Source organism: Streptomyces sp. NPDC111520, assembly GCF_055635295.1.
The window spans coordinates 1-55,421 of the sequence record NZ_JBVKBW010000008.1 but is presented as its reverse complement, the minus strand read 5'-3'; the positions used below and the strand labels follow the sequence as shown (position 1 = coordinate 55,421).

Below are 55,421 nucleotides of genomic sequence, written 5' to 3'. Positions count from 1 at the left end.
GGGCCGGAAACACAACCGCCCCTCGGACGCGGCCTGGCGGCCGTGCCCAAGGGGCGGGACGTTTCTGCTTCCCGAGGGCGTCAGCCCTCCTCGTGCTGCACCGCGCGCCGTGCGTCCGCGTCGAGGACGCCCCAGCTGATCAGCTGCTCGGTCAGGACCGAGGGCGACTGGTCGTAGATGACGGCGAGGGTGCGCAGGTCGTCCTGGCGGATCGACAGCACCTTGCCGTTGTAGTCGCCACGCTGGCTCTGGATGGTGGCGGCGTAGCGCTGCAGCGGACCGGCCTTGTCGGAGGGCACCTGGCTCAGCCGCTCGAGGTCGAGGACGAGCTTCGGCGGCGGCTCGGCGGCGCCGCCGGGCGCGGAACCGGGCAGCAGCTCCTGGACCGGAACGCCGTAGAAGTCGGCGAGCTCGGCGAGGCGCTGCACGGTCACGGCGCGGTCGCCGCGCTCGTAGGAACCGACCACCACGGCCTTCCAGCGGCCCTGGGACTTCTCCTCGACGCCGTGGAGGGAGAGTCCCTGCTGCGTGCGGATGGCGCGGAGCTTTGCTCCGAGCTGCTTGGCGTAATCGCTGGACATATGGCTCCCCGGACGGAAACTCAGTAACTCACTGTGAGGTTACGCAGCGTAATTGGAATCCGTCAAGCCGAATGGTCCACACCGGTCCCCCGGAAGAGCGAGGAATGGCCGGTCACCGGCCTTTCAGCCGGGATCCGCGGTCGATCGTGGTACGGGCGGCCGTCCCGCCCCGAGAGCCGCGCCAGGCGGCCGCCAGGCCCCGCCACGGAGCGCGCCAGGGTGCCTGATACGGTGGAGCCGTACGTTTTGGCGTCCTTTAAGGCCCGTCCCGTGAGGCGGGGAAGGAGGTCCTTTCTCCATGACCACCATCGGTTCCGATCCGGCCCGGTCCGTCCTCGAGGCCCCGGACATCGCGCGGGTCCTCACCCGCATCGCCCACGAGATCGTCGAACGCGCCAAGGGCGCCGACGACGTGGTGCTGCTCGGCATCCCGACCCGCGGGGTCCACCTGGCCCGCAGGCTCGGCGACAAGCTGGACGAGATCACCGGCGGCAAGCTCCCGGTCGGCTCGCTCGACATCACCATGTACCGCGACGACCTGCGGCTGCGTCCGGCGCGCGCCCTCGCCCGCACCGACATCCCGGCCGACGGGGTGGACGGCCGGCTGGTCGTCCTCGTCGACGACGTGCTCTTCTCCGGCCGCACCATCCGCGCCGCCCTCGACGCGCTCGGCGACATCGGCCGCCCCCGCGCCGTGCAGCTGGCCGTCCTCGTCGACCGCGGCCACCGCGAGCTGCCCATCAGGGCCGACTACGTCGGTAAGAACATCCCCACCTCGCTGCGCGAGACCGTCAAGGTCCACCTGACCGAGGAGGACGGGCGCGACTGCGTCCTGCTCGGCGTACGCGACGGCTCCCCGGCGGACGAGTAGCGCCCGCGCCGCCCCGGCTCCCGGGGCAGCGCCCTGCCCGCCCGTCCCCGCCCCCGGCCTGCCCGGGAGACGTGGCGTGCCGCCGCCCAGTCCGCCCCCGCACGCATCCTCCGGAGTGAAACCGATGAAGCGCCACCTGATCTCGGCCGCCGACCTCACCCGCGACGACGCCCTCCTCGTGCTCGACACCGCCGAGGAGATGGCCCGCGTCGCCGACCGGCCCATCAAGAAGCTGCCCACCCTGCGCGGCCGCACGGTCGTCAACCTCTTCTTCGAGGACTCGACCCGCACCCGCATCTCCTTCGAGGCCGCCGCCAAGCGGCTGTCGGCCGACGTCATCAACTTCTCCGCCAAGGGCTCCTCGGTGTCCAAGGGCGAGTCCCTGAAGGACACCGCCCTCACCCTGGAGGCCATGGGCGCCGACGCCGTCGTCATCCGCCACCACATGTCCGGCGCCCCGCACCGGCTGGCGTACTCCGACTGGATCGGCGGCAGCGTCGTCAACGCGGGCGACGGCACCCACGAGCACCCCACGCAGGCGCTGCTGGACGCCTTCACCATGCGCCGCCACCTCTCCGCCCCCGGCCGCGACCTGGCCGGCCGCCGCATCACGATCGTCGGCGACGTGCTGCACAGCAGGGTGGCCCGCTCCAACGTGCTGCTGCTCACCACGCTCGGCGCCGACGTCACCCTGGTGGCGCCGCCCACCCTGCTGCCGATCGGCGTCGAGGACTGGCCCTGCGAGGTCTCCTACGACCTGGACGCGGTGCTCGCCAAGTCCGACGCCGTGATGATGCTGCGCGTCCAGCGCGAGCGCATGAACGCCGCCTTCTTCCCCACCGAGCGCGAGTACTCCCGCCGCTACGGCCTCGACGGCCTGCGCATGGCCGCGCTGCCCGAGCACGCCGTCGTGATGCACCCCGGCCCGATGAACCGCGGCATGGAGATCACCGCCGAGGTCGCCGACTCGCCGCGCTGCACCGCCGTCGAGCAGGTGAAGAACGGCGTCAGCATCCGCATGGCCGTCCTGTACCTGCTGCTCGGCGGCGCCGAGCCCGCCGTCTCCGCCCCCGCCCCCGCCCGCACCGAGGAGAACAACCAAGCATGAGCGCGACCCCGAAGACGCTGATCCGCGGCGCGAGGATCCTCGGCGGCGAGCCGCAGGACGTCCTGATCGACGGCGAGACCATCGCCGAGACCGGCCCGGGCCTGACCGCTCCCGAGGGCGCCACCGTGGTCGAGGCCGCGGGCAAGGTCCTCCTGCCGGGCCTGGTCGACCTCCACACCCACCTGCGCGAGCCCGGCCGTGAGGACTCCGAGACCGTCCTCACCGGCACCCGCTCCGCCGCCGCCGGCGGCTACACCGCCGTCCACGCGATGGCCAACACCTTCCCCGTCGCCGACACCGCCGGCGTTGTCGAGCAGGTCTGGCGGCTCGGCCGCGAGCACGGCTACTGCGACGTCCAGCCGGTCGGCGCCGTCACCGTGGGCCTGGAGGGCAAGAAGCTCGCCGAGCTGGGCGCGATGGCCGACTCCGCCGCCGGTGTGCGGGTCTTCTCCGACGACGGCAAGTGCGTCGACGACGCCGTGATCATGCGCCGCGCCCTGGAGTACGTGAAGGCCTTCGACGGGGTCGTCGCCCAGCACGCCCAGGAGCCCCGGCTCACCGAGGGCGCGCAGATGAACGAGGGCGTCGTCTCCGGCGAGCTGGGCCTGACCGGCTGGCCGGCCGTCGCCGAGGAGTCGATCATCGCCCGCGACGTGCTGCTCGCGGCGCACGTCGGCTCCCGCGTGCACATCTGCCACCTGTCCACGGCCGGCTCCGTGGAGATCGTCCGCTGGGCCAAGTCCAAGGGCTGGGACGTCACCGCCGAGGTCACCCCGCACCACCTGCTCCTCACCGACGAGCTGGTGCGCACCTACAACCCGGTCTACAAGGTGAACCCGCCGCTGCGCACCGAGGCCGACGTCATGGCGCTGCGCGAGGCGCTCGCGGACGGCACGATCGACTGCGTCGCCACCGACCACGCCCCGCACCCGCACGAGGACAAGGACTGCGAGTGGGGCGCGGCGGCCATGGGGATGATCGGCCTGGAGACGGCGCTGTCGGTCGTCCAGCACGCCATGGTGGACACCGGGCTGCTCGACTGGGCCGGCGTCGCCGACCGGATGTCGTTCCGCCCGGCGGCGATCGGCCGCCTCGCCGGCCACGGACGGCCCGTCTCGGCTGGTGAGCCCGCGAACCTCACGCTGGTCGATCCGGCATACCGTGGTGAGGTGAATCCCGCGGGCTTCGCCTCCCGCAGCCGCAACACCCCCTACGAGGGTCTGGAGCTGCCGGGCCAGGTGTTCGCCACGTTCCTGCGGGGCAAGGCGACGGTCATGGACGGGAAGCTCTCGTGACACCTCTGGTACTCATCGCGGCGGAGGGGAAGCACTCCGCCGAGGTCACCGACTGGTCGGCCCGCATCGGCTGGGTCGTCGGGCTGCTGCTCCTCATCGCCCTCGTCTACTGGCTGATGCGCCAGGGCTGGAAGTGGCGCGGCACCCTCCAGAGCGACCTGCCCGACCTCCCCACCGCACCCGAGGAGCCCGGCGAGCCCCGGCCCGCGCTGCTGACGATGAGCGGCCGCTACCACGGCAGCACCACCGCCGGTCAATGGCTGGACCGGATCGTCGCCCACGGGCTGGGCGTGCGCAGCCGGGCCGAGCTCACCCTCACCGACCGGGGGCTGGACGTCCGGCGCACGGGCGCGCCGAGCTTCTTCGTCCCGGCCGCCGCCCTGCGCGGCGCCCGCCTCGACAAGGGGATCGCCGGCAAGGTCCTGACCGAGGGCGGCCTGCTGGTGGTCACCTGGGCGCACGGCGACCGGCTGATCGACTCCGGCTTCCGCTCGGACCACGCAGCCGAGCACGCCGCGTGGGTCGAGGCCCTGAACACCCTTACGCACGACCAGGAAGGCGCACGATGACGACCTCCACCCAGCGGCCCGCGAGGGTCCCTGCCGTACTCGTCCTGGAGGACGGCCGCACCTTCCGCGGCCGCGCCTACGGGGCCGTGGGGGAGACCTTCGGCGAGGCCGTCTTCTCCACCGGCATGACCGGCTACCAGGAGACCCTGACCGACCCCTCGTACCACCGCCAGGTGGTCGTCATGACCGCCCCCCACGTCGGCAACACCGGTGTCAACGACGAGGACCCCGAGTCCTCCCGCATCTGGGTGGCCGGCTACGTCGTCCGCGACCCCGCGCGCGTGCCGTCCAACTGGCGCTCACGCCGCACCCTGGACGAGGAGCTGACCCGCCAGGGCGTCGTCGGCATCAGCGGCATCGACACCCGGGCGCTCACCCGTCACCTGCGCGAGCGCGGCGCCATGCGGGTCGGCATCTTCTCCGGCGACAAGGCGCTGGCCGACGAGGCCGCGCTCCTGGCCGCGGTGCAGGACAGCCCCCAGATGAAGGGCGCCGACCTGTCCGCCGAGGTCGCCACCGACAAGCCGTACGTCGTCCCGGCGATCGGCGAGAAGAAGTTCACCGTCGCCGCGATCGACCTCGGCATCAAGGGGATGACCCCGCAGCGCATGGCCGAGCGCGGCATCGAGGTGCACGTGCTGCCCGCCGGCGCCACCCTCGACGAGGTCTACGCGGTCGGCCCCGACGGCGTCTTCCTCTCCAACGGGCCCGGCGACCCGGCCACCGCGGACCTGACCGTCATCCAGGGCGTCCTGGAGCGGAAGACCCCGCTGTTCGGCATCTGCTTCGGCAACCAGCTGCTCGGCCGCGCCGTCGGCTTCGGCACGTACAAGCTGAAGTACGGCCACCGCGGCATCAACCAGCCGGTGCAGGACCGTTCCACCGGCAAGGTCGAGGTCACCGCCCACAACCACGGCTTCGCCGTGGACGCGCCGCTCGACCAGGTCACCGACACCCCGTACGGCCGGGTCGAGGTCTCCCACGTCTGCCTCAACGACGACGTGGTCGAGGGCCTGCGGCTGCTCGACACCCCCGCCTTCAGCGTCCAGTACCACCCCGAGGCCGCCGCAGGTCCGCACGACGCCGCGTACCTGTTCGACCGCTTCGTGAAGCTCATGGAGGGCCAGCGTGCCTAAGCGCACCGATATCCAGTCCGTCCTGGTCATCGGCTCCGGCCCGATCGTCATCGGCCAGGCCGCCGAGTTCGACTACTCCGGCACCCAGGCCTGCCGCGTCCTGCGCGCCGAGGGCCTGCGGGTGATCCTGGTCAACTCCAACCCGGCCACGATCATGACCGATCCGGAGATCGCCGACGCCACCTATGTGGAGCCGATCACCCCGGAGTTCGTCGAGAAGATCATCGCCAAGGAGCGCCCCGACGCGCTCCTGCCCACCCTCGGCGGCCAGACCGCGCTCAACACCGCGATCTCGCTCCACACCGCGGGCGTCCTCGACAAGTACGGCGTCGAGCTGATCGGCGCCAACGTCGAGGCCATCAACAAGGGCGAGGACCGCGACCTGTTCAAGGACGTCGTCGCGGCCGTCAACGCCAAGATCGGCCACGGCGAGTCCGCCCGCTCGGTCATCTGCCACACCATGGACGAGGTGATCGCCGGCGTCGGCACCCTCGGCGGCTACCCGGTCGTCGTCCGCCCGTCGTTCACCATGGGCGGCGCCGGCTCCGGCTTCGCCCACGACGAGGAGGAACTGCGCCGCATCGCCGGCCAGGGACTCACGCTCTCCCCGACCACCGAGGTGCTCCTGGAGGAGTCCATCCTCGGCTGGAAGGAGTACGAGCTGGAGCTGATGCGCGACAAGCACGACAACGTCGTGGTCGTCTGCTCCATCGAGAACTTCGACCCCATGGGCGTGCACACCGGCGACTCCATCACCGTCGCGCCCGCCATGACGCTGACCGACCGCGAGTACCAGATCCTGCGCGACATCGGCATCGCCGTCATCCGCGAGGTCGGCGTCGACACCGGCGGCTGCAACATCCAGTTCGCGGTCGACCCCGAGGACGGCCGGGTCATCGTCATCGAGATGAACCCGCGCGTCTCCCGCTCCTCGGCGCTCGCCTCCAAGGCGACGGGCTTCCCGATCGCCAAGATCGCCGCCAAGCTCGCCGTCGGGTACACCCTCGACGAGATCCCCAACGACATCACCGAGCAGACCCCGGCCTCCTTCGAGCCGACGCTCGACTACGTCGTCGTGAAGGTGCCGCGCTTCGCCTTCGAGAAGTTCCCGGCCGCCGACGCCACCCTCACCACCACCATGAAGTCGGTCGGCGAGGCCATGGCCATCGGCCGCAACTTCCCCGAGGCGCTGCAGAAGGCGCTGCGTTCCCTGGAGAAGAAGGGCAGCCAGTTCGCCTTCACCGGCGACCCCGGCCACAAGGGCGAGCTGCTGCTCGCCGCCGTACGCCCCACCGACGGCCGGATCAACACCGTCATGCAGGCGATCCGGGCGGGTGCCACCCCGCAGGAGGTCTTCGACGCCACGAAGATCGACCCCTGGTTCGTCGACCAGCTCTTCCTGATCAAGGAGATCGCCGACGAGCTGGCGGCCGCTGACAAGCTCGACCCCGAGCTGCTCGCCGAGGCCAAGCGCTACGGCTTCTCCGACGCCCAGCTCGCCGCGATCCGCGGCCTGCGCGAGGACGTCGTCCGTGAGGTCCGGCACGCGCTGGGCGTACGGCCGGTCTACAAGACGGTCGACACCTGCGCCGCCGAGTTCGCCGCCCGCACCCCGTACTTCTACTCGTCCTACGACGAGGAGAGCGAGGTCGCCCCGCGCGAGAAGGCCGCGGTGATCATTCTGGGATCGGGCCCGAACCGCATCGGCCAGGGCATCGAGTTCGACTACTCGTGCGTGCACGCCTCCTTCGCGCTGAGCGACGCCGGCTACGAGACCGTCATGGTCAACTGCAACCCCGAGACCGTCTCCACCGACTACGACACCTCCGACCGGCTCTACTTCGAGCCGCTCACCCTGGAGGACGTCCTGGAGATCGTGCACGCCGAGCAGCAGGCCGGCCCGGTCGCGGGCGTCGTCGTCCAGCTCGGCGGCCAGACCCCGCTGGGCCTGGCCCAGGCGCTGAAGGACAACGGCGTGCCGGTCGTCGGCACCTCGCCCGAGGCGATCCACCTCGCCGAGGACCGCGGCGCCTTCGGCCGCGTCCTGGACCGGGCGGGCCTGCCCGCCCCCAAGCACGGCACGGCCACCACCTTCGAGGAGGCCAAGGCCATCGCCGACGAGATCGGCTACCCGGTCCTGGTGCGCCCCTCGTACGTGCTCGGCGGCCGCGGCATGGAGATCGTCTACGACGAGACCCGCCTCGCCTCGTACATCGCCGAGTCCACCGAGATCGGCCCGGACCGCCCGGTGCTGGTCGACCGCTTCCTCGACGACGCCATCGAGATCGACGTCGACGCGCTCTACGACGGCCACGAGCTCTACCTGGGCGGCGTCATGGAGCACATCGAGGAGGCCGGCATCCACTCCGGCGACTCCGCGTGCGCCCTGCCCCCGATCACCCTCGGCGGCCACGACATCAAGCGGCTGCGCGCCTCCACCGAGGCGATCGCCAAGGGCGTCGGCGTCCAGGGCCTGATCAACATCCAGTTCGCCCTGGCCGGGGACATCCTCTACGTGCTGGAGGCCAACCCGCGCGCCTCCCGCACCGTCCCCTTCACCTCCAAGGCGACGGCGGTCCCGCTGGCCAAGGCGGCCGCGCGCATCTCGCTCGGCGCCACCATCGCCGAGCTGCGCGCCGAGGGACTGCTCCCGGCGCACGGCGACGGCGGCACCCTGCCCCTGGACGCGCCGATCTCCGTCAAGGAGGCCGTGCTGCCCTGGAGCCGCTTCCGCGACGTGCACGGCCGGGGCGTCGACACCGTCCTCGGCCCGGAGATGCGCTCCACCGGTGAGGTCATGGGCATCGACTCGGTCTTCGGCACGGCGTACGCCAAGTCGCAGGCCGCCGCCTACGGCGCGCTGCCGACCAAGGGACGCGCCTTCGTCTCCGTCGCCAACCGCGACAAGCGCGCGCTGATCTTCCCGGCCCGGGCGCTGGTCGAGCACGGCTTCGAGCTGCTGGCCACCTCGGGCACCGCCGAGGTGCTCAAGCGCAACGGCATCGAGGCCACCGTGGTGCGCAAGAAGAGCGAGGGCACCGGCCCCAACGGCGAGCCGACCATCATCGAGCTCATCCACGAGGGCGCCATCGACCTCATCGTCAACACCCCCTTCGGCACCGGCGGCCGCCTCGACGGCTACGACATCCGCACCGCGGCCGTCGCCCGCGGCGTGCCGTGCCTGACGACGGTGCAGGCGCTCGCCGCCGCCGTCCAGGGCGTCGACGCGCTGAACCGCGGCGACGTCGGGGTCCGCTCCCTGCAGGAACACGCGGAACACCTGACCGCCGCCCGCGAGGCGTAGGCCGAGGAGGGGGACACCGGACCGGTGTCCCCCTCTTCACGAGCCCCCGCCCCGTCGTCCGCCGTGGAAGGCCCCGCATGTACTCCCTGCTGTTCACCCTGTTCTTCAAGCGCCTCGACCCCGAGCGGGCGCACCACCTCGCCTTCGGCTGGATCCGGCTCGCCGCCCGGATCCCGGTCCTGCGCACCCTCGCCGCCGCGCTGCTCGCGCCCCGGCACCCGGCCCTGCGCACCGAGGCGCTGGGCCGCCGGATGCACGGTCCCTTCGGGCTCGCCGCCGGTTTCGACAAGAACGCCGTCGGCATCGACGGGCTCACCATGCTCGGCTTCGACCACGTCGAGATCGGTACCGTCACCGCCCAGCCGCAGCCCGGCAACCCCCGGCAGCGGCTCTTCCGCCTGGTCGCCGACCGCGCCCTGATCAACCGCATGGGCTTCAACAACGAGGGCTCGGCCGCGGTCGCCGCCCGCCTGGCCGCCCGCGAGGCGGTCTTCCCGGCCACGGTCGGCGTCAACATCGGCAAGACCAAGGTCGTCCCGGAGGAGGAGGCGGTCGCGGACTACGTGACCTCCACCGAGCGGCTCGCCCGGCACGCCGACTACCTCGTCGTCAACGTCTCGTCGCCGAACACCCCCGGACTGCGGAACCTGCAGGCCGTCGAGCACCTCCGCCCCCTGCTCGGCGCCGTGCGCGAGGCCGCCGACCGCACCGTCACCGGCCGCCGCGTCCCCCTGCTGGTCAAGATCGCCCCCGACCTCGCGGACGAGGACGTGGACGCCGTCGCCGACCTCGCGCTCGAACTCGGGCTGGACGGCATCATCGCCACCAACACCACCGTCGCCCGCGACGGTCTCGGCCTGCGCTCGGACGCCGCCCTGGTCGAGGAGACCGGCGGCCTGTCCGGCGCCCCCCTCAAGGACCGCTCCCTGGAGGTGCTGCGCCGCCTGTACGCCCGCACCGGAGACCGCATCACCCTCGTCGCGGTGGGCGGGGTCGAGACCGCCGAGGACGTCTGGCAGCGCATCCTGGCCGGCGCCACCCTCGTGCAGGGCTACAGCGCCTTCGTGTACCGGGGCCCCTTCTGGTGCCGCACGATCCACCGTGACCTCGCGGCGTTGCTGCAGGCCAGCCCGTACGCCACCCTCGCCGACGCCGTCGGCGCCGAGACCCGGAAGGCAGCCACCCCGCGATGAACCCCGAGCCCTTCGGCGCCAGGCTGCGCCGCGCCATGGACACCCGCGGACCGCTCTGCGTCGGCATCGACCCGCACTCCTCCCTGCTCTCCGCCTGGGGCCTGCGGGACGACGTCGCCGGCCTGGAACGCTTCACCCGCACCGTGGTGGAGGCGCTGGCCGACCGGGTCGCCGTCCTCAAGCCGCAGAGCGCGTTCTTCGAGCGCTTCGGCTCCCGCGGCATCGCCGTCCTGGAGACGGCCGTCGCCGAGGCCCGGGCGGCCGGCGCCCTGGTGCTGATGGACGCCAAGCGCGGCGACATCGGCTCCACCATGGCCGCGTACGCCACCGCGTACCTCGACCCCGCCTCGTCGCTGTTCTCGGACGCGATCACCGTCAGCCCGTACCTGGGGTTCGGCTCGCTGCGGCCCGCCCTGGACGCCGCCCGGGCGAGCGGCAGCGGCGTCTTCGTGCTCGCCCTGACCTCCAATCCGGAGGGCGCCGAGGTGCAGCGGTCAACCGCGGCGGGCGGCGCGTCCCTCGCCCAGGTGATGCTGAACCACATCGCGGCCGAGAACGAGGGTGACGTCCCGCTCGGATCGGTCGGCGCGGTCGTCGGCGCCACCCTCGGCGAGGCGGGTGTGGACCTCGCCGTGAACGGGCCCCTCCTCGCCCCCGGGATCGGCGCCCAGGGGGCCACCGCGGCCGACCTCCCCAGGGTGTTCGGGGAGGCGGTGCGCAACGTCCTGCCGAGCGTCAGCAGGGGTGTGCTGAAGCTCGGACCGTCGGTCGCGGCGCTCCGCGAGGCGGCCGAAAGGGAGGTCGCGGAACTCGCCTCGGTCGTCAAGTAGCGGTCAAGACGTCCGGAAACCTGCGCAGATTTGTCCCAAAAGTCCTGGTCGGTTGACGCTGACCAGGACTTTTCTTCTTGTTTGCGCTGACTGCGGCCGCTGGGGCCGCTAGTCTCCGACGAGAGCGCGCAAGGTGCGCGTTTCACGTTGCCCCTGCAGGTGGGGGGCGACTAGGTTCCACACCGGTCCGTATCCGACAGTTCTACTTCCGAGGTGACGTAGGCGTGGCTCTTCCGCCCCTTACCCCTGAACAGCGCGCTGCCGCGCTCGAGAAGGCCGCCGCGGCTCGCCGGGAGCGCGCCGAGGTCAAGAATCGGCTCAAGCACTCCGGCGCCTCGCTGCACGAGGTCATCAAGCAGGGCCAGGAGAACGACGTCATCGGCAAGATGAAGGTCTCCGCCCTCCTGGAGTCCCTGCCCGGCGTGGGCAAGGTCCGCGCCAAGCAGATCATGGAGCGGCTCGGCATCTCCGAGAGCCGCCGGGTCCGCGGGCTCGGCTCCAACCAGATCGCATCCCTGGAGCGCGAGTTCGGCAGCCCCGCTGTCTGACGTTCCCAGCACCCTCCGGGAACCGGGATAATCGCTCCATGAGTGAACGTCCGCGGCTGACCGTGCTCTCCGGCCCCTCGGGGGTCGGCAAGAGCACGGTCGTCGCTCATATGCGCACAGTCCACCCCGAGGTCTGGCTCTCCGTGTCGGCCACCACCCGCAAGCCCCGCCCCGGCGAGGAACACGGGGTGCACTACTTCTTCGTCGAGAACGACGAGTTCGACAAGCTCGTCGCCAACGGCGAACTGCTGGAGTGGGCCGAGTTCGCGGGGAACCGGTACGGCACCCCGCGCCAGGCGGTGCTGGAGCGCCTCGAGGCCGGCGAGCCGGTCCTGCTGGAGATCGACCTGCAGGGCGCCCGCCAGGTCCGGGACTCGATGCCCGAGGCGCAGCTGGTCTTCCTCGCGCCGCCGAGCTGGGACGAGCTGGTCCGCCGGCTCACCGGCCGGGGCACCGAGGCCCCCGACGTCATCGAGCGCCGGCTGGAGGCCGCGCGGGTCGAACTGGCGGCCGAGCCGGAGTTCGACACCACCCTGGTGAACACCTCCGTCGAGGACGTCGCGCGCGAGCTGCTAGCCTTGATGGCCGTAGTCTGATCTTTTTGCACCCAATCGGAAGGTAGAGCGTGTCCTCTTCCATCACCACGCCCGAGGGCATCATCAACCCGCCGATCGACGAGCTGCTCGAGGCCACCGACTCGAAGTACAGCCTCGTGATCTACGCGGCCAAGCGTGCCCGTCAGATCAACGCCTACTACTCGCAGCTCGGCGAGGGCCTGCTCGAGTACGTCGGCCCGCTCGTGGACACCCACGTGCACGAGAAGCCGCTGTCGATCGCGCTGCGCGAGATCAACGCGGGTCTGCTGACCTCCGAGGCCGTCGAGGGCCCGGTCCAGTAACCGCGCCCAGGCGTCAGACCACGGGCCCGGCGGTACGACCGCCGGGCCCGTGGTGTGTCATGGGGTAGTACCCACCACGGTCCAACGGTCCAACACAGCGCGGGAGAGGCGATGGGGAAGCCACAGGTCGTCCTGGGCGTGAGCGGCGGGATCGCCGCCTACAAGGCGTGCGAGCTGCTGCGCCGGTTCACCGAGTCGGGACACGAGGTACGTGTCGTGCCCACGGCCTCGGCGCTGCACTTCGTCGGCGAGGCCACCTGGTCGGCGCTGTCCGGCAACCCCGTCTCGACCGAGGTGTGGGAGAGCGTCCACGAGGTGCCGCACGTGCGCATCGGGCAGGGCGCGGACCTCGTCGTGGTCGCCCCGGCCACCGCCGACGTGCTGGCCAAGGCCGCCCACGGGCTCGCCGACGACCTGCTGACCAACACCCTGCTCACCGCGCGCTGCCCCGTGGTGTTCGCGCCCGCCATGCACACCGAGATGTGGGAGCACGCGGCCACCCAGGAGAACGTGGCGACCCTGCGCCGCCGCGGCGCCATCGTGCTGGAACCCGCGGTCGGGCGGCTCACCGGTGTCGACACCGGCAAGGGCCGGCTGCCCGAGCCCGCGGAGATCTTCGAGGCCTGCCGCCGGGTGCTGCTGCGCGGTCCCCGCGCGCTGGAGACCGACCTGGCCGGGCGCCACGTCGTCATCAGCGCCGGCGGCACCCGCGAGCCCCTCGACCCGGTCCGCTACCTGGGCAACCGCTCGTCGGGCAAGCAGGGCTACGCCCTCGCCCGTACGGCCCTGGCCCGGGGCGCACGGGTCACCCTGGTCTCCGCCAACACCGGACTCGCCGACCCGGCCGGTGCGGACGTGGTGCGGGTCGGCACGGCGGTGCAGTTGCGCGAGGCCGTGCTGAAGGCCGCGTCCGACGCCGACGTGGTGGTGATGGCGGCCGCCGTCGCCGACTTCCGCCCCGCGCGGTACGTCGAGGGCAAGATCAAGAAGAAGGACGGCGAGGAGCCCGCGCCCCTGGTGCTGGTGCGCAACCCGGACGTGCTCGCCGAGCTCTCAGCCGAACGGCCGCACCCCGCGCAGATCGTCGTGGGCTTCGCCGCCGAGACCGACGACGTCCTGGCCAACGGCCGCGCCAAGCTCGCCCGCAAGGGGTGCGACCTGCTGGTCGTCAACGAGGTGGGCGACCACAAGGCCTTCGGGTCGGAGGAGAACGAGGCCGTCGTGCTCGGCGCCGACGGCAGCGAGACCGCCGTGCCGTACGGGCCGAAGGAGGCCCTGGCCGAGCAGGTGTGGGACCTGGTCGTCGCCCGTCTGACCTGACGACACTCCGGGACGGTGCGTGTGCGCTACTGGCGTTCCGCCCCGAGGTGATGCACAGTGTCGCAGGTCACGGCATATCCAAGGTGCGAGATGCCGTGTCCCTGCGCATGAGTCGGACGATAAACTGACCCATGGCCCGCCGGGCGCAGCCCCGCGCGAGCCGCCAACGATCAGCCAGCAGCCGCTGCAACCCCAGGGAGCGATGTGTCCCGCCGCCTGTTCACCTCGGAGTCCGTGACCGAGGGTCACCCCGACAAGATCGCTGACCAGATCAGCGACACGATCCTCGACGCCCTGCTCAAGGAGGACCCCTCCTCGCGCGTCGCCGTCGAGACGTTGATCACCACCGGTCTGGTGCACGTCGCCGGAGAGGTCACCACCAAGGGGTACGCGGACATCGCGACCCTGGTGCGGAACAAGATCCTCGACATCGGCTACGACTCGTCGAAGAAGGGCTTCGACGGCGCGTCCTGCGGTGTCTCGGTCTCCATCGGTGCGCAGTCCCCGGACATCGCGCAGGGCGTCGACACGGCGTACGAGAGCCGGGTCGAGGGCGACGACGACGAGCTCGACCGGCAGGGCGCGGGCGACCAGGGTCTGATGTTCGGCTACGCCTGCGACGAGACCCCCGAGCTGATGCCGCTCCCGATCACCCTGGCGCACCGGCTCTCCCGGCGGCTGACCGAGGTCCGCAAGAACGGGACCATCCCCTACCTGCGGCCCGACGGCAAGACCCAGGTCACCATCGAGTACAACGACGACAAGGCCGTGCGCCTCGACACCGTCGTCGTCTCCTCGCAGCACGCCAGCGACATCGACCTGGAGTCGCTGCTGGCCCCCGACATCCGCGAGTTCGTCGTGGAGCCGGAGCTGAAGGCGCTGCTCGACGACGGCATCAAGATCGACACCGACGGGTACCGGCTGCTGGTCAACCCCACCGGACGCTTCGAGATCGGCGGCCCGATGGGCGACGCCGGCCTCACCGGCCGCAAGATCATCATCGACACCTACGGCGGCATGGCCCGTCACGGTGGCGGTGCCTTCTCCGGCAAGGACCCGTCCAAGGTCGACCGCTCCGCCGCCTACGCCATGCGCTGGGTCGCCAAGAACGTCGTCGCCGCGGGCCTCGCCTCGCGCTGCGAGGTCCAGGTCGCCTACGCGATCGGCAAGGCGGAGCCCGTCGGCCTGTTCGTGGAGACCTTCGGCACCCACACCGTGGACCACGAGAAGATCGAGCAGGCCATCGGCCAGGTCTTCGACCTCCGTCCGGCCGCGATCATCCGCGACCTCGAGCTGCTCCGCCCGATCTACGCCCAGACCGCGGCGTACGGCCACTTCGGCCGTGAGCTGCCGGACTTCACCTGGGAGCGCACCGACCGCGTCGAGGCGCTGCGCCGGGCGGCCGGCCTCTAGGCCTGTCCCTCCCTGGTCTGACGACGGCCCCGGACCCCAGCGGTCCGGGGCCGTCGGCGTGCGCGGGACGCGCCGGGAACGGGCGGGTGCCGCGGGAGTGGGCGTGACCGTGCCGGCCCGTCTGCGGACTCCGCCGGCGCCGTCGCACGAGGAGAGCGACGCGAGCTCGCGGGGCCGCCCGGCACCCGGGGCGGGGCCGGGTGTCCGAGGCTTCTGGTAACACTGAGGCTGTGAGCAGCGAGGACGACCGGCAGGTGTCCCCGGCGGCGGAGCCGCACGGGGGAGAGCAGCTCGCGCTCATCCGGGAGACGGTGCGCAAGGCCAAGGAGCCCCGCGCCAAGCCGCGCACCTGGCGCGGGGCGGCGCTTGCCGAAGGGCTGCCGGTGGCCCGAGTACTGGTCGACAAGGGCCTGCTCCACCTCGACCAGTACTTCGACTACGCGGTTCCCGCCGCCATGGACGCCGAAGCGCGGCCCGGCGTGCGCGTCCGCGTGCGGTTCGGCGGCCGGGTGGGCAAGGGCGGCCGGCGCGAGGGCGGCGAACTGCACGACGGCTTCATCGTGGAGCGGCTGACCGAGAGCGACTACCGGGGTCCCCTCGCCCCGCTCGCCCAGGTCCTGTCGCCCGAGGAGGTGCTGACCCCCGGCCTGCTCCGGCTGTGCCGGGCCGTCGCCGACCGCTACGCGGGGGCCCTCGCCGACATCGTCCAGCTCGCCGTGCCGCCGCGCCGGGCCAAGGTCGAGGCGGAGCCGGCACGGGATCCCCTGCCGGCGCCCCGCCCGCCCGAGCCGGGGCCGTGGCGGCGCTACCCGACCGGGCCGGCGTTCCTGCAGGCACTGGCCCGCGGGGACACCCCGCGGGCGGTGTGGACGGCACTGCCCGGGCCCTACTGGCCCGAGGAGATCGCCCGCGCCATGGCGGCGGCGCTCGCCTCGGGACGCGGGGCGCTCGCCGTCGTGCCGGACGGACGGGCGGCCGCCCGGGTCGACGAGGCGCTGACCGCGATCGTCGGCGAGGGGCGGCACGTGCTGCTGACCGCCGACGCCGGGCCGGAGGAGCGGTACCGCCGCTGGCTCGCGGTGAGCCGGGGCAGCGTACGCGCCGTCGTCGGCACCCGGGCCGCGATGTTCGCGCCGGTGGCCGACCTCGGACTCGCCGTGCTCTGGGACGACGGGGACTCCAGCCACGCCGAGCAGCACGCGCCGCAGCCGCACGCCCGGGACGTCCTGCTGCTGCGCGCCACCGAGGAACGGGCGGGCTTCCTGCTCGGCGGCCTCACCTGCACCGTGGAGGGCGCCCAACTGGTCGACACCCAGTGGGCCTTGCCGCTGACCGCGCCGCGCGAGCGGGTGCGCGCCGCCGCGCCCATGGTCCGTACGGTCGGCGAGGGCGACGAGGCGCGGGACGCCGCCGCGCGCGCGGCACGACTGCCGTCGGTGGCCTGGCAGGTGACGCGGGACGCGTTGCAGCGCGGCCCGGTGCTCGTGCAGGTGCCCCGGCGGGGCTACGTGCCGCGGCTGGCCTGCGAGCGCTGCCGAGAACCCGCCCGGTGCGCGCACTGCGCGGGGCCGCTGCAGCTCGGCGACGGCGAGAGCGCGCCGCACTGCGGCTGGTGCGGGCGCCCCGAGGCGGGCTGGCACTGCAAGGAGTGCGGCGGGTTCCGGCTGCGCGCCCAGGTCGTCGGCGCCCGGCGCACCGCCGACGAACTGGGCCGGGCCTTCCCCAAGGTGCCGGTGCGGACCTCCGGCCGCGACGGCGTGCTGGCCTCCGTGCCGGGAACGCCCGCGCTGGTGATCTCGACCCCCGGCGCGGAACCCGTCGCCGAGAGCGGCTACGCGGCGGCGCTGCTGCTGGACGGCTGGGCCCTGCTCAACCGTCCGGACCTGCGGGGGGGGGAGGAGACCCTGCGCCGCTGGGCTGCCGCGGCGGCGCTGGTGCGCCCGGCCGGCGAGGGCGGCACCGTGGTCGTCATCGCGGAGCCCACGCTCCGTCCCGTGCAAGCCCTCGTCCGCTGGGACCCGGTCGGCCACGCCGTGCGCGAACTGGCGGAACGCGCCGAGCTGGGCTTCCCGCCGGTCTCCCGGATGGCCACGGTCAGCGGCCGGCCCGCCGCCGTCGCCGACCTCTTGGCCACGGTCCGGCTGCCGGAGGGCACCGACGTCCTCGGCCCGGTGCCGCTGCCGATCACCGACCCCGCGCGGCCCCGCCGCTCCGGAGACACCCCACCCGGCGAACGCTGGGAACGCGTGCTGCTGCGTGTGCCGCCGGGCAACGGCGCCGCGCTGGCGGCCGCGCTGAAGTCCGCGCAGACCGCCCGCATAGCCCGCAGGGAGCCCGACCCGGTCCGGGTCCGCATCGACCCGCCCGACATCGGCTGACCGTCGGGCAGCCGGCGAAGGGGGAAGGGGGAAAGTCGCTTGACGCCCCGGCCTGGGGTTTCGGGTATGACCAGCAGACTCCGACTGGCGGAGATCACCCCGGACAACGTCGAAGCCGCGATGGCGCTGAAGGTCCGCCCCGACCAGGAACACCTGGTGGCGCCCGTCGTGAAGTCCCTCGCGGAGGCGTACGCGTACGGGGAGCGGGCCTGGCCGCGGCTGATCGTCGACGGCGACCGGAACGTCGGCTTCCTGATGGCCTTCTTCGACATCGACTTCTCGGCCGACGGAAGCGGCGCCGACCTTCGCTCCGGTCTGTGGCGCTTCTCCATTGCCGCGGGCGAACAGGGCCGCGGCTACGGGAGGTTCGCCGTCGGGTCCGTGGCGGATGAGGTCCGCCGCCGCGGCGGCAGCCGGGTCACCACCACCTGGCACCCCGGCGAGGACGGCCCGGAACGCTTCTACCTGGGGCTGGGATTCCGCCCGACGGGGGAGTCCAGCGGCGGGCAGACCGTGGGGGCGCTGGAGTTGTAGCCGGCTCCCGGTCCGCGGGGCCCGCGGCGCACCGGCGGCCCTGACCGCGGTGCGTCCGTCCGCCCGTACGCGCGCCCGCCCCGGCGGCCGTCCTGTCGGCGTGGCGGGCGGCGGGGCGGGCGTGCCCGGGGAGCCGCCGGGTCAGCCCGTGCGCGGGGAGGGGACCGCGCCGGGGACGGCCTCGTCGCGGGCGGCGGGGGCGGTGTGCGCGGGCACGGCCCGGGCCGCCGGCACCGAGGGCACGACCGCCGGGGCGGGGGGTTCGCCGTGCACCTCCGGCGCGGCGGCTCCGGCCGGGGCCGAACGCCGGTTGCCGTACCGCCGGTGGACGGCCTGCTTGGTGACGCCCAGCGCCGAGCCGACGGCGTCCCAGCTGAAGCCGAGGGAGCGGTCGAACTCGACGGCCGCGGTCACCAGGGTCTCGACGCTGTCGCGCAGTTCCTGGGCGAGCCGGACGGTGGGGGCGGGGGCGCGGCCGTAGACCACGAATCCCGCGGACGGCCCGCCCCGCCGGGGACGGTAGACGTTGCCCAGCTGGGTGGTGAGGGTGCGCAGCGCGTCGACCTGTCGGCGGACCCGCTCGATGTCCCGCACCAGCAGGTGAAGGCTCGCCCTGGCCTGGGCGTCGTGAGTTGCGTGTTCGGGCATCAACTGGCCTCTCGAACCGGCTCTTGTGGGTCAAACTCCATTGACCAACGCGCCAGACTCCCGAGGAGTCACGCATAAGGGGCGCATCGAACCCTTCGGGGGGCGTGCACAGGGGTGCGCGCCCCCACCCCCTCGGCCCATAGACTGGTGCGGTTGCCCTGTCACCGTCCGACCACGGAGCCGTAGCGTGTCCATCCAGCCGATCCGCCTCTTCGGCGACCCCGTGCTGCGCATGGCGGCGCAGCCCGTGACCGTCTTCGACAAGGAACTGCGCACCCTCGTCAAGGACCTCGAGGAGACCATGAAGGACGCCCCGGGCGCCGGCCTGGCGGCACCTCAGATCGGCGTCTCACTGCGGGTGTTCACGTACCACGTCGACGGCGAGCTGGGCCATCTGGTCAACCCGGACCTCAGCCTGAGCGAGGAGGAGCAGGACGGCCCCGAGGGTTGCCTGTCCCTGCCCGGGCTGCGCTTCGACACCAAGCGCGCGTACGGCGTCGTCGCCAAGGGCTTCACGATGTACGGCGACCCGGTGACCGTCGAGGGCACCCAGCTGCTCGCCCGCTGCATCCAGCACGAGACCGACCACCTCGACGGCATCATCTTCATCGACCGCCTCGACCGCGAGCAGCGCAAGGCCGCGATGAAGGCGATACGCGAGGCCGAGTGGGCCGGCCAGCCCGTGCCCCAGGTCCGCGTCTCCCCGCACAGCACGTTCGGCCGCGCACTGTAGGGCCGCGCACCGCAGAAAGGCATCCCGCACGCATGAGGCTCGTCTTCGCCGGCACCCCCGAGGTCGCCGTCCCCGCCCTCGACGCCCTGATCGCCTCCGGCCGGCACGAGGTCGTCGCCGTGGTCACCCGGCCCGATGCCGCCGCCGGGCGCGGCCGCAAGCTCGTCGCCAGTCCGGTGGCCCAGCGCGCGGAGGAGGCCGGCATCGAGGTCCTGCGGCCCGCGAAGCCCCGCGACGAGGACTTCCTGGCCCGGCTCCGCGAGATCGCGCCCGACTGCTGCCCGGTCGTCGCCTACGGCGCGCTGCTGCCCCGCGTCGCCCTCGACGTGCCCGCCCACGGCTGGGTCAACCTGCACTTCTCCCTGCTGCCCGCCTGGCGCGGCGCCGCCCCCGTGCAGCACGCCGTCATGGCGGGCGACGAGGTGACCGGTGCCGCGACCTTCCTCATCGAGGAGGGCCTGGACTCCGGGCCGGTGTACGGCGTCGTCACCGAGGACGTCCGGCCCCGCGACACCAGCGGCGACCTGCTCACCCGGCTCTCGCACAGCGGCGCGAAGCTGCTCGCCGCCACCATGGACGGCATCGAGGACGGCACGCTGGTCGCCCGGCCGCAGCCCGCCGAGGGCGTCAGCCTGGCTCCCAAGATCACCGTCGACGACGCCCGCGTCGACTGGAACGCCCCGGCCCTGCGGGTCGACCGGGTGGTCCGCGGCTGCACCCCCGCGCCCGGCGCCTGGACCGTGTTCGGCGGCGAACGCCTCAAGCTCGGTCCCGTCACGCCGCTGCCCGAGCGCACCGACCTGGCGCCCGGCGAACTGGAGGTCACCAAGCGCGCGGTGTACGTGGGCACCGGCAGCCACGCCGTGGAGCTCGGCGAGGTGCGTCCGCAGGGCAAGAAGCCGATGCCCGCCGCCGACTGGGCGCGCGGCGTCCGCGTCCCCTCCGGGGAGCGGCTCGGCGGCTGACCACGCCCTCCGCGTACGCTCGAAGCGGGGCGCCACCGCGCCCCGCCGTACCACCGACACTCCCGGAGCACCTTCCACGTGAGCGAACCGTCACGCCGCCGACCGCGTCCCGCCGCCCGTCAGGGCCGCACCCAGGGAGGGCCCCCGCAGGGCGGCCGCCCCTACCGCAAGCCCCAGCGCGACCCCGTGCGCATCCTGGCGTTCGAGGCGCTGCGGGCGGTCGACGAGCGGGACGCGTACGCCAACCTCGTCCTGCCGGCGCTGCTGCGCGAGGCGGAGGCCGAGGCCGCGCGCAAGGGCCGTGCGTTCGACCGGCGCGACGCCGCCCTCGCCACGGAGCTCGTGTACGGCACCCTGCGCCGCCGGGGCACCTACGACGCCGTGATCGCGGCCTGTGTCGACCGGCCGCTGCGCGAAGTCGACCCGCCCGTGCTGGACGTGCTCTCGCTCGGCACCCACCAGCTGCTGGGCACCCGCATCCCCACCCACGCCGCCGTCTCCGCCACCGTCGAGCTGGCCCGTGTGGTCCTCGGCGACGGGCGGGCGAAGTTCGTCAACGCGGTGCTGCGCCGGATCGCCGCGCGGGACCTGGACGCCTGGCTGGACGAGGTGGCGCCGCCCTACGACGAGGACCCCGAGGACCACCTCGCCGTCGTCCACTCGCACCCGCGCTGGGTCGTCTCGGCGCTGTGGGACGCCCTCGGCGGGGGCCGGGCGGGCATGGAGGAACTGCTCGCCGCCGACAACGAGCGCCCCGAGGTCACCCTGGTCGCGCGTCCCGGCCGCGCGACCCCGCAGGAACTCGCCGACGCGCTTCCCGCGGACAGCACTCTCCCCGGCCGCTGGTCCCCCTGGGCGGTCCGGCTGGCCGAGGGCGGCGACCCCGCGGCCATCGAGGCGGTGCGCGAAGGCCGCGCCGGCGTCCAGGACGAGGGCAGCCAGCTGGTCGCCGCCGCCCTGGCCGCGGCACCGCTGGGCGACGGCCCCGACCGGCTCTGGCTGGACGGCTGCGCAGGTCCCGGCGGCAAGGCGGCCCTGCTTGCCGCGCTCGCCGCGGAGCGCGGGGCGGCCCTGGTCGCCTCCGAGAAGCAGCCGCACCGGGCCCGGCTCGTCGCCCGCGCCCTGGCGGGCAACCCCGGGCCGTTCGAGGTGATCGTCGCCGACGGCACCCGTCCCGCCTGGCGTCCCGGTGCCTTCGACCGCGTCCTGGTCGACGTGCCCTGCACGGGTCTCGGTGCCCTGCGCCGGCGCCCCGAGGCGCGCTGGCGCAGGCGTGCCGAGGACGTCCCGGGCTTCGCGCCCCTGCAGCGCGGCCTGCTGGAGTCCGCCCTGCGCGCGGTGCGCGTCGGCGGGGTCGTCGGTTACGCGACCTGCTCCCCGCACCCGGACGAGACCCGTGCCGTCGTGGAGGACGTCCTCGGGCGTCCGGGCGCGGTCGCGGCCGAATGGGTCGACGCCCGCCCCCTGATGCCCGGGGTCGCCGACCTCGGCGAGGGCCCCGACGTCCAGCTCTGGCCCCACCTGCACGGCACCGACGCGATGTACCTCGCCCTGCTGCGCCGCACCGGGGAATGACCGCGCGCGGGTGCGGTCCGGACGTCCGGACCGCACCCGCGCGGCGGGGTTCGGCGGCGGTGGTTCAGCAGTAGAGGTTGGCGCCCTGGCCGACCCCGAGGATCGCCGTGAACTGCTGGTACTTGCTCACGCGGCTCTGCACCTGCGCCGGGTTGCGGCCGTCGCACTCCAGCGAGCCGTTGATGGAACGGATGGTCTGCCCGAAGCCGGCCTGGTTGACCATGGCGTTGTGCGGGGTCATGGTGCCGGGGCCGCTCTGGGTGTTCCAGTACCACAGGCCCGTGCGCCAGGCGACGGCCGCGTCCTGCTCCACGCGCCAGGGGTTGCCCAGCAGGTCGATGCCGAGGGCGTCGCCGGCGGCCTTGTAGTTGAAGTTCCAGCTCAGCTGGATCGGGCCGCGGCCGTAGTAGGCGGCCTGACCGGCCGGGCAGCCGTAGGGCTGGCCCCAGTCGCAGTAGTGCGGGTAGTTGGCGGTGTTCTGCTCGACCACGTACACCAGGCCGCCCGTCTCGTGGCTGACGTTGGCCAGGAAGGCGGCGGCCTCCTGCTTCTTCACGGTGTCGCTGCCGGAGTTGGCGAAGCCGGGGTAGGAACTCAGCGCCGCGACCAGGCCGCTGTAGGTGTAGAAGCCGTTGCGGCCCGGGAACATCTGGTTGAACTGGGACTCGCTGACCACGAATCCGGACGGGTTCGTGCCGCCGCCACCGCCGCTCGCGGGGGCGTTCCACTTCTGGTTCGCGGTGCCCGTGCAGGTCCAGATCTGCAGCCGGGTGGCGTTGGCGGAGGTGTTGCCGCGGACGTCCAGGCACTTGTTGGCGGCGGGGTTGACGATGTCGCGCGCCGCGGTGACGACCCACTGCTGGTTGGCGCTGCCGGAGCAGTCCCACAGCTGGACCGCGGCCCCGTCGGCCGTGCTGCGGTCGACGACGTCGAGGCACTTGCCGAGCGCGCGCAGTGTGCCGTCGCCGGGGTTGGACCAGCGCTGGGCGCCGGTCCCGTTGCAGTCGTAGAGCTGTACGGCGGTGCCGTTGGCGTTGTTCGCCCCGGCGACGTCGACGCACTTGCCCGCCAGGCCGCTGATCTGGCCGTCCGCGGCGCGGGCGGTCGGCGTCGCGACGAACAGGGTGGCCAGGAGCGCCGCGAGGACGGCGAACACCGCGGACGGGCCGAGGGCGGTACGCCCTGCGGGCAGCCGTCCGGCGAGGGACGTGGACATGGGTGAGTCGCTCCTTACCCGGCCCGGGGCCGTGGTCGTGGGGGGAGGGAGCTTCGTGGGGGTGCTCCGCACGGCGGGCGCGGGTGGTCGCGAGGAGGTCACGCACGGGCGCGGCGCGGCGTGCGTCGTGTCCAGGGCGGCGTGAACTTCCGTGCTGCACCGTCCCGTTGAGCCCAGCTAGGTCTAGACCATGCCAGGGTGACGGGGTCACGTCAATACTTGAAGGAAGGGTCGCGCCCGGCGTGCCGGGGCCCGCGCCCCACTCCTGTGCCCCACCCCGGTCCTCCGCCCCCGGCCGCAGCGGCGAGAATCGAACCGGAACGGCAGGCCCCGAACCGCCGTCCCGGCAGGCCGCGCGCCGCGCGGCGGCCGGCGGCGGGGCCGGACAGGAAGGAACGACCGCGATGTCCGCGGAGAGCAACTGGGGCGGCAACGTCGCCTTCACCGCACGAAGGCTCCACCACCCCGAGTCCGTCGCCGAGCTGCAGGAGATCGTGGCCCGGTCCCGGCGGGTGCGCGCGCTGGGCACCCGGCACTCCTTCAGCACCGTCGCCGACACCGACGGCGAGCACGTCTCGACCTCGCGGCTGCCCGCGCTGATCGACCTCGACCGCACCGCCCGTACCGCCACGGTCGGTTCGGGGCTGCGCTTCGGCGAGATCGTCCACGCGATCGACGAGGCGGGCCTGGCGCTGCACAACCTCGGCTCCCTGCCGCACATCTCGGTGGCCGGGGCGTGCGCCACCGGCACGCACGGCTCGGGCACCGGGCGGCGCAGCCTGGCCGGCGCGGTCCGCGGGCTGACCATGGTCACCGCCGACGGCGAGCTCACCGAGGTCCGGCGCGGCGAGGACGGCTTCGACGGCTCCGTCGTCGCCCTGGGCGCCCTTGGCGTCGTGACCCGCCTGACCCTCGACCTCGTCCCGGCCTTCGCCGTGCGCCAGACCGTCTACGAGGACATGCCGGGGGAGGAGTTCCGGGGGAACTTCGACGCCGTGATGGCCGCCGGGTACAGCGTGTCGGTCTTCACCCGCTGGCGGGACCGGGCCGCCGACCAGGTGTGGCTGAAGGAGCGGGTCGACGCCGACGGCGCGGAGCCCGCACCGCGGACGTGGTTCGGGGCCACCGCCGCCGACGGGCCGCGGCACCCCATCCCGGGCATGCCCGGCACGCACTGCACGCCGCAGCAGGGCCTCGCCGGCCCCTGGTACGCACGGCTGCCGCACTTCCGGCTGGAGTTCACGCCGAGCAGCGGCGAGGAGATCCAGTCGGAGTTCTTCGTCGACCGGAGCGACGCCGTGGCGGCGTTCGACGCCCTGTGGCGGGTGCGGGAGCGGTTCTCGTCCGAGGTGCTGATCGGCGAGATCCGCACCGTGGCGGCCGACTCCCTGTGGCTCAGCCCCGCGTACGGACGGGACAGCGTCGCCTTCCACTTCACCTGGACCCCGGACGCCGCGGCGGTGGCGCGGTCGGTCCAGGTCGTCGAGGAGGCCTTGCGCCCCTTCTCCGCCCGTCCGCACTGGGGCAAGCTCTTCACACCGGCGCCCGCCGCGCTGCGCGGGCTCTACCCGCGCTACGACGACTTCCGGGCGCTCGTGGCCCGGCAAGACCCGGCGGGGGTCTTCCGCAACGCCTTCATGCGCGAGCACTTCCCGGACTGACCCGGCGTCCGCGCCCCGGACCGCTGATGATGTGCCGTCCGTCGGCCGCGGTCATAGACTGACCGCGGCCGAAACATCCCTTATGAGAGGGTTGGGCATCATGTCCAAGCGAGGCAACAAGCGACGCGCCCGGAAGAAGAAGGGCGCCAACCACGGCAAGCGCCCCAACGCGTGACGCACGCCGTGCCCCCGTGACCGCCCGCGCCCGGCGCGGGCGGTCACCGCTGTCCGGGGCCGGTAAGGGATGCGAGGTGGTTGTCCACAGCCGTGCGCCCGGTGCGCGGGGAGGGGGCGGGCACCGCCATACTGGACGCATGGCCGTCCAGATCAACCCCAGTATCCTCTCCGCCGACTTCGCGCGCCTCGCCGAGGAGGCGCGGGCCGTCGAGGGCGCGGACTGGCTCCACGTCGACGTGATGGACAATCACTTCGTCCCCAACCTGACGCTCGGCGTGCCGGTCGTGGAGTCGCTCGCCAAGGCGACGCGGACCCCCCTCGACTGCCATCTGATGATCGCCGACCCGGACCGCTGGGCCCCGGCCTACGTCGAGGCGGGCGCGGGCTCCGTCACCTTCCACGTGGAGGCGGCCGCCGCGCCGGTGCGACTGGCCCGGGAGATCCGCGCGAAGGGCGCCCGGGCCTCGATGGCCCTCAGGCCCGCCACGCCGGTCGAGCCCTACGAGGACCTGCTGCCCGAGCTCGACATGCTGCTGATCATGACCGTGGAACCGGGCTTCGGCGGCCAGGCCTTCCTCGACATCATGCTCCCCAAGATCCGCCGGGCCAGGAAGCTGATCGACCGGCACGGACTCGACCTGTGGCTGCAGGTCGACGGCGGCGTCTCGGCCTCCACCATCGAGCGCTGCGCCGAGGCGGGAGCGGACGTCTTCGTCGCCGGTTCCGCCGTCTACGGCGCCGAGGACCCGGCCGAGGCGGTACGGGGGCTGCGCAAGCAGGCGGCGGCCGCCTGCGCGCACTGACCGCACGCCGCCCGGGCGCCGTCCGCGCACTGACCACTCCGTGGGCACCGTGCCCCGGTACTCCGGAGTACGTGCGAGGATGAGCGCGGAGCCGATCAGATGGGCAACTGGGGAGAGAACGTGACCACAGGCCGCACCGGGGTGCGCATGGGCCCCGGCGAGATGGTCCAGGCGGCGGCGATGGCACGCCGCTTCTACTTGGAGGGAAAGTCCAAGATCCAGATCGCCGAGGAGTTCGGCGTGAGCCGCTTCAAGGTGGCCCGGGTCCTGGAGACCGCCCTCGAACGCGACCTGGTGCGCATCGAGATCAGGGTCCCCGCGGAACTCGACGCCGAGCGCTCGGACGCCCTGCGGGCCCGCTACGGACTGCGGCACGCCGTCGTCGTCGAGTCGCCCGCCGACGAGACCGACGGCCCCGACCCGGAGAACCTGGGCGCGGTCGCCGCGCAACTGCTGGGTGAACTGGTCAGCGAGGGCGACGTCCTCGGCCTCGCCTGGGGACGCTCGATCATCACCATGGCCAACGCCCTCGACCGGCTGCCGCCGTGCACGGTCGTCCAGCTCACCGGCGTGTACGACGCGGGCACCGCCGACCGCGGCTCGGTCGAGGCGGTCCGCACCGCCGCGGCCGTCTCCGGTGGCGAGGCCCACCCCATGTACGCCCCGATGGTGCTGCCCGACCCGGCCACCGCGGCGGCGCTGCGCGCCCAGAGCGGCATCGCGGCGGCCATGAGCTACTTCGACAAGGTCACCGTGGCCGTGGTGTCGATCGGCTCCTGGGCGGCCGGCATCTCCACCGTCCACGACGCCCTGACCGAGGCCGAGCGCGAGCACTACGCCTCCCTCGGAGTCGCCGCCGAGATGTCCTCGCACCTCTTCGACGCCGAGGGCCGGCTCGTCGGCCGCGACCTGGGCGAGCGCTGCATCACCATCGAGGCGGACCGGCTGCGCCGCATCCCCGAGGTGCTCGCCATCGCCGGCGGGCTGCGCAAGGCCGCCGCGGTCGACGCCGTGCTCCGGTCCGGCCTGGTCACCAGCATCGTGACGGACACCGCCGCCGCCGACTACCTGCTGGACTCCACCGCGCCCATGGCGCGTCCCGCCCTCGACCGTGCCGACCCCGAGGCGCAGCGCGGGGTCTAGCCTTCCTGCGCGTGGCCTGCGCGGCGCGCGGCGCGGGCTGTGGCAGCATCGCGGCATGCCGACCGGGCCCGTCCGCCGTGCCGCCGCGATCGCCGCCGCCCTGCTGGGCTGCCTCGTACTGCTCCTTACCGGCTGCTCCCGGCCCGCCGCCGAACCCGTGGCGGCGGTGCCCACGGTGTCCGCCGCGAGCCTGCCTCCCGAGGCCCGCGAGACACTCCGGCTGATCGACGCCGGGGGGCCCTTCCCGTACGCGAAGGACGGCACCGTCTTCCACAACTTCGAGGGCATCCTGCCGAAACGCCCGAGCAACTACTACCGCGAGTACACCGTGCCGACCCCGGGGGCACCGGACCGCGGCGCCCGGCGCATCGTCACCGGCGCCGGCGGGGAGGCCTACTACACCGACGACCACTACAAGACCTTCAGGGCGGTCCGCAGATGACGGCGACGACGGTGCTGGACCTGCAGGGGGTCACCACCAAGAGCGCGTTCATGGAGCGCTGCGCCGAGCAGCTGCGGCTCCCCGGCTGGTTCGGCCGCAACTGGGACGCCCTCTACGACTGCCTCACCGACCTGCCCGACTCCGAGCGTGGCGGGCTGCGGCTGGTCGTCCGCGGCTGGCACGACTTCGCGGCGGCCGAACCCGGGGAGTGGCAGACGGCGCGCCGGGTCCTCGCGGACGCGGCGGCCTTCCGCCCCCCGGCCGTGCCGCCCCTCCAGGTCGTCTTGGAGGAACCTACGGACGACCCTTCGTGATCGCCGGAGTTTCCTCCGTGTCCGATTCGGCTCCGTCCGTGCAAAAATGAAGTACGTGCGTTTCCTCAATGATGCAAAGCCTCCGTACGACCTGACGTACGACGACGTGTTCATGGTCCCCAGCCGCTCGGCGGTGGGTTCCCGCCAGGCGGTCGACCTCTCCGCCCCCGACGGCACCGGCACCACCATCCCGCTCGTGGTCGCCAACATGACCGCCATCGCGGGACGCCGGATGGCCGAGACCGTCGCCCGGCGCGGGGGACTGGTCGTCATCCCGCAGGACATCCCGATCGACGTGGTCACCGAGGTGATCACCTGGGTGAAGCAGCGGCACCACGTGCTCGACACCCCGATCGTGCTCGGCCCGCACGCCACCGTCGCCGACGCCCTCGCGCTGCTGCCCAAGCGGGCGCACGGCGCCGCCGTCGTCGTCGAGGACGGCCGTCCGGTCGGCGTCGTCACCGAGCACGACCTCACCGGTGTGGACCGCTTCACCCAGGTCTCCGTGGTGATGTCCAAGGACCTCCTGCTGCTGCCCGCGGACATCGACCCGCGTGAGGCCTTCAACCGCCTGGAGGACGCCAACCGCAAGCTCGCCCCCGCCGTCGACGCCGACGGCAGGCTGGCCGGCATCCTCACCCGCAAGGCGGCGCTGCGCGCCACCCTGTACACCCCGGCCACCGACGCCGGCGGGCGGCTGCGCGTCGCCGCCGCCGTCGGCATCAACGGCGACGTCGCCGGCAAGGCCAAGCAGCTGCTCGACGCGGGGGTCGACACCCTCGTGGTCGACACCGCCCACGGCCACCAGGAGAGCATGATCCAGGCCGTGAAGGCCGTCCGAGCCCTGGACCCGCAGGTGCCCGTCGTGGCCGGCAACGTCGTCTCCGCCGAGGGCGTCCGCGACCTGATCGAGGCCGGCGCCGACATCGTCAAGGTCGGTGTGGGCCCGGGTGCCATGTGCACCACCCGCATGATGACCGGCGTCGGCCGGCCCCAGTTCTCCGCCGTCCTGGAGTGCGCCGCCGAGGCCGCCCGGTACGGCAAGCACGTCTGGGCCGACGGCGGCGTCCGGCACCCGCGCGACGTCGCCATGGCGCTCGCCGCCGGCGCGTCCAACGTCATGATCGGCTCCTGGTTCGCGGGGACCTACGAGTCGCCCGGCGACCTGCAGCAGACCGCCGACGGCCGGCCCTACAAGGAGAGCTTCGGCATGGCCTCCGCCCGCGCCGTGGCCAACCGCACCAGCGAGGAGTCCGCGTACGACCGCGCCCGCAAGGGGCTCTTCGAGGAGGGCATCTCCACCTCGCGGATGTTCCTCGACCCGGCCCGCCCGGGTGTGGAGGACCTGATCGACTCGATCATCGCGGGGGTGCGCAGCTCCTGCACCTACGCCGGCGCCGCCGACCTCGCCGAGTTCGCCGACAAGGCCGTCGTCGGCATCCAGAGCGCCGCCGGCTACGCCGAGGGCAAGCCGCTGCACGCCAGTTGGCAGTAGGCACCCGGCCCGGGCGCCCCGGCCGCGGAAGCGGACGGGGCCCGGGCGCCGGCGGCGCGGGGTTCGCCGCCCCGCCCCGGCGCGGTCACCGGGGAGTGCCTCGCGGGAAGGGCGGCGGTCCGCCTCGTAGGCTGGTGCGCGTACGGCACGCGCCGTCCCCCGCTCGCTCGCGAAGAGAAGTGACCCACCCCCAGTGCGACTGAACGAACTCGACGAACGCATCGTCCACGCCCTCGCCGAGGACGCCCGGCGCTCCTTCGCCGACATCGGCGGCCTCGTCGGGCTCTCCGCCCCCGCCGTCAAGCGCCGGGTCGACCGGCTGCTGGCGGAGGGCGCCATCACGGGCTTCACCGTCCGCGTCGAGCCCTCCGCGCTGGGCTGGGAGACCGAGGCGTTCGTCGAGCTCTACTGCCGGCACAACACCTCGCCCGAGGACATCCGGCGCGGCCTGTCGCGCTACCCCGAGGTGGCCTCCGCCTCCACCGTCACCGGCGAGGCGGACGCCGTCGTCCAGATCTACGCCGCCGACGTGCGCCACTTCGAACGCGTCCTGGAGCGGATCGCCGGCGAGCCCTTCGTCGAGCGCACCAAGTCCGTGCTGGTGCTGTCGCCGCTGCTGCGCCGCTACTCGGGGGCGCCCGACCAGCCGGAGGGGTGACCGCCGGTACGCCGGCGGGGGGAGGGCCGCCGCGGCGCCGCCGTGCAACGAATCGCCGCCGCCCGGCCCCGGCGCGCAACGAATCGACGGTCGGTGCGCAACGGACGCGTCTTGTCGCCGCCAGGCCCGCGATCGTACCGTCGAGGCAGACCCGAAACCGGCTTCCACCAGGCGAAAGAGGCTCCATGGCGCCGCTGCGCACCGCGCTGTACCAAGGCCCGAGCGGCGTCCCCTCCTCGGTGGACGACAGCCTGGCCGCGCTCGGCGCCGCCGCGCGCCGGGCGTCCGCCGCGGGAGCCCGCCTGCTCGTCACGCCCGAGATGTACCTGACGGGTTACGCCCTCGGCGACGCCGTACCGGAGCTCGCCGAGACGGCCGACGGGCCCGCCGCCGCCCGGGTCGCCCGGATCGCCGCCGCGCACGGCCTCGGCATCGTCTACGGCTACCCCGAGCGCGACGGCTCCGCCGTCTTCAACTCCGCCCAGCTGATCGGCCCGGACGGCCTGCGCCTCGCCAACTACCGCAAGACCCACCTCTTCGGCGCCTTCGAGCGCACCTGGTTCACGCCGGGCGACGAGGCCGTCGTCCAGGCCGACCTCGACGGCGTCCGGATCGGCCTCCTCATCTGCTACGACGTCGAGTTCCCGGAGACCGTGCGGGCCCACGCCCTCGCCGGCACCCAGTTGCTCGCCGTGCCCACCGCGCTGATGCGGCCCTACGAGTTCGTCCCGCAGACCCTGGTGCCCGCCCGCGCGTACGAGAGCCAGCTGCACGTCGCCTACGCCAACCGCTGCGGTCCCGAGGGCGACTTCGACTTCGCGGGGCAGAGCTGCCTCGCCGGACCCGACGGCGCCGTACGCGCCCGGGCCGGAGCCACCGAGGAACTGGTCGTCGCCGACGCCGACCCGGAACTCCTGCGCGCGGTCCGCGAGGAGACCCCCTACCTCGAGGACCGCCGCCCCGAGCTGTACCGCTCGCTGGGCTGATCCCGCCCCCCGACACCGCCCCGCCCCACCGCTCCACAGCCAGGAGAACCACGCCATGACGTCCACGGTGCCCACCGCGGTCCACGACGAGCAGCACCCCGAGGTGAGGTCCGCCCCGCCGATCACCATGTTCGGCCCGGACTTCCCGTTCGCGTACGACGACTTCCTGGCGAGCCCCGCGGGCCTCGGCTCCATACCGGCGACCGGGCACGGCGCCGAGGTCGCGGTCATCGGCGGCGGCCTGTCCGGCATCGTCGCCGCGTACGAGCTGATGAAGATGGGCCTGAGGCCCGTCGTCTACGAGGCCGACCGGATCGGCGGCCGGCTGCGCACCGTCGGCTTCGAGGGCTGCGACGAGAACCTGACGGCCGAGATGGGCGCGATGCGCTTCCCGCCGTCCTCCACCGCCCTGCAGCACTACATCGACCTGGCGGGCCTGGAGACCAGGCCCTTCCCCAACCCGCTCGCCCCCGAGACCCCGTCGACCGTCGTCGACCTCAAGGGCGAGTCCCACTACGCCGAGACCATCGACGACCTGCCCCAGGTCTACCGCGACGTCGCGCGCGCCTGGAACGCCTGCCTGGAGGAGGGCGCGGACTTCTCCGACATGAACCGCGCCATGCGCGAGCGCGACGTCCCGCGCATCCGCGAGATCTGGGCGAAGCTCGTCGAGAAGCTCGACAACCAGACCTTCTACGGCTTCCTCTGCGACTCCGAGGCGTTCTCGTCCTTCCGGCACCGCGAGATCTTCGGCCAGGTCGGCTTCGGCACCGGCGGCTGGGACACCGACTTCCCCAACTCCATCCTGGAGATCCTGCGCGTCGTCTACACCGAGGCCGACGACCATCACCGCGGCATCGTCGGCGGCAGCCAGCAGCTGCCGCTGCGGCTGTGGGAGCGCGAGCCGGGCAAGATCGTCCACTGGCCGCACGGAACGTCCCTGAAGTCGCTGCACGGCGGCGCCCCCCGCCCGGCCGTGACCCGGCTGCACCGCACCGCGGGCAACCGGATCACCGTCACCGACGCCGACGGCGACATCCGCACCTACCGCGCCGCGATCTTCACCGCGCAGAGCTGGATGCTGCTCAGCAAGATCGACTGCGATGACTCGCTCTTCCCGATCGACCACTGGACGGCGATCGAGCGCACCCACTACATGGAGTCCAGCAAGCTCTTCGTGCCCGTCGACCGGCCGTTCTGGCTCGACAAGGACGAGCAGACCGGCCGGGACGTGATGAGCATGACGCTCACCGACCGGATGACCCGCGGCACCTACCTGCTCGACAACGGGCCCGGCGAACCGGCCGTGATCTGCCTGTCGTACACCTGGTGCGACGACAGCCTCAAGTGGCTGCCGCTCAGCGCCTCCGAGCGCATGGAGGTCATGCTCAAGTCGCTCGGCGAGATCTACCCCAAGGTCGACATCCGGCGCCACATCATCGGCAACCCGGTGACCGTGTCCTGGGAGAACGAGCCCTACTTCATGGGCGCGTTCAAGGCGAACCTGCCCGGCCACTACCGCTACCAGCGGCGCCTGTTCACCCACTTCATGCAGGACACCCTCCCCGAGGACAAGCGCGGCATCTACCTCGCCGGCGACGACATCTCCTGGACGGCCGGCTGGGCCGAGGGCGCCGTGCAGACCGCGCTCAACGCCGTGTGGGGCGTGATGCACCAGTTCGGCGGCACCACGGACCCGACCAACCCGGGCCCCGGCGACCTCTACGACCAGATCGCGCCGGTCATGCTCGACGAGGACTGACCGCCGCCCCTCAGCGACCCAGCGGGGTCAGCAGGAAGCGCCCGACCAGCCCGACGCCCGCGTCGAGCTTCTCGGCGAACTCCTCGTGCACCTCCGGCAGCCCGCGCAGGGACCACAGCACACGGGACGCGGCCCACGCCGCGTCCCGCGCGCGCTCCAGGCTCCACGAACCCGCGAGATGGGTCAGCGGGTCGGCGAGATCCAGTAGGTCGGGACCGGGCATCAGCTCCTCCCTGACGCGTTCCTCCACGGACGTCAGCAGATCCCCCACGCGGTCGAAGTCCCGTTCCAGGGACGGCGGTTCGCACTCCAGCGCCGTGCAGGTGTCCACCACCGCGAGCGCGAGGTCGTGCCCCACGTGCGCGTTGATCCCGGCCAGCGCGAACTGCACCGGGCGGATGCCGCGGTGGCCCCGCAACTGCAGCAACGGCCGCCAGCAGGCCGGCACGGCACGGCGGTCGGCCGCGCCGTCGACCGCCCGCAGGTAGCGCTCGGCGAAGCGGGCGGCCAGCACGGCGGCGGCGACGGGATCCCCGAAGCCGCCGCCCGTCAGGCAGCCGTCCAGCTCCTCCGTCACGGACAGGTAGACGCGGTTGAACACCGCCACCCCGTCCCGCGGCGGGAGCGCCGTGCCCAGCGCGCGCATGCGCGCCACCACCTGGCCAACCCCCACCGGGGCCGGCCGCCGTGCCGTCGTCATGCGCACAGCGTCCCAGCAGGCCGGGCGGCGGGCACGGCACGGCGGTCGTGCGGTCCCCGGATCGGGTGAGTCAGAGTGTGCCCGCCCGTCGTTGTGTGCGGGTCGTTTGCGCCTGCGGTCAGTGGGTGGTTCGGGGTGCCCTGGGCTGCCCTCGGACCCCCCACCGGCCGTTGTGCGCCCGCGCCTCGGGAGGGGGTGTGTCGGGGTGCTCCCCCTGACCGAAGGCTGGGGGAGACGAGCGGCGGACGCGGTGCCCAAGGATGTTGGCGTAATCCGCGAGCGTTCTGGGGGTCCCCCCGGCCGAAGGCTGGGGGAGGGCGCCGGCGCGGCGCCGACCCCAGCACAAGGTGCGAGGCCCGCACCAATCGCGCCGGATGGGGGTCCCCCCGGCCGAAGGCTGAGGGAGGGCGGGAGGGTGGGGGAGAAATCCAACATCAACCACAACGGCGCCGCACCATCACGACCCCCGCCACACCCTTACCGCACCCACGCGTCCCGCGCCACCGCGTACTCCACCTCCCCCTGCTCCGCCCCCGGCAACACCACCTCCCACTCCTCGTGGAAGACCCGCACCAACGACAGCCCCGCCTTCTCCATCACCCTCCGCGACCGCGCGTTGACGAACATCGTCTCCGCGTACACGCGCCCCGCGCCGAGCTCGGTGAAGGCCTTGCGGACCAGGGCGCGCGAGCCCTCCGTGGCGTAGCCGCGGCCCCAGGCGGCGCGCCGCAGGCGGTACCCGAGTTCGAGGTCGTCGGCGGGCCCGCCGGGGCGGGGGGTGAGGGCGAACCAGCCGACGAACGCCCCGGTGGAGCGATCCTCGGCGGCCCAGACCTGGGAGCGCGCGAAGCGGGGCAGCACGTCGTGCCGGATGACGTCGGAGGGCGTGGGGCGCCCATCGCCCAGGTAGCGCATGACCTCGGGGTCGCTGTCGAGCGCGACGAGCAGTTCGGCGTCCGCGTCGGTGTCGGTGAAGTACCGCAGCCGCAGCCGCTCGGTCTCCAGGAAGATCCGCGTGTGCATGGGCGGCACGCTAGGCCTGCGGGGTCGTGGCCGCCACGGGTTTGCGGTCGTGCTCCACGGAGACCGTGCCCGCGCTGCGGAGCACGCCCGCGCCGACGGCGAGCCCGGCGGCGAGCAGGGTGACGAGCCCGAAGGAGATCTGCAGGGAGCTGGCCTGCGCGATGGAGCCGATGGCGGCGGGTGCCACCAGACCGGAGGTGTAGGTGACCGTGGCGACGCCCGCGATGGCCTGGCTCGGGTTGGGCCCGCTGCGCCCGGCCGCCGCGAAGCACAGCGGGACGACGACGGCGATGCCCACGCCGATGAGGGCGAAGCCCGCGATGGCGGTGACCTGGTTGACCGCCGTGGCGACGAGGACGCCGCCCACCGTGGCGAGCAGGCCGCCGGCCCGTACGGTGCGGACCGCCCCGAAGCGGCGGACGACGAGGTCGCCCAGGAGGCGGGAGGCGGCCATGGTGCAGGCGAAGGCGGTGTAGGAGGCGGCGGCGACGCCGGGGGAGGCGCCGGCGACGTCGCGGAGGTAGACCGCGCTCCAGTCCATGCTGGCGCCCTCGGCGAAGACGGCGCAGAAGCCGATGGCGCCGATGACCAGGGCCGCGCGCGGCGGCAGGGCGAAGCGCGCGGGGGCCTCCTCGGTGGCGGCGGGCCGCAGGTCGAGCACCCCGCCGCAGGCCACCTGGCCGAGCACGACGAGCAGGACGGCGCCGATGCCGAGGTGGACGCGCGCGTCGAGTCCGGCGTGGGCGGCGAGGACGCCGAAGAGGGAACCGACCAGCGTGCCGGCGCTCCACATGCCGTGCAGCCCGGACATGACCGAGCGGCCGAGGCGTTCCTCGACCTCGACGCCCTGGGCGTTCATGACGACGTCGGCCATGCCGGCCGAGGCCCCGTAGACGAACATCGCCCCGCACAGCCAGCCGAGTCCGGGGGAGAGGGCGGGCAGGGCGAGCGAGGCGCACCACAGGCCCAGCAGGAGGCGCAGCGCGTTGCGCATGCCCATGTGGTGGGCGATGCGGGCGGCGAGCGGCATGGCGACGGAGGCACCGAGGGCCGCGAAGACCAGCGCGAAGCCGAGTTGTCCCGCGCTGAGCCCGGCGTGCTCCTGGATCCACGGCACCCGGGTGGCGAAGCTGCCGGTCACCGCGCCGTGCACGGCGAACACCGCGGCGACGGCGAGATGGGCCCGCCGCAGTCGCGGCTCGGTCTTCCCCGTCGGGGTCGTCGGCTTCGTCGGCATGTTCCCTCCCAGTCTGGTCCCGCCCCGGCTCTCGGCATAAATTATCAGGCAGGCTTCCTGAAAGATAGACTGCCTCCGGCCAGGACCACGCACCCGGTCCGGCCCGGGCCGGGCCGGGCCGGCCCCGCCCGCCCTTGCTCCCGCGCCGGCTTCTGGAAGGATCCGTCCATGACCGCCATCCGATCCCACGCCGGGCGTACCGCGTCACCCCGCACCGCCCGGGCGATCAACGACCGGCTGGCGCTGGAACTGCTGCAGCGCGAGGGCCCGTTGACGGCCGCCCAGCTCAAGTCGCTGACCGGGCTGTCCCGTCCCAGCGTCGCCGACCTGGTGGAGCGGCTGCAGGAGTCCGGGCTGATCGCGGTGGTCGGCGAGACGGGAGCCGACCGGCGGGGCCCCAACGCGCGGGTGTACGGGATCGTCGCCGACCGGGCGCACCTGGCCGCCTTCGACGTGCGCACCCACAGCGTGGCGATCGAGGTGGCCGACCTGCTGGGGAACGCCATCGGCAGCGCCGTCCTGCCCGTCGACCCCCTCGGCGACCCGCAGCGCACCGTGCGGCGCTCGGTGGCGATGCTGGAACGTACGGCGCACGCCGCCGGCGCCCGCGCGCTGCACACGATCGCGGTCGGCGCGCCCGGCTTGGTCGACCCGGCCACCGGCGAACTGCGGGCCACCGGGCAGCTGCCGGCCTGGCACTCGGCGCTCGTCGCCGAACTGCGCAGGCGGCTCTCGCTGCCGGTGCTCCTGGAGAACGAGGTCAACCTCGCGGCCGTCGCAGAGCGGCGCCTGGGCTCGGTGCGCGACCGGGAGGACTTCGTCCTGTTGTGGCTGGGCCACGGGGTGGGCGCCGCGGTGGTGCTGGGCGGTGTCCTGCGGCGCGGCGCCTCGGGCGGCACGGGGGAGATCGGCTTCCTGCCCGTGCCGGGGACCTTCCAACTGCCGACGGCCAGCGGGTGCGAGGGCGGTTTCCACTCGCTGGCGGGCAGCGCGGCGGTGTGTGCGCTGGCCCGCGCGCACGGGATGGCGGTGGCGGGCGAGGACGACGCCGCGGCCGCGGAGGCGGTCGTGACGGCGGCCCGGGCGGGCGGGAAGCCGGGCGAACTCCTCCTCGACGCGCTGGCGGACCGGGTGGTCATCGGGGTGGCCGCCGTCACCGCCGTGCTCGACCCCGGCTGCGTGGTGCTGGGCGGCGAGGTGGGCCGGGCGGGCGGGGAGGACCTGGCCGCCCGGGTCGAGGAACGGCTCGCGCGGATGTCCCCGCTGCCGACCGAGGTGCGGGCGGGCACCGTCGCGGGCAGCGCGGTGCTGCGCGGCGCCGTGCTCTCGGCGATGGACGCCGCGCAGGACGCCCTGTTCACCCCCGAGGGATGACGTACGGCGCGCCCGGGCAACCGCCCTCGCGCCGCGGCACGTTCGCGGGCGCCGGCGCGCGGCCCGGGCCGCGCGGGTGACGCCCCGGCGCGAGGGCGGCTCGCGCGGGTCCCAACGGGCCTTCCCGCGGGCCGCGTTGGCCGCGGTCCGCGGTGACGGGCGGCGGGGCCCGCACCGGCCGATCCGGCCCGTGTGAGGCAATCCACAACAATCCCTTGCGTCCGCAAGGAACGTTCGTGGCAGACTGGTGGGGCAGTACCAGTGACGTTCAGCGCACTCCGGGGTCGGTGAAACTCCGAACCGGCGGTTACAGTCCGCGACCCGTCCGCATCCAGCGGCCGGTTGACCAGGTGAAATTCCTGGACCGACGGTTAAAGTCCGGATGGGAGGCAGTGCGCGGCGGACGGGCATCGGTACACCGCCGTCGGCGGCAGCGTGGGTGCGTGTCCCCCCGGACAACGGGTGACACGGACGGGCGCCGCCCCGTACCGCGCGGTGGTCCCCGAGCCCGATGTCCGCTCTGTGTTCCGCACAGCCCCGGAGTCCGTGCCCGATGAGGCAGGAGGACCCGGTGGCAACACCCGGTGAAGCCGACGCGATGCGCCGGGCCATGGAGCTCGCCGCCCGTGGCCTGGGCTCGACGAGCCCCAACCCCGTCGTCGGCGCCGTGATCCTCGACGCCCACGGCGAGATCGCCGGCGAGGGCTGGCACCAGCAGGCCGGCGGCCCCCACGCGGAGGTCCACGCCCTGCGCGCAGCCGGCGACGCGGCCCGCGGCGGCACCGCCGTCGTCACCCTCGAACCCTGCAACCACACCGGTCGCACCGGCCCCTGCGCCCAGGCCCTCATCGCGGCCGGCGTCTCCCGCGTCGTCTACGCGGTCGCGGACCCCACCCCCACGGCGACCGGAGGCGGCGCCACCCTGGCCGCCGCCGGGATCGACGTGGAGAGCGGGCTGCTGGAGGCCGAGGCCGCTCGCGGCAACGAGGTGTGGCTGACCGCCACCCGCGAGCAGCGGCCCTTCGTGCTGTGGAAGTACGCGAGCACCCTCGACGGGCGCATCGCCGCCGCCGACGGCACCAGCCGCTGGATCAGCTCCGCCGCCTCCCGCGCCGACGTGCACCGGCTGCGCGCCGAGTCCGACGCCGTCGTCGTCGGCTCGGGCACCCTGCGCGCCGACGACCCCCACCTGGCCGTGCGCGGGGTGGCCGGCACCTTCACCCAGCCCCTGCGGGTGGTCGTCGACACCAACGCCAAGATCACCCCCGACGCCCGGGTGCTGGACGGCACCGCCCCGACCCTGGTCGCGGTCGCCGAGGACACCGACACCGCGCACCTGCCGGGCGTCGACGTGGCCCGGCTGCCCCGCACCGGCAGCGGCGTCGACGTCCCCGCGCTGCTCGCCGAGCTGTACGGCCGCGGCGTCCGCTCCGTGCTGCTGGAGGGCGGCCCCACCCTCGCCGGCGCCTTCGTCGCCGCCGGGGCCGTCGACAAGGTCGTCGGCTACCTCGCACCGGCCCTCCTGGGAGCCGGACCGGCCGCCCTGGGGGACGCGGGAATCACCACCATCGCGCACGCGTTGCGGCTCGACGTCGCCGAGATCGAACGCATCGGCCCCGACCTGCGTATTACTGCCTACCCGAGCCGCACTGAGGAGAACTGACGTGTTCACCGGAATCGTCGAAGAGCTGGGCGACGTCGTCGCCGTCGAGGACCTGGGCGACGCCTCCCGCTTCCGTCTGCGGGGTCCGGTCGTCACCGAGGGCGCCAAGCACGGCGACTCGATCGCGGTCAACGGGGTGTGCCTCACCGTCGTCGACACCGCGGACGGCGAGTTCACCGCCGACGTGATGGCCGAGACCCTCAAGCGCTCCAGCCTCGGCGCGCTGGAGGCCGGCAGCCGGGTCAACCTGGAGCGCCCCATGGCGCTGGGCGGCCGCCTCGGCGGTCACCTCGTGCAGGGCCACGTGGACGGCACCGGCGCGGTGATCTCGCGGACCCCCGCCGAGCACTGGGAGATCGTGCGGATCTCGCTCCCGGCGGAGCTCTCCCGCTACGTCGTCGAGAAGGGCTCGATCACGGTCGACGGCATCAGCCTCACCGTCGTCGAGGCCGGCCCCGACTTCTTCTCCGTCAGCCTGATCCCGACCACCCTCGCCCTCACCACGCTCGGCTTCAAGCAGCCCGGCGACCCGGTGAACCTGGAGGTCGACGTGATCGCCAAGTACGTCGAGCGGCTGTACGGGGAGCGGGCCGGCGCGCCGAAGGGGGCTCCGGCGGAATGAGCGCCCTCGACACCCTGAACAGTGTCGCCTTCTCCGCCTTCGGTGAGCACTTCAAGTGGACCGACGTCGTCGGCAACGGCCTCGGCCTCGGCGGTCTCGCCCTGGGGTGGCGCCGCTCGGTGTGGGCCTGGCCGGTCCAGCTGCTGTCCGGTGCGGTGCTCGTCGCCGCGTACTGGTCGGCGCAGCTCACCGGCGGCGTCGGCAAGCAGCTGCTGGTGATCGCCGTCGCCGTGTGGGGCTGGTTCCAGTGGCGCCGCGGCGTCCGGGACGGCGGCGAGGTCCGGGTCCGCTTCGCCACCTGGCGCGAGCGGGGCCTGCTGGTCGCCGGTACGGCGGCCGGACTGTTCGCGGTCGTCGGCCTCTTCACCCTCTACCCGTCGCTGTCCTGGAACCCGTGGCCGGATGCCTACATCTTCGTCGGCACCGTCGCCGCGATGGTGGCCATGGCCAGGGGCTGGGTCGAGTTCTGGTTCGCCTGGCTCGCCGTCGACGCGGTCGGCGTCCCCCTCGCCTGGAGCAGCGACCTGAAGTTCTCCGCGCTCGTGTACGTCATCTACTTCGTTCTCGTGATCGCCGGCTTGTACGCCTGGTGGCAGCAGACCCGGGTCCCGCGGCACGGCGGGCCCGTCCTGGAAGGAGCGGCCGCATGACCACCGCACTGCACACCCTCTACGTGGCGGAGGACGCCCCGATCGTCCTCGACCCCGTCGAGCGTGCGATCGCCGACATCGCGGCCGGCCGGCCCGTCGTCGTGGTGGACGACGAGAACCGCGAGAACGAGGGCGACCTCATCATCGCGGCGGAGAAGGCCACCCCGGAGATCGTCGCCTTCATGATGACCGAGTGCCGCGGTCTGATCTGCGTGCCCATGGAGGAGCACGACCTGGACCGGCTCGACCTGCCGCAGATGGTGGACTCCAACACCGAGTCGATGCAGACCGCGTTCACCGTCTCCGTCGACGCGAGCGGCGCCCACGGCGTCACCACCGGCATCTCCGCCGCCGACCGGGCGACCACCATCCGGCTGCTGGCCTCCGGAGGCTCCACCGCCGGCGACTTCGTCCGGCCCGGCCACGTCTTCCCGCTGCGCGCCAAGTCCGGTGGCGTCCTGACCCGCAACGGCCACACCGAGGCGGGCGTCGACCTGGCCAGGCTCGCCGGACTCCGCCCGGCCGCGGCCATCGTGGAGATCGCCAACGAGGACGGCACGATGGCCCGCCTCCCCGAACTGGTCCACTTCGCCCGCAAGCACGGCCTCGCCATCATCTCGATCGAGGACCTGGTCGCCCACCGCCGCACCTCCGAGCCGACCGTGCGCCGCGAGGCCGAGACCCGGCTGCCCACCGCCTTCGGCGACTTCCGCGCCTACGGCTACCGCAGCACCGTCGACGGCGTCGAGCACATCGCGCTCGCCGCGGGCGAGATCGGCGACGGCGAGGACGTCCTCGTCCGCGTCCACTCCGAGTGCCTCACCGGCGACGTCTTCCACTCGCTGCGCTGCGACTGCGGCCCCCAGCTCCAGGCCTCACTCGAGAAGGTGGCCTCCGAGGGCCGGGGCGTCGTGGTCTACCTCCGCGGCCACGAGGGCCGGGGCATCGGCCTGATGTCCAAGCTGCGGGCGTACGAACTGCAGGAGCGGGGCCGGGACACCCTCGACGCCAACCTGGAACTCGGACTGCCCGCTGACGCCCGCGACTACGGCGCCGCCGCCCAGATGCTCGACGACCTCGGCGTGCGCTCCCTGCGCCTGATGACCAACAACCCCGAGAAGACCGACGCCCTCGAGCGGCACGGCCTCAAGGTCGTCGAACGCGTCGCCATGCCGATCGCGGCCGGCGAGCACAACCTGCGGTACCTGCGCACCAAGCGGGACCGCATGGGCCACGACCTGCCCTGGCTGGACCCGGCCCCCACCGGTGCCTGCGCCGGCCAGTAGGCCCCGGACGCGGCACCACGCACGACAGACCGAACCACCGAATCACCGAACCACCTGTACGAGAACGAGCAAGGAGAAGACCGACGTGAGCGGTAAGGGCGCCCCCGAGCTGACCGTGAAGAACTGCGGTGACCTGCGTGTGGCCGTGATCGCGGCCCAGTGGCACGAGCAGGTGATGGGCGGGCTGGTCGACGGCGCGCTGCGCGCGCTGAGCGACCTGGGCATCGACGAGCCCACCCTGCTGCGCGTGCCGGGCAGCTTCGAACTGCCGGTCGCCGCCAAGGTGCTGGCGAGCCGGGGCTACGACGCGGTCGTCGCCCTCGGCGTCGTCATCCGCGGCGGCACACCGCACTTCGAGTACGTCTGCCAGGGCGTGACCCAGGGCCTGACCCAGGTGTCGGTCGACACCGGCGTGCCGATCGGCTTCGGCGTCCTCACCTGCGACACCGAGGAACAGGCCCTGGACCGCGCCGGACTGCCCGGCTCGAACGAGGACAAGGGGCACGAGGCCGTCACCGCCGCGATCGCCACCGCGACCGTCCTGCGTTCGGTATCCGAGCCGTGGCGGTGAGGTAGGGGCGCTTCCGCGTAGGGTGGGGACCACCATGGCCAAGAAGACATTCGAGGAGCTCTTTGCCGAGCTCCAGCACAAGGCCGCCACCGGCGACCCCAGCACCTCCCGCACCGCCGAACTGGTCGGCAAGGGAGTGCACGCGATCGGCAAGAAGGTGGTCGAGGAGGCCGCCGAGGTGTGGATGGCAGCCGAGTACGAGGGCGCCGACCGCACCGCGGAGGAGATCTCCCAGCTGCTGTACCACCTGCAGGTGATGATGGTCGCCCGGGGCATCGCCCTCGACGACGTATACGCTCATCTCTGAGCGGATCACCTCCGTCCGGCCCCACCCCGCGCGCCGCCCCGAACCCCCTCCCACCCGCATCCGAGACACGAAGGAACGCCTCCATGCTGCGCATCGCCGTCCCCAACAAGGGTTCACTGTCCGGACCTGCGTCGGCGATGCTGCATGAGGCCGGCTACCGCCAGCGCAAGGACTCCAAGGAACTCGTCCTCGTCGACGGCGAGAACGACGTCGAGTTCTTCTACCTGCGCCCGCGGGACATCGCCATCTACGTCGGCTCGGGCCGTCTCGACATCGGCATCACCGGCCGCGACCTGCTGCTGGACTCCGGCGCCAACGCCGAGGAGATCCTGCAGCTCGGCTTCGCCCGGTCCACCTTCCGCTACGCCACCACCCCCGGCGGCGTCACGGACGTGAAGGAGTTCGGCGGGAAGACGGTCGCCACCTCCTACCCGGAGATCGTCAGGAAGCACCTCGCCGACAACGCGGTGGAGGCTTCCGTGGTCCGCCTCGACGGCGCCGTCGAGACCTCCATCCACCTCGGTGTGGCGGACGTCATCGCCGACGTCGTCGAGACGGGCACCTCGCTGCGCAACGCCGGCCTGGAGGTCATCGGGGAGCCGATCCTCGACTCCGAGGCCGTGGTCATCCGCCGGGCCGGCGCCGGCGGCGAGGACGCGGCCGCCGAGCCGAAGGTGCAGCAGTTCCTGCGCCGCCTCCAGGGCGTCCTGGTGGCCCGCCGGTACGTGATGATGGACTACGACATCCGCGTCGAGCACGTCGAGCGGGCCATCGCGCTCACCCCCGGCCTCGAGTCGCCGACCGTCTCCCCGCTGCACCACGAGGGCTGGGTCGCCGTGCGCGCCATGGTCCCGAGTCGCGAGGCCCAGCGGATCATGGACGAGCTGTACGACCTCGGGGCCAGGGCCATCCTCACCACCGGGATCCACGCGTGCCGCCTGTGACCTCGCCCACCCCGTCCACCGTGCCCGCGGAGCTCCCCGGGCTGCCCGTCACCTTCCGGCCCGCCCGCACCCGCGCGGTGCTGCTGGGCCTGGGCACCCTGCTGCTCACGGCCTTCGTCGTGATCGCCGTGCTGCTCCCCGCGGACGGCGCACGGCCCTGGCACACCTCGGACCGGATCTGGCTCGTGCTCACCGGGACACTGGTCGCCGGGGTGCTGGCGCTGCTCAGCCGTCCCAAGGTGGCCGCCGACCGCGAGGGCGTGACCGTCGTCAACCTGACGACCCGGCGCCGGCTGGAATGGGCGCAGGTCCTCCGGGTGAACCTGCGCCCGGGCGACCCGTGGGTCCACCTGGACCTGGCGGACGGCACCAGCCTGCCCGCCATGGGGATCCAGCCCGGGATCGGACGCGCCCGCGCGTTGCGAGACGCCCGCGCCCTGCGCGCCCTCGCGGAGGCGTACGGTACCGGCATGCCGACGGCGCACTAGACCTGCCGCCACGGCCCGCTTCTTCATTACCCTGGAAGCTTCGCAACGACCCGAGGAGTGACACCCAATCCACGATGGACGGATCGTCCGGTAGTACCTGCGCCGCCTCTCCCTGCCGACATACGGGAGCGGCGGCATGAGCGCCTCGTTGCTGCTGCTCGCGGCAGCCTTCCTGCTCATCCTCGCGAACGGCTTCTTCGTCGCCGCCGAATTCGGCCTGGTGACCGTCGAGCGGCCGGCCGCCGAGCGCGCCGCCGCCGAGGGTGACCGCAGGGCCCGCAGCGTCGTGGAGGCGCTGCGCAAGCTGTCCTTCCAGTTGTCCGGCACCCAGCTCGGCATCACGATCACCTCGCTGGTGGTCGGCATGCTGGCCGAGCCGGCCCTCGCCGACCTGTTCTCCGGGCCCCTCGCCTCGGTGGGCGTCCCCCGGGGCGCCGCACCCGCCGTTGCCGTCGTGCTCGGCATGATCCTCGCCTCGGCCGTCCAGATGGTCATCGGCGAGCTCGTCCCGAAGAACTGGGCGGTGTCCCGTCCGCTGGAGGTGGCCCGCTTCGTGGCGGGGCCGCAGCGGGCCTTCTCCGCCGTGTTCCGCCCGGTCATCGAGGCCCTCAACGCCGCCGCGAACCGTCTGGTACGGGCCCTGGGCGTGGAGCCCGCCGAGGAGCTGGCCTCCGCGCGCACCCCCACCGAGCTGGTCTCCCTGGCCCGCCACTCCGCCCGTGCCGGCGCCCTCGAGCAGGACACCGCGGACCTCTTCGTCCGCACCATCTCCCTCGGCGACCTCACCGCGGAGAACGTCATGACCCCCCGCGTGCGCGTCAGTGCCCTGCAGGACACCGCCACCGCCGCCGACGTCCTCAACCTGACCCGGGCCACCGGGCTGTCCCGCTTCCCCGTCTACCGGGAGCGGCTGGACGACATCGTCGGCATGGCGAGCCTGAAGGACGCCCTCGCCGTCCCGGCCCACCTGCGCGACCGCACGCCGGTCGGCCGGGTGACGGTCGCCCCGCTGCTCGTCCCCGAGACGCTGCCGGTGCAGCCGCTGCTGGAGCAGCTGCGCCGCGAGCAGCCGATCGCCGTGGTCGTCGACGAGTACGGCGGCACCGCCGGCGTCGTCACCCTGGAGGACATCGTCGAGGAACTCGTGGGCGAGGTGCGCGACGAGCACGACAGCGCCGACCTGCCCGAGCTGGCGGCGGTTCCCGCGGAGAACGGCAGCCCGGCCTGGGACGCCGACGGCGGCTGCCGGGTGGACCTGCTGGAGCGCATAGGGCTCGAGGCCCCCGAGGGGCCGTACGAGACGGTGGCCGGCCTCGTCGCCGACCTCCTCGAACGCATCCCCGAGCCGGGGGACACCGCGGTGCTGCCCGGCTGGGAGCTGCGGGTGCGCGAGGTGGCGCACCACCGTGCCGAAAGGGTTCGCCTGGTCCGCGTCGGGTTCGAGGAGCCCGAGGACGGGCAGGAGGGCGAGCGATGAGCTTCCTGCAGCTGTTCTTCGCCGGCCTGCTGGTGCTCGGCAACGGCTTCTTCGTCGGCGCCGAGTTCGCCCTGGTCTCCGTACGGCGCAGCCAGATCGAGCCGCTCGCCGGCACGCAGCGGCGGGCCCGTACGGTCCTGCACGGGCTGGAGAACCTGCCGCAGATGATGGCGGCGGCCCAGTTCGGCATCACCGTCTGCTCCCTGACACTGGGAGCGGTCGCCGAGCCGACCGTCGCCCACCTGCTGGAGCCGCTCTTCGAGGCGGTCCACCTGCCCGAGGGGCTGATCCACCCGCTCGGCTACGTCCTCGCACTGGCCGTCGTGGTCTTCCTGCACCTCGTCATCGGCGAGATGGTCCCGAAGAACCTGGCGATGGCCGCGCCCGAGAAGACCGCGCTGTGGCTCAGCCCCGGACTGGTCGGCTTCGCACGTCTGTTCCGACCGGTCATCGCGGTGCTCGGCTGGTGCGCCAAGCTCGTGCTGCGGCTGTTCCGGGTCGAACCCAAGGACGAGATCGACGCGGTCTTCACCAGCGAGGAGCTGACCGTGCTCGTCGAGGACGCCCGGCAGGCCGGACTCCTCGACGACGACGCCCAGGAGCGCCTGGAGGACGCCCTCGAGCTCGGCACCCGCCCGGTCACGGACGTCCTGCTGTCCCCGGAGGAACTGGTGACGGTCGACGCGTCCGTCACCCCCGCCGAGGTCGAGGAGCTGACCGTGCGCACCGGCTACTCGCGCTTCCCGGTGGCCGGACCGGAGGGCGCCTACCTCGGCTACCTCCACGTCAAGGACGTCCTCGACCTGGAGGACACCGGCCGGCCCGTCCCGGCGCGGCTGTGGCGGCCGATGGCCACCCTGCGCGCCGAGCTGCCCCTGGACGACGCGCTCACCCAGATGCGGCGTGCCGCGTCCCACCTGGCGGCGGTCGCCGACCCCGGCGGTCGCGTGCTGGGGCTGGTCGCCCTGGAGGACGTGCTGGAGATGCTGGTCGGCGAGGTCCGCGACCCGGCGCACCGCGAGGTCCCGGAGCCCGTGCCGACCGGGGCCGGCCCGGCGGCCGAGGAGACCGACGAGGCCGCCCGGCCGTCGCGTGTGATGGCGAGCTGACACCGAACCGACGCGGGAGGGGTCCGGGCCACGGGTGCCCGGGCCCCTCCCGCGTCGTCACTCCAGGGGTTCGGGCGGCGGCAGCCCGGGGCCGCGGCCCGACAGCACCTCGCCGTAGGCCTGCATGAGGTCGGGCAGCCGCAGCGTGGACAGGTCGTCCCGGGAGGGATGTCCCGCGTAGCCGGACAGCCGCAGGTCCCGGTAGGCGCAGCTCTTCTCGTACAGGGTGCGCAGGAAGCGGCCGTTGCCCAGCTCGTCGATCCAGCCCTGCTCGACGACGTGGCCGCTGATGGCGAGCAGCTCCTCCAGGGCCTCGTCGTCCCAGCGGTCCCCGTTGTCGGCGGCGAGGACCTCGCCGATGCTGGTCAGCTCGTGCGGCCGGTAGCTGGGGAAGTCGACCCGGGTGGTGAAGCGCGAGCCGAGGCCGGGGTTGGCCGCCAGCAGGCGGTCCATGCCCTCGGGGTAGCCGGCGAGGATGACGACCAGGCGGTCCCGGTTGTCCTCGGCGCGCTTGAGCAGGACCTGCAGCGCCTCGTCGCCGTAGGCGTCGCCCTTGCTGTAGCCGGAGTTGGACAGCGCGTAGGCCTCGTCGACGAAGAGCACCCCGCCGAGCGCGGAGTCGATCAGCTCGTTGGCCTTGACGGCCGTCTGCCCCAGGAACTCGCCCACGAGGTCTGCGCGTTGGGCCTCGACCAGATGGTCGCCGCCCAGCAGGCCGAGGGCGTAGAACACCCGGCCGAGGATGCGCGCCACCGTCGTCTTGCCGGTGCCCGACGGCCCCGAGAAGACGAAGTGCCGCTTGGGCGGCTGCACCGGCAGGCCCTGTCCCGACCGCAGCCGCGCCATCCGCAACTGGGCCGACAGCGCGCGCACCTGGCGCTTGACGGGCTCCAGGCCCACCATGCGGTCGAGTTCGGCCAGCGCCTGGGAGAGCAGCACCGGGTCCGGGGCCGCGACCGGGACCTGCGGCGGGACGGGGGAGACCGGCAGGATCGCCTTCTCCCGGATGTCGTCGTCGATCGGGCCGACCGCGCCCAGCGGGTCGTCCAGGATCGAGCCCGCCCCGAGCCCGCCCGGCATGGCGGCCGCCCCCGTCCGGGCGTCCAGCGGATCGGGGTCGGGCGGCAGCGCCTCGGGCCCGGTCTGGCCGTATCCCTGCAGGGTGACCGGGGCCAGGTCGGCCGTCCCGTCGGTCAGGCCGTCGGACTCGTCGATCGCGGCGAGCCGGGCGGCGGTGTCCATGAACGCCGGGTCGACGCGGTGCACGGCCTGGTACAGGGGGAGCGCCGCGGCGGTGCGGCCGGTGCCCTCGTACGCGCGGGCCAGCCAGTAGCGGAGCTCCTTGCGCTGCGGCTGTTCGCTGCGGCAGCGCATCAGCGCCGTCGACAGCAGCGGCTCGGCCTGCCCGTACAGCTCCAGCCGGACCCGGGCCATGCCGCCGAACAGCCCGGCCTCGATGCCCAGCACCTGGTCGCCGAGGAGGGGTTCGGTGTGGCGGACCAACTGGTCCCAGTCCTTGACCAGGTAGGCCCGGCAGGCGTGCAGGAAGCGGACGTGCGGATCGGTGTCGATCGGCGGGCACTCCGCCAGGGCCCGGTCCAGCTCCGCGATGTGGCGGCCGTCGAGCCAGTGCGAGGCGTGCGCGAGCAGCAGGTCGCGGCGGGTCTCCAGTACCGGCTGGACCCACCAGCCCAGCCAGTACCAGGAGTTCATCGACCGGCGGTGCGCGCTGCGCTGCTCGCCGAAGCGGTCGCGGTGCCGGTGCATCTGCAGCAGCGCGGTGGAGGTGTCGGCCCGCAGCGCGTGCAGCCCGAGCCAGGCGTCCGCCATGCCGGGGTCGAGGCGGACCGCGGCGCGGAACTCCTCCTCGGCCTGGGGGTACGCGCCCACGGTGTAGGCCTCGACGGCCCGCAGCCACGCGAGATCGGCGGGGGCGCCAGAATGCTCTGTGCCGAAGTCCATCAGGTCCCCACCAGCCGTTCCCCCCGGTGCCGCCCGCTGTACGCCGCTCCAACCAGGTTACGTGAAGCGGGAGTTGGTGCCAGGCAAGCGCCACCTTCCCAGAGCGGCGTACCCGTTGGCATGGTACCCGCGCAGGCCTGGTGGACCGTAGAGCGACGCGGACGGTGACGTTGGGTGAGCAATTCGCTGCCGTACGGGGCCGGATCACCCGTCGCGGGCAGAACGAAGCCCCCGGTCACGGGGGAACAACCGGGGGCTTCGCGTCTGGGGCGCGGTCGACGGTGACCGCGCATTCAGAACGTAAGTCCTGTACGGCCCCCGGGTCAAGCCACCTTCAGGCACCGCTCGGGCGGTCGCCGGACGGCCGCAGCGCACCGGCTGCGAGCGGTCACGGTCAGTGACGGAGCGTGCCGGCGAGGGGGTTCCGGGCGGGTTGTTCCCTCAGTTCGTAGCGGTCCGGGCGCTGGTGGACCAGGAGGTCCGCGAAGGGTCTGGAGGGGTCGGCGGCGAAGTGCGCGTCCTGCGCGCGCATCCAGCCGGCCCAGAAGCCGGCCAGCCCGGGGCCGTCCCGGCGCTCGCCGCGCTCGCGTGCCGTCTCCCGCGACACCTCCAGCCAGAGCATGGCGGCCAACCAGGGGCGCAGCTCACGGCGGCCCACCCCCACCCCCTCCAGCACGACCACGGGGGCCGGTGGCACCTCCAGCGTCGTCGCGAACCGCCGTGCCACCCAGTCGTACCTGGCGGGCCGGGCCGTCTCACCGCGGCGCAGCGGCTCCAGCACCTGCTCGCGCAGCCGCCCGGTCCACCCGAACAGTTCCTCGTGGGTGGCCAGGTCGTCGAGGTGGACGACGGGTGCGCCGTCCAGCGCGGCGGACAGCGCGGCGGCGAAGGTCGTCTTGCCGGATCCGGCGTGGCCGTCCACGGCCACGAGCCGGACGCGCCCGCAGGACGGCGGGAGGGCGCGCAGCCGGGCGGCGAGCGCGCGGAGCGCCCCGGGGGCGGTGTGGTGGTCCATCGGGGCCAGCCTACGACCTGCGCCGACGCAAGCGACTGCGGCGGGTGCCAGGGGCGTCTACGGTAAGAGTCGTGACCGACTCCGCAGCATCCCTGTACCCCCCGGAGCGACTCGAACTCGCCCGCAAGGCCGCCGCCGACGCGGGACTCGACGCGCTGCTCGTCTCGCCGGGCCCCGACCTGCGCTACCTCACCGGCTACCACGCCCACCTCACCGAGCGCCTGGTGTGCCTGGCGCTGCCGGTGCTCGGCGCCCCCTTCCTCGTCGTGCCCCACCTGGAGCGGCCCGGCGCCGAGGCGTCGCCGCTGGGCGCGCTCGGCGTCGACGTCGTCGGCTGGGGCGAGACCGAGGACCCGTACGCCCTGGTCGCCGGCCGGCTGCCGCGGGGAACCGCGCGGGTGGCCGTGGACAACCACATGTGGGCCGAGAAGGTGCTCGCCTTCCGTACGGCCCTCCCCGGCGCCGAGCAGAGCCTGGCCGGCGACGTGCTGCGCGAACTGCGGATGCGCAAGTCGCCCGCGGAGACCGAGGCGCTGCGCCGGGCCGCGGGCGCCATCGACCGGGTGCACCGGCGCATGGGGGAGTGGCTCAGGGCCGGACGCACCGAGCGCGAGGTCGCCCGGGACGTCGCCGACGCCGTCCTCGAGGCGGGGCACACCACCGTCGACTTCGTCATCGTCGCCTCGGGCCCGAACGGCGCCAGCCCCCACCACGAGGTCTCCGACCGGGTGATCCGGGCCGGCGACCCGGTCGTCGTCGACATCGGCGGCACCACGCGGGAGGGCTACTGCTCCGACTCCACCCGCACCTACGCGGTCGGTGAACCACCCGCGGAGTTCCGGGAGATGTACGAGGTGCTGCGGCGCGCCCAGCACGCCCAGACCGAGGCCGTCCGCCCCGGCGTCACCGCCGAGGAACTCGACGCGGTCGGACGGGACATCATCGCCGCGGCGGGCTACGGCGAGCACTTCATCCACCGCACCGGGCACGGCATCGGGCTGGAGACGCACGAGGAGCCGTACATCGTCGCGGGCAGCTCCCGCCCGCTGGAGCCGGGCATGGCCTTCTCCGTCGAACCCGGCATCTACCTCCCGGACCGCTTCGGCGCCCGCATCGAGGACATCGCCGTGTGCACGCCCGGGGGTGGGGAACGGCTCAACCAGACCTCCCGGGACCTGGTCGTCCTGTCTGTTTAGTCCGATGTGTTGACTCCCGGTACGGCAGGGGGGTATTCCGTACACGCGACGGTGTGCGCGGCGCGTCGGCCGCGCGCGGCGCACACGGCGCGTCAGGGGCCCAGCAGGAAGCGGCAGTCGGGGGGCCGGGCATGTTCGACGACGAGCATGACTTCGGGGTACGGCAGTGGACGGTCGGCGGCACGACCGTGGTGGAACTGACGGGGGAGCTCGACCTGTGCGCCGGCGTGCACGCGGTCGCGCGGCTGGACGCGGTCACCGCCGGGCCGCGGCCCGACGTCGTGGTGGACCTGCGCGGGGTGAGCTTCATCGACTGCAGCGGCCTGTCGGTGCTGATCCGGGCGCGCAAGCGGGCCCTCGACCGCGGCGGCCGCTTCGGCATCGTCGGCGGCAGCCCCTGTGTGCTGCGGCTGTTGCGGCTCACCCGGACCATCCGGGTCTTCACCGTCCACGACGACCTGGCCTCCGCGCTGGTCGGGCCGGGTGCCCCCGATCCCCCCGCGGCGGACGGCGCCATAGCGTGAGTTCAGGGGGGCAGCGGCGCCAGCACGACCCAGACCGGGCCGCGGGCGAAGTTCACCGGCTGCCCGTCGGGCGTCGTGAAGCGCGTGCCCCCGGCCTCGTCGGGCCGTGACCACCGGGCGTCGTACGCCTTGCCGTCGCGCAGCACCACCGCGCGCCCGTCGCCCACCGTCTCGCTGTACGGGGAGGTGTTCCCCCAGCGGTCGTGCAGGCTCGAGGAGCGGACGGTGACGTACTGGACCACGACCGTCGGCGCCCCGAGCCTGCCGCCGTCGGTCGTGGTGGCCGGGTCGCCGTCGAACGAGACCAGCCAGCGGCCGTCCCCGGCCGACCAGTGCAGGCCCACCGAGCCGTTCGGGAAGCGCACGGTGCGGTCGCGCTCGGGGGTGCCACCGGGCGGTGCGGCGCCGAAGCGGAAGCCTATGTCGCGGGCGGCCGAGGCGTCAGGGGCCTCCGCGAGCAGCCGCTGCGGGGTGGCGTACAGGTTGTGCGGGGCGGGGCGCGAGGCGTCGCGCACGTAGGCGCCGGGGGCGTGGGCCGGGGAGACGTCGTGCACCGGCGCCGCCGCGACCGCCGGCAGCAGCCGGGACTGCGCGCCGGAGAAGGCGAGGGCCGGGCGGCCGAACTGGCGGAGCAGTTCCAGGTCGGACTCGCGGGCACTGCGCACCGGGCCCACGCGGTCGGGAAGTTGCGAGGAGAAGACGGCGAGCAGCCGGGTGAGGCCGGACTCCACCTGCTCCACGTAGACCAGGTCGGCCCGCTCCAGCCCGGTGTGCGGCCGGGCGGGCCCCACGTTGTCGATCTTCACCGCGAGGACGGGCCCGCCGGTGCGTCCGGTCAGACCGGTGAAGGGCGAGCGGGCGACCGCACCGGCGCCGGGTGCCGAACCCGTCGGGGCCGAGGAGGGCCCACCAGGCGTCCGCTCGGGGCCGCCACAGCCCCGGCCGACCAGGACCACGGCGAACACGGCCAGCACGACCAGGACCGCCGCTCTCGCGGGACGTCCGGGTGCTCGGGCCACGACGGCCACCCCCGTTGCTGCATACGTATGCTGCCCACGGAAAAGTCGATTGCCGAACCGCTGTGCGTATTCCTAGTATCCGCCACATGGAGCCGGTACCCCAGACGGCGGACGAGACGGCCTTCCTCGCCGCGGACGAAGTGATCGACCACGGCCACCCGCTGGTCCGGGCGACCGCCGCGCGGCTTCGGGCGAAGGCCCCCGATCCGTACGGCTATGCCGAAGCGGCCTACGACTTCGTCCGCGACGCCATCCCCCACTCCGCCGACTCCGGGGACCCGCGCGTCACCTGGCGCGCCTCCGACGTCCTGGAACGGCGCACCGGCATCTGCCACGCCAAGGCCCACGCCCTGACCGCGCTGCTGCGGGCCGAGGGCATCCCCGCGGGCCTGTGCTACCAGAGACTCACCGACGACGACGGCGGAGATCCCCTCGTCCACGGGCTCGTCGCCCTCAAGCCGCCCGGTCACGACCGCTGGGCCCGGCAGGACCCGCGCGGCAACAAGCCCGGTGTCGACGCGCGGTTCTCCCTCGCGGAGGAACGGCTGGCCTGGGTGCCCCGCCCCGCACTCGGCGAACGCGACTACCCCGGGCTCTACGCCACCCCGCCGTCCGTCGTCCTCACCGCCCTGCGGCAGGCCGTCGACCGGCCGCACCTGTGGCGGCTGCTGCCCACCGAGCTGCCCGGCCCGGAGGAGCGAGGCGAGCGGTGAGGAACCCGCCGCCCTCCCGCGGAGGTTCGGGCCGGTGCGGCGGCCGTCGCGGACAGGCCGGTGAGGCCCCCGCGCCCGGTCACTCCGCCGTCGCGGCACGCTCCCGGGCGGCGACGTCCTCGGCCGTGGGGGCGCTGCCGCCCAGGTGTGCGGGCAGCCACCAGTGGTCGTGCGGACCCGAAGGGCGCCCGGTGTACACCCGCTGCGCGTCCTCCAGCAGCTCCTGGATCCGCAGTCGCACGCGCCGGGTGAGCGCGCCCGGCTTCTCGTTCTCGTGCGGCGTCATCTGCTCGCCCACCCGGATGGAGATGGGGAATCCGTTGCGGCCCAGCTGCCGCGGCTGGCCCTTGGTCCACAGCCGCTGCGTGCCCCACAGGGCGACCGGCAGCAGCGGCACGCCCGCCTCCATCGCCAGGCGCGCGGCACCGGACTTGAAGGACTTGAGCGTGAAGGACTGCGAGATCGTCGCCTCGGGGAACACCCCGATGATCTCCCCCGCGCGCAGCGCCGTCAGGGCGTGCTTGTACGCGTGCATGCCCTCGGAGCGGTCCACCGGGATGTGCTTCATGGCCCGCATCAGCGGACCGGACACCTTGTGCCGGAACACCGACTCCTTCGCCATGAAACGCACCAGCCGCTTGGCCGGGAGCGCCGCCAGCCCGGCGAACACGAAGTCCAGGTAGCCGATGTGGTTGCTCACGAGCAACGCGCCGCCCTTGCTCGGCACGTTCTCGGTGCCGGAGATGTCGAAGCGCAGTCCCTGCACCTTGAACATGGTCCGGGCGAAGCCGATGACGGGTGGGTAGACGAGTTCGGCCATGGCTGGGGCCCCTTCTTCGTAGGGGGTGGCCCCCGGCGGAAGTTACGCGGCCGTAGGTTTCCGGCCGCCGGCTGATCGTGCCCGGTAAACGGGTGCCGTGTCATCCCGCGTGCCCGTCGTGCGGCGAGATTCTCGTCACGTCACCCGGTCGTACGACGCAGCAGCAGGTACACCTCGCACCCGAGGCAGTAGCCGAACGCCGCGTTGAGGAAGGCCGCCGCGAGCGCGCAGGCCGTCGCCGCCAGGCCCAGCCAGGCGAACCCCGCGGCGAAGCCGGCGAGCCCGACGACGGCGAACGCCAGTCCCACCGCCTGCGCGAACCGCGGCGGCGCCGGGTCCTCCGTCTCCGCCGGCGGCCCCAGCCGGGGCCGCACCGCCACCCGGTACAGCAGGCCGTACGGTGAGTTCTGCACACCCGCGACGGCGCCGACCGCGAACACCAGCGCCTGGACGGCCAGCAGCCAGGCGCTGCCGGTGACGAGGACGGCGGCAAGGACCACGGCGGTCAGGCTTGCGCCGAAGCGCGGTCCGCGGGCATCAATGGCATGAGGACTCATGGGGGCCATGATTCCGGACCGGACCCCGTCCGGACCCCCGGGAATCATGGCGGTCCTGTGAACGCTGCAGCGACGGGAGGACGGACGTGACGGGACTGGTGGTGTGCGTCGCCGTGCTCGTGGCGACGGGGATCTTCGGCATCCTCCACAAACGCAGGGACGGAAGGGTACGGGTGCGGGACAAGGACGCGGCGCAGCAGCTGACGGCGGGTGAGATCGGCGCGGAACTCGGAGAGCGGGCCACGCTCCTGCAGTTCTCCACCGCCTTCTGCGCGCCCTGCCGGGCCACCCGGCGCACCCTCGACGAGGTGGCCGGCATGGTCGACGGCGTACGGCACGTGGAGATCGACGCCGAGGCCCACCTCGACCTCGTCCGCCGGCTGGGCGTCGTCAGGACGCCGACCGTGCTCGTCCTCGACGCGCGCGGCACCGTGGTGCGGCGCGCGTCGGGCGCGCCGCGCAAGGCCGACGTCATCGCGGCGCTCGGCGCCGCCGTGTGAACCGCGCGCCGCGTATGAGCCCGGTCCCACCTGCCGGTGCGCCCTTGACGCGCCGCCGGTCCGATCGTCAGTCTGACGACATGTCGCACGACCTCCTTCTCTGCTCCCGCTTCGACGTCGACCTCGGTCGGCACGCGAGCGCCCGCTGTCACGACCGTTGAGTGCCCGGGATCCCTCACCCCTCCGGTTCGACAGCGCGACGAAGGACAACTCCATGACCGCCTTCCCCGGCCTCGGTACGCCGGCCGCCGCCTCCCTCGGCGCCGTGCCCACCTCGATCCCCGCCCCCGCGGCGGTCCCGCTGCCCCCGCCGCCCGCCGTGACCGACACCTTCGACCCGGCGGCCTTCCGTGCCGTGTTCCGCCGGCACGCCGCCGGGGTCGCGGTCGTCACCGCGGCGGGCACCCGTCCCGCCGGCTTCACGGCCACGTCCCTCACCTCGGTCTCCGCCGAGCCGCCCCTGCTGTCCTTCGGGATCAGCAGCGCGAGCTCGGCCTGGCGCACCGTCGCGGACGCCACCCATGTGGGCGTCCACATCCTCGGCGAGCACCAGGAGGAGGTGGCCGCCACCTTCGCCCGCAGCGGCGCCGACCGCTTCGCGCCGCCCACCGCGTGGGGACCCGGCCCGTATGGAGTACCGCTCCTGGAGGACGTCCAGGCCTGGCTGGTCGCCCGGATCCTCGCCCGCATACCCGCCGGTGACCACCGCATCGTCGTCGCCCAGGCCGTGGCGGGCGCCCCCGAGGGCGAGGCGGCCCGCCCGCTGCTCTACCACCACGGCCGCTACAACGCGCTGCGCCACTGAGCCCCGTACCGGGTCCTTCGGCGGGTCAGGCGTCGGCAAGGTCACAGCCCGCGGCCCTTGCCCGCGGGCGCACCGAGGACTGTACTGGCGAGTAATATTTCTGGCGGAGTGCCGTGCGTCCCGGCAGGGAGCCGCCGTCGAAGGCGCCTATGCTGCCTCCGAAGGGCAGTTGACGTACCCATGCAGCAGTAGGAGAGCAGCGTGAGCTTGAGGATCGTTGTCGCGGTGAAGTACGTGCCCGATGCCACGGGGGATCGTCATTTCGCGGGGGATCTGACGACGGATCGGGATGCGGTGGACGGG

General features: G+C 73.5%; 55 protein-coding genes, 1 pseudogene and 1 riboswitch. Of the genes and pseudogenes, 45 read left to right on the top strand and 11 right to left on the bottom strand.

What is annotated here, in order from left to right; translation table 11 throughout:
* Window positions 1-80: 80 nt before the first annotated feature.
* On the bottom strand, window positions 81-581 hold the full coding sequence (bldD, locus tag ACZ7MY_RS20210; RefSeq protein WP_018564185.1) for a transcriptional regulator BldD: 501 nt from the start codon (window positions 579-581) through the stop codon (window positions 81-83).
* 298 nt (window positions 582-879) lie between these two features.
* Here bldD and pyrR point away from each other — a divergent pair, with 298 nt between their 5' ends.
* The 15 genes from pyrR to ACZ7MY_RS20135 all read left to right on the top strand — a co-directional run bounded on the left by pyrR (window position 880) and on the right by ACZ7MY_RS20135 (window position 17,978).
* Window positions 880-1,452: a bifunctional pyr operon transcriptional regulator/uracil phosphoribosyltransferase PyrR gene (gene pyrR / locus ACZ7MY_RS20205; RefSeq protein ID WP_499603346.1), complete on the top strand. Its 573-nt coding sequence runs from the start codon at window positions 880-882 to the stop codon at window positions 1,450-1,452.
* Window positions 1,453-1,576: 124 nt separating this feature from the next.
* Window positions 1,577-2,560, top strand: a complete 984-nt coding sequence (locus ACZ7MY_RS20200; protein ID WP_499603345.1) for an aspartate carbamoyltransferase catalytic subunit — start codon at window positions 1,577-1,579, stop codon at window positions 2,558-2,560.
* Window positions 2,557-3,855 carry a dihydroorotase gene (locus ACZ7MY_RS20195; RefSeq protein WP_499603344.1) on the top strand — a complete coding sequence of 433 codons (1,299 nt, stop codon included), beginning with the start codon at window positions 2,557-2,559 and terminating at the stop codon, window positions 3,853-3,855. Before ACZ7MY_RS20200 ends, ACZ7MY_RS20195 begins: the two co-directional genes overlap by 4 nt.
* On the top strand, window positions 3,852-4,424 hold the full coding sequence (locus ACZ7MY_RS20190; protein WP_499603343.1) for a PH-like domain-containing protein: 573 nt from the start codon (window positions 3,852-3,854) through the stop codon (window positions 4,422-4,424). Before ACZ7MY_RS20195 ends, ACZ7MY_RS20190 begins: the two co-directional genes overlap by 4 nt.
* Entirely contained in the window at window positions 4,421-5,560 is a 1,140-nt protein-coding gene (gene carA / locus ACZ7MY_RS20185; protein ID WP_499603342.1) for a glutamine-hydrolyzing carbamoyl-phosphate synthase small subunit, read from the top strand. The genes ACZ7MY_RS20190 and carA overlap by 4 nt, the downstream gene beginning before the upstream one ends.
* On the top strand, window positions 5,553-8,864 hold the full coding sequence (gene carB, locus ACZ7MY_RS20180) for a carbamoyl-phosphate synthase large subunit (protein WP_499603341.1): 3,312 nt from the start codon (window positions 5,553-5,555) through the stop codon (window positions 8,862-8,864). Before carA ends, carB begins: the two co-directional genes overlap by 8 nt.
* Window positions 8,865-8,941: 77 nt before the next feature.
* Complete coding sequence (locus ACZ7MY_RS20175) at window positions 8,942-10,057, top strand: quinone-dependent dihydroorotate dehydrogenase (RefSeq protein WP_499603340.1); 1,116 nt, start codon at window positions 8,942-8,944, stop codon at window positions 10,055-10,057.
* The gene (gene pyrF / locus ACZ7MY_RS20170; protein WP_499603339.1) at window positions 10,054-10,887 is read left to right on the top strand and encodes an orotidine-5'-phosphate decarboxylase; all 834 of its coding nucleotides are present in this window, start codon (window positions 10,054-10,056) and stop codon (window positions 10,885-10,887) included. The genes ACZ7MY_RS20175 and pyrF overlap by 4 nt, the downstream gene beginning before the upstream one ends.
* A gap of 224 nt (window positions 10,888-11,111) precedes the next feature.
* Complete coding sequence (locus ACZ7MY_RS20165) at window positions 11,112-11,435, top strand: integration host factor (RefSeq protein WP_089227789.1); 324 nt, start codon at window positions 11,112-11,114, stop codon at window positions 11,433-11,435.
* Window positions 11,436-11,473: 38 nt separating this feature from the next.
* A complete protein-coding gene (gmk, locus tag ACZ7MY_RS20160) occupies window positions 11,474-12,031 on the top strand; it encodes a guanylate kinase (protein WP_499603338.1) in 558 nt (185 codons plus the stop codon).
* Window positions 12,032-12,060: 29 nt separating this feature from the next.
* Window positions 12,061-12,333, top strand: coding sequence for a DNA-directed RNA polymerase subunit omega (rpoZ, locus tag ACZ7MY_RS20155; protein ID WP_018564174.1), 273 nt, complete (start codon window positions 12,061-12,063; stop codon window positions 12,331-12,333).
* A 111-nt stretch (window positions 12,334-12,444) separates the two neighbouring features.
* Window positions 12,445-13,653 (top strand): bifunctional phosphopantothenoylcysteine decarboxylase/phosphopantothenate--cysteine ligase CoaBC, encoded by a 1,209-nt coding sequence (gene coaBC / locus ACZ7MY_RS20150; protein WP_499603337.1) that lies wholly within the window; start codon window positions 12,445-12,447, stop codon window positions 13,651-13,653.
* A gap of 204 nt (window positions 13,654-13,857) precedes the next feature.
* Entirely contained in the window at window positions 13,858-15,066 is a 1,209-nt protein-coding gene (gene metK, locus ACZ7MY_RS20145) for a methionine adenosyltransferase (RefSeq protein WP_499603336.1), read from the top strand.
* Window positions 15,067-15,296: 230 nt separating this feature from the next.
* Window positions 15,297-17,444 carry a primosomal protein N' gene (locus tag ACZ7MY_RS20140; RefSeq protein WP_499603335.1) on the top strand — a complete coding sequence of 716 codons (2,148 nt, stop codon included), beginning with the start codon at window positions 15,297-15,299 and terminating at the stop codon, window positions 17,442-17,444.
* 66 nt (window positions 17,445-17,510) lie between these two features.
* The gene (locus tag ACZ7MY_RS20135; RefSeq protein ID WP_499603334.1) at window positions 17,511-17,978 is read left to right on the top strand and encodes a GNAT family N-acetyltransferase; all 468 of its coding nucleotides are present in this window, start codon (window positions 17,511-17,513) and stop codon (window positions 17,976-17,978) included.
* A 141-nt stretch (window positions 17,979-18,119) separates the two neighbouring features.
* Here ACZ7MY_RS20135 and ACZ7MY_RS20130 read toward each other — a convergent pair whose 3' ends face one another.
* Window positions 18,120-18,626 carry a hypothetical protein gene (locus tag ACZ7MY_RS20130; protein ID WP_499603333.1) on the bottom strand — a complete coding sequence of 169 codons (507 nt, stop codon included), beginning with the start codon at window positions 18,624-18,626 and terminating at the stop codon, window positions 18,120-18,122.
* 187 nt (window positions 18,627-18,813) lie between these two features.
* On the opposite strand from ACZ7MY_RS20130, the gene def reads away from it, so the two are divergent.
* From def to ACZ7MY_RS20115, 3 genes are all read left to right on the top strand, one after another.
* Complete coding sequence (gene def / locus ACZ7MY_RS20125; RefSeq protein WP_499603332.1) at window positions 18,814-19,359, top strand: peptide deformylase; 546 nt, start codon at window positions 18,814-18,816, stop codon at window positions 19,357-19,359.
* A gap of 32 nt (window positions 19,360-19,391) precedes the next feature.
* Window positions 19,392-20,324, top strand: a complete 933-nt coding sequence (gene fmt / locus ACZ7MY_RS20120; protein ID WP_499603331.1) for a methionyl-tRNA formyltransferase — start codon at window positions 19,392-19,394, stop codon at window positions 20,322-20,324.
* 78 nt (window positions 20,325-20,402) lie between these two features.
* Window positions 20,403-21,899, top strand: coding sequence for an RsmB/NOP family class I SAM-dependent RNA methyltransferase (locus ACZ7MY_RS20115; RefSeq protein ID WP_499603330.1), 1,497 nt, complete (start codon window positions 20,403-20,405; stop codon window positions 21,897-21,899).
* A gap of 64 nt (window positions 21,900-21,963) precedes the next feature.
* On the opposite strand, the gene ACZ7MY_RS20110 is transcribed toward ACZ7MY_RS20115, so the two are convergent.
* Window positions 21,964-23,115 carry a glycoside hydrolase family 19 protein gene (locus tag ACZ7MY_RS20110; protein ID WP_499603329.1) on the bottom strand — a complete coding sequence of 384 codons (1,152 nt, stop codon included), beginning with the start codon at window positions 23,113-23,115 and terminating at the stop codon, window positions 21,964-21,966.
* Window positions 23,116-23,519: 404 nt separating this feature from the next.
* Between ACZ7MY_RS20110 and ACZ7MY_RS20105 the strand changes: the two genes are divergently transcribed.
* The 10 genes from ACZ7MY_RS20105 to ACZ7MY_RS20060 all read left to right on the top strand — a co-directional run bounded on the left by ACZ7MY_RS20105 (window position 23,520) and on the right by ACZ7MY_RS20060 (window position 32,556).
* Entirely contained in the window at window positions 23,520-24,776 is a 1,257-nt protein-coding gene (locus ACZ7MY_RS20105; protein WP_499603327.1) for an FAD-binding protein, read from the top strand.
* A gap of 100 nt (window positions 24,777-24,876) precedes the next feature.
* Window positions 24,877-24,951, top strand: coding sequence for a 50S ribosomal protein bL37 (locus ACZ7MY_RS20100; RefSeq protein WP_373297613.1), 75 nt, complete (start codon window positions 24,877-24,879; stop codon window positions 24,949-24,951).
* Window positions 24,952-25,090: 139 nt separating this feature from the next.
* Entirely contained in the window at window positions 25,091-25,756 is a 666-nt protein-coding gene (gene rpe / locus ACZ7MY_RS20095; RefSeq protein ID WP_499603326.1) for a ribulose-phosphate 3-epimerase, read from the top strand.
* Between the two features lie 99 nt (window positions 25,757-25,855).
* A complete protein-coding gene (locus ACZ7MY_RS20090) occupies window positions 25,856-26,899 on the top strand; it encodes a sugar-binding transcriptional regulator (RefSeq protein ID WP_499603325.1) in 1,044 nt (347 codons plus the stop codon).
* A gap of 55 nt (window positions 26,900-26,954) precedes the next feature.
* Entirely contained in the window at window positions 26,955-27,341 is a 387-nt protein-coding gene (locus tag ACZ7MY_RS20085; RefSeq protein WP_499603324.1) for a guanyl-specific ribonuclease, read from the top strand.
* The gene (locus tag ACZ7MY_RS20080) at window positions 27,338-27,655 is read left to right on the top strand and encodes a barstar family protein (protein ID WP_499603323.1); all 318 of its coding nucleotides are present in this window, start codon (window positions 27,338-27,340) and stop codon (window positions 27,653-27,655) included. The genes ACZ7MY_RS20085 and ACZ7MY_RS20080 overlap by 4 nt, the downstream gene beginning before the upstream one ends.
* A gap of 46 nt (window positions 27,656-27,701) precedes the next feature.
* On the top strand, window positions 27,702-29,150 hold the full coding sequence (locus tag ACZ7MY_RS20075) for a GuaB1 family IMP dehydrogenase-related protein (RefSeq protein ID WP_499603322.1): 1,449 nt from the start codon (window positions 27,702-27,704) through the stop codon (window positions 29,148-29,150).
* Between the two features lie 193 nt (window positions 29,151-29,343).
* The gene (locus ACZ7MY_RS20070) at window positions 29,344-29,808 is read left to right on the top strand and encodes an Lrp/AsnC family transcriptional regulator (RefSeq protein WP_499603321.1); all 465 of its coding nucleotides are present in this window, start codon (window positions 29,344-29,346) and stop codon (window positions 29,806-29,808) included.
* A gap of 185 nt (window positions 29,809-29,993) precedes the next feature.
* The gene (locus ACZ7MY_RS20065) at window positions 29,994-30,794 is read left to right on the top strand and encodes a carbon-nitrogen hydrolase family protein (RefSeq protein WP_499603320.1); all 801 of its coding nucleotides are present in this window, start codon (window positions 29,994-29,996) and stop codon (window positions 30,792-30,794) included.
* 55 nt (window positions 30,795-30,849) lie between these two features.
* Entirely contained in the window at window positions 30,850-32,556 is a 1,707-nt protein-coding gene (locus ACZ7MY_RS20060; RefSeq protein ID WP_499603319.1) for a flavin monoamine oxidase family protein, read from the top strand.
* Window positions 32,557-32,566: 10 nt separating this feature from the next.
* On the opposite strand, the gene ACZ7MY_RS20055 is transcribed toward ACZ7MY_RS20060, so the two are convergent.
* The 3 genes from ACZ7MY_RS20055 to ACZ7MY_RS20045 form a co-directional block, all read right to left on the bottom strand.
* Window positions 32,567-33,256, bottom strand: a complete 690-nt coding sequence (locus tag ACZ7MY_RS20055; RefSeq protein ID WP_499603318.1) for a DUF5995 family protein — start codon at window positions 33,254-33,256, stop codon at window positions 32,567-32,569.
* A 477-nt stretch (window positions 33,257-33,733) separates the two neighbouring features.
* Window positions 33,734-34,279, bottom strand: coding sequence for a GNAT family N-acetyltransferase (locus tag ACZ7MY_RS20050; RefSeq protein ID WP_499603317.1), 546 nt, complete (start codon window positions 34,277-34,279; stop codon window positions 33,734-33,736).
* Window positions 34,280-34,289: 10 nt separating this feature from the next.
* The gene (locus tag ACZ7MY_RS20045; RefSeq protein ID WP_499603316.1) at window positions 34,290-35,516 is read right to left on the bottom strand and encodes an MFS transporter; all 1,227 of its coding nucleotides are present in this window, start codon (window positions 35,514-35,516) and stop codon (window positions 34,290-34,292) included.
* Between the two features lie 168 nt (window positions 35,517-35,684).
* On the opposite strand from ACZ7MY_RS20045, the gene ACZ7MY_RS20040 reads away from it, so the two are divergent.
* The 11 genes from ACZ7MY_RS20040 to ACZ7MY_RS19990 all read left to right on the top strand — a co-directional run bounded on the left by ACZ7MY_RS20040 (window position 35,685) and on the right by ACZ7MY_RS19990 (window position 46,007).
* Window positions 35,685-36,890, top strand: a complete 1,206-nt coding sequence (locus tag ACZ7MY_RS20040) for an ROK family transcriptional regulator (RefSeq protein ID WP_499603315.1) — start codon at window positions 35,685-35,687, stop codon at window positions 36,888-36,890.
* Window positions 36,891-37,159: 269 nt separating this feature from the next.
* Window positions 37,160-37,290: riboswitch (FMN riboswitch) on the top strand.
* Between the two features lie 171 nt (window positions 37,291-37,461).
* Window positions 37,462-38,553, top strand: coding sequence for a bifunctional diaminohydroxyphosphoribosylaminopyrimidine deaminase/5-amino-6-(5-phosphoribosylamino)uracil reductase RibD (ribD, locus tag ACZ7MY_RS20035; RefSeq protein ID WP_499603314.1), 1,092 nt, complete (start codon window positions 37,462-37,464; stop codon window positions 38,551-38,553).
* 1 nt (window position 38,554) lies between these two features.
* Window positions 38,555-39,175, top strand: a complete 621-nt coding sequence (locus ACZ7MY_RS20030; RefSeq protein ID WP_499603313.1) for a riboflavin synthase — start codon at window positions 38,555-38,557, stop codon at window positions 39,173-39,175.
* Window positions 39,172-39,825, top strand: coding sequence for a nicotinamide mononucleotide transporter family protein (locus tag ACZ7MY_RS20025; protein WP_499603312.1), 654 nt, complete (start codon window positions 39,172-39,174; stop codon window positions 39,823-39,825). The genes ACZ7MY_RS20030 and ACZ7MY_RS20025 overlap by 4 nt, the downstream gene beginning before the upstream one ends.
* On the top strand, window positions 39,822-41,111 hold the full coding sequence (locus ACZ7MY_RS20020; protein ID WP_499603311.1) for a bifunctional 3,4-dihydroxy-2-butanone-4-phosphate synthase/GTP cyclohydrolase II: 1,290 nt from the start codon (window positions 39,822-39,824) through the stop codon (window positions 41,109-41,111). The genes ACZ7MY_RS20025 and ACZ7MY_RS20020 overlap by 4 nt, the downstream gene beginning before the upstream one ends.
* Window positions 41,112-41,196: 85 nt before the next feature.
* Window positions 41,197-41,682 carry a 6,7-dimethyl-8-ribityllumazine synthase gene (gene ribH / locus ACZ7MY_RS20015; protein ID WP_499603310.1) on the top strand — a complete coding sequence of 162 codons (486 nt, stop codon included), beginning with the start codon at window positions 41,197-41,199 and terminating at the stop codon, window positions 41,680-41,682.
* A 34-nt stretch (window positions 41,683-41,716) separates the two neighbouring features.
* A complete protein-coding gene (locus ACZ7MY_RS20010; protein ID WP_089227814.1) occupies window positions 41,717-41,989 on the top strand; it encodes a phosphoribosyl-ATP diphosphatase in 273 nt (90 codons plus the stop codon).
* Window positions 41,990-42,072: 83 nt separating this feature from the next.
* On the top strand, window positions 42,073-42,933 hold the full coding sequence (gene hisG, locus ACZ7MY_RS20005; RefSeq protein WP_499603309.1) for an ATP phosphoribosyltransferase: 861 nt from the start codon (window positions 42,073-42,075) through the stop codon (window positions 42,931-42,933).
* On the top strand, window positions 42,930-43,421 hold the full coding sequence (locus ACZ7MY_RS20000; RefSeq protein ID WP_499603876.1) for a PH domain-containing protein: 492 nt from the start codon (window positions 42,930-42,932) through the stop codon (window positions 43,419-43,421). The genes hisG and ACZ7MY_RS20000 overlap by 4 nt, the downstream gene beginning before the upstream one ends.
* Window positions 43,422-43,557: 136 nt before the next feature.
* Window positions 43,558-44,898: a hemolysin family protein gene (locus ACZ7MY_RS19995; RefSeq protein WP_499603308.1), complete on the top strand. Its 1,341-nt coding sequence runs from the start codon at window positions 43,558-43,560 to the stop codon at window positions 44,896-44,898.
* Window positions 44,895-46,007, top strand: coding sequence for a hemolysin family protein (locus ACZ7MY_RS19990; protein ID WP_499603307.1), 1,113 nt, complete (start codon window positions 44,895-44,897; stop codon window positions 46,005-46,007). The genes ACZ7MY_RS19995 and ACZ7MY_RS19990 overlap by 4 nt, the downstream gene beginning before the upstream one ends.
* 57 nt (window positions 46,008-46,064) lie before the next feature.
* Here the strand turns inward: ACZ7MY_RS19990 and ACZ7MY_RS19985 are convergent, their stop codons facing one another.
* Both ACZ7MY_RS19985 and ACZ7MY_RS19980 read right to left on the bottom strand, forming a co-directional pair.
* Window positions 46,065-47,969, bottom strand: coding sequence for an AAA family ATPase (locus ACZ7MY_RS19985; protein WP_499603306.1), 1,905 nt, complete (start codon window positions 47,967-47,969; stop codon window positions 46,065-46,067).
* Between the two features lie 394 nt (window positions 47,970-48,363).
* On the bottom strand, window positions 48,364-48,984 hold the full coding sequence (locus ACZ7MY_RS19980; RefSeq protein WP_499603305.1) for a uridine kinase family protein: 621 nt from the start codon (window positions 48,982-48,984) through the stop codon (window positions 48,364-48,366).
* A 71-nt stretch (window positions 48,985-49,055) separates the two neighbouring features.
* Between ACZ7MY_RS19980 and ACZ7MY_RS19975 the strand changes: the two genes are divergently transcribed.
* Both ACZ7MY_RS19975 and ACZ7MY_RS19970 read left to right on the top strand, forming a co-directional pair.
* Window positions 49,056-50,180, top strand: coding sequence for a M24 family metallopeptidase (locus ACZ7MY_RS19975; protein WP_499603304.1), 1,125 nt, complete (start codon window positions 49,056-49,058; stop codon window positions 50,178-50,180).
* A 131-nt stretch (window positions 50,181-50,311) separates the two neighbouring features.
* Window positions 50,312-50,704, top strand: coding sequence for an STAS domain-containing protein (locus tag ACZ7MY_RS19970; protein WP_499603303.1), 393 nt, complete (start codon window positions 50,312-50,314; stop codon window positions 50,702-50,704).
* A 2-nt stretch (window positions 50,705-50,706) separates the two neighbouring features.
* On the opposite strand, the gene ACZ7MY_RS19965 is transcribed toward ACZ7MY_RS19970, so the two are convergent.
* Window positions 50,707-51,732, bottom strand: coding sequence for a DUF3048 domain-containing protein (locus tag ACZ7MY_RS19965; RefSeq protein WP_499603302.1), 1,026 nt, complete (start codon window positions 51,730-51,732; stop codon window positions 50,707-50,709).
* A 77-nt stretch (window positions 51,733-51,809) separates the two neighbouring features.
* Between ACZ7MY_RS19965 and ACZ7MY_RS19960 the strand changes: the two genes are divergently transcribed.
* On the top strand, window positions 51,810-52,436 hold the full coding sequence (locus tag ACZ7MY_RS19960; RefSeq protein WP_499603301.1) for a transglutaminase-like domain-containing protein: 627 nt from the start codon (window positions 51,810-51,812) through the stop codon (window positions 52,434-52,436).
* Between the two features lie 79 nt (window positions 52,437-52,515).
* Here the strand turns inward: ACZ7MY_RS19960 and ACZ7MY_RS19955 are convergent, their stop codons facing one another.
* Window positions 52,516-53,256, bottom strand: coding sequence for a lysophospholipid acyltransferase family protein (locus ACZ7MY_RS19955; RefSeq protein WP_499603300.1), 741 nt, complete (start codon window positions 53,254-53,256; stop codon window positions 52,516-52,518).
* 140 nt (window positions 53,257-53,396) lie between these two features.
* Complete coding sequence (locus ACZ7MY_RS19950; RefSeq protein ID WP_499603299.1) at window positions 53,397-53,813, bottom strand: DUF4395 domain-containing protein; 417 nt, start codon at window positions 53,811-53,813, stop codon at window positions 53,397-53,399.
* Window positions 53,814-53,899: 86 nt separating this feature from the next.
* Between ACZ7MY_RS19950 and ACZ7MY_RS19945 the strand changes: the two genes are divergently transcribed.
* From ACZ7MY_RS19945 to ACZ7MY_RS19935, 3 genes and pseudogenes are all read left to right on the top strand, one after another.
* Window positions 53,900-54,313 (top strand): thioredoxin family protein, encoded by a 414-nt coding sequence (locus ACZ7MY_RS19945; RefSeq protein ID WP_499603298.1) that lies wholly within the window; start codon window positions 53,900-53,902, stop codon window positions 54,311-54,313.
* A gap of 214 nt (window positions 54,314-54,527) precedes the next feature.
* Window positions 54,528-55,118: a flavin reductase family protein gene (locus tag ACZ7MY_RS19940; RefSeq protein WP_499603297.1), complete on the top strand. Its 591-nt coding sequence runs from the start codon at window positions 54,528-54,530 to the stop codon at window positions 55,116-55,118.
* A gap of 201 nt (window positions 55,119-55,319) precedes the next feature.
* Window positions 55,320-55,421 (top strand): annotated as a pseudogene (locus ACZ7MY_RS19935) (electron transfer flavoprotein subunit beta); the annotation flags it as partial.

Coding starts and splice junctions, on each gene's coding strand:
- bldD (WP_018564185.1), bottom strand. CDS start 581: ATGTCCAGCGATTACGCCAAGCAGCTCGGAGCAAAGCTCCGCGCCATC.
- pyrR (WP_499603346.1), top strand. CDS start 880: ATGACCACCATCGGTTCCGATCCGGCCCGGTCCGTCCTCGAGGCCCCG.
- ACZ7MY_RS20200 (WP_499603345.1), top strand. CDS start 1,577: ATGAAGCGCCACCTGATCTCGGCCGCCGACCTCACCCGCGACGACGCC.
- ACZ7MY_RS20195 (WP_499603344.1), top strand. CDS start 2,557: ATGAGCGCGACCCCGAAGACGCTGATCCGCGGCGCGAGGATCCTCGGC.
- carA (WP_499603342.1), top strand. CDS start 4,421: ATGACGACCTCCACCCAGCGGCCCGCGAGGGTCCCTGCCGTACTCGTC.
- ACZ7MY_RS20175 (WP_499603340.1), top strand. CDS start 8,942: ATGTACTCCCTGCTGTTCACCCTGTTCTTCAAGCGCCTCGACCCCGAG.
- pyrF (WP_499603339.1), top strand. CDS start 10,054: ATGAACCCCGAGCCCTTCGGCGCCAGGCTGCGCCGCGCCATGGACACC.
- gmk (WP_499603338.1), top strand. CDS start 11,474: ATGAGTGAACGTCCGCGGCTGACCGTGCTCTCCGGCCCCTCGGGGGTC.
- coaBC (WP_499603337.1), top strand. CDS start 12,445: ATGGGGAAGCCACAGGTCGTCCTGGGCGTGAGCGGCGGGATCGCCGCC.
- ACZ7MY_RS20135 (WP_499603334.1), top strand. CDS start 17,511: ATGACCAGCAGACTCCGACTGGCGGAGATCACCCCGGACAACGTCGAA.
- ACZ7MY_RS20130 (WP_499603333.1), bottom strand. CDS start 18,626: ATGCCCGAACACGCAACTCACGACGCCCAGGCCAGGGCGAGCCTTCAC.
- fmt (WP_499603331.1), top strand. CDS start 19,392: ATGAGGCTCGTCTTCGCCGGCACCCCCGAGGTCGCCGTCCCCGCCCTC.
- ACZ7MY_RS20110 (WP_499603329.1), bottom strand. CDS start 23,115: ATGTCCACGTCCCTCGCCGGACGGCTGCCCGCAGGGCGTACCGCCCTC.
- ACZ7MY_RS20105 (WP_499603327.1), top strand. CDS start 23,520: ATGTCCGCGGAGAGCAACTGGGGCGGCAACGTCGCCTTCACCGCACGA.
- rpe (WP_499603326.1), top strand. CDS start 25,091: ATGGCCGTCCAGATCAACCCCAGTATCCTCTCCGCCGACTTCGCGCGC.
- ACZ7MY_RS20090 (WP_499603325.1), top strand. CDS start 25,856: ATGGGCAACTGGGGAGAGAACGTGACCACAGGCCGCACCGGGGTGCGC.
- ACZ7MY_RS20085 (WP_499603324.1), top strand. CDS start 26,955: ATGCCGACCGGGCCCGTCCGCCGTGCCGCCGCGATCGCCGCCGCCCTG.
- ACZ7MY_RS20080 (WP_499603323.1), top strand. CDS start 27,338: ATGACGGCGACGACGGTGCTGGACCTGCAGGGGGTCACCACCAAGAGC.
- ACZ7MY_RS20075 (WP_499603322.1), top strand. CDS start 27,702: ATGAAGTACGTGCGTTTCCTCAATGATGCAAAGCCTCCGTACGACCTG.
- ACZ7MY_RS20065 (WP_499603320.1), top strand. CDS start 29,994: ATGGCGCCGCTGCGCACCGCGCTGTACCAAGGCCCGAGCGGCGTCCCC.
- ACZ7MY_RS20060 (WP_499603319.1), top strand. CDS start 30,850: ATGACGTCCACGGTGCCCACCGCGGTCCACGACGAGCAGCACCCCGAG.
- ACZ7MY_RS20055 (WP_499603318.1), bottom strand. CDS start 33,256: ATGACGACGGCACGGCGGCCGGCCCCGGTGGGGGTTGGCCAGGTGGTG.
- ACZ7MY_RS20050 (WP_499603317.1), bottom strand. CDS start 34,279: ATGCACACGCGGATCTTCCTGGAGACCGAGCGGCTGCGGCTGCGGTAC.
- ACZ7MY_RS20045 (WP_499603316.1), bottom strand. CDS start 35,516: ATGCCGACGAAGCCGACGACCCCGACGGGGAAGACCGAGCCGCGACTG.
- ACZ7MY_RS20040 (WP_499603315.1), top strand. CDS start 35,685: ATGACCGCCATCCGATCCCACGCCGGGCGTACCGCGTCACCCCGCACC.
- ACZ7MY_RS20025 (WP_499603312.1), top strand. CDS start 39,172: ATGAGCGCCCTCGACACCCTGAACAGTGTCGCCTTCTCCGCCTTCGGT.
- ACZ7MY_RS20020 (WP_499603311.1), top strand. CDS start 39,822: ATGACCACCGCACTGCACACCCTCTACGTGGCGGAGGACGCCCCGATC.
- ACZ7MY_RS20010 (WP_089227814.1), top strand. CDS start 41,717: ATGGCCAAGAAGACATTCGAGGAGCTCTTTGCCGAGCTCCAGCACAAG.
- hisG (WP_499603309.1), top strand. CDS start 42,073: ATGCTGCGCATCGCCGTCCCCAACAAGGGTTCACTGTCCGGACCTGCG.
- ACZ7MY_RS19995 (WP_499603308.1), top strand. CDS start 43,558: ATGAGCGCCTCGTTGCTGCTGCTCGCGGCAGCCTTCCTGCTCATCCTC.
- ACZ7MY_RS19990 (WP_499603307.1), top strand. CDS start 44,895: ATGAGCTTCCTGCAGCTGTTCTTCGCCGGCCTGCTGGTGCTCGGCAAC.
- ACZ7MY_RS19985 (WP_499603306.1), bottom strand. CDS start 47,969: ATGGACTTCGGCACAGAGCATTCTGGCGCCCCCGCCGATCTCGCGTGG.
- ACZ7MY_RS19980 (WP_499603305.1), bottom strand. CDS start 48,984: ATGGACCACCACACCGCCCCCGGGGCGCTCCGCGCGCTCGCCGCCCGG.
- ACZ7MY_RS19970 (WP_499603303.1), top strand. CDS start 50,312: ATGTTCGACGACGAGCATGACTTCGGGGTACGGCAGTGGACGGTCGGC.
- ACZ7MY_RS19960 (WP_499603301.1), top strand. CDS start 51,810: ATGGAGCCGGTACCCCAGACGGCGGACGAGACGGCCTTCCTCGCCGCG.
- ACZ7MY_RS19955 (WP_499603300.1), bottom strand. CDS start 53,256: ATGGCCGAACTCGTCTACCCACCCGTCATCGGCTTCGCCCGGACCATG.
- ACZ7MY_RS19950 (WP_499603299.1), bottom strand. CDS start 53,813: ATGAGTCCTCATGCCATTGATGCCCGCGGACCGCGCTTCGGCGCAAGC.
- ACZ7MY_RS19940 (WP_499603297.1), top strand. CDS start 54,528: ATGACCGCCTTCCCCGGCCTCGGTACGCCGGCCGCCGCCTCCCTCGGC.